Below are 57,671 nucleotides of genomic sequence, written 5' to 3' on the forward strand. Positions count from 1 at the left end.
GGCCGGCACCGCGGCCGGCGTCGGCGAGAGCCGCCCGGCGGCGAAGCCCCAGCATGTCGACGGGCCGAAGGCCGTGGCCGAGGACGGGACGGCCGGCACCGCGGCCGGCGTCGGCGAGAGCCGCCCGGCGGCGGAGTCCCAACATGTCGGCGGGCCGAAGGCCGTGGCCGAGGACGGGACGGCCGATGCCCAGGCCTCGGTGAATGGGCGAGCGAAGGATCTCCCACTGACTCTCGAACGCGAGGCCGGCATCAATTCCGACACGGGTGATCGCACTCTCGCCGGTCTTACGCTTGAGCTGACCGTTCAGGCTCAGAGCGGACCGGCGACGGCGACGCTTCGCCTTTGCATGCCCGGCGTTCACTCCGAGCAGCACTAAGCCAATCCTTCGATCACCTCGTCACAGCAACCAACTGCGTGCCGGAGTCGCATCGGCTGAGACGACAGGGTGGGGCCAATGTCTCTATGACACCAAGAGCGATCGCACATTGAGTTACCGTGCGATCGCTCCTGTACGAATCTTAGCTTCCCATCCGATCAAGATTTGTGGCCACAGTAGCTTGATCCCTCTTGAGCGGCGATTCATGTTGAGTCCGTGGGCCTGATAGGTCCTTAGAAAAAAGAGCAGCAAGCCATGCGGGTCGTGGACCCGCGTGCTTCCCAGGGGCTCCGCCCCGTGGACCCGGTAGGATCAAAGTCGATGGAGTCCGAGGTCATCAAGTTTCGCATTGCCCGCGGCGACAAGACCGCACTCTTCGATGCCGCCGAGGCTGCGGGGATGACGGTTTCCGATTTGATGCGGCGGGCTGGCAAGGCGGCCATCAAAGGCAGGATCGCATCCAGGCCCATACTTGTGGACCTTGCGCACGTCCGCTCCACGGCGAATCGGCTCGACGCGCTCGCTGCGGTTACCGGTGGCGATGTTGCTAAGATCTCCGCCGAGATCAAGGCCGCTGCCGAGGCGTTGCGCGTCATCGTTCGGCGTCACCTTGAGTCCGGCCAGTGATCATCAAATCGAAGCGGATCCGAGCGCGGGGGAGTGCTCTAAAGCGAGCTATCGCGCACATTCGCGACGGAGAGGACAACGACTACGTTCTATTGGTCCGCGGCAATCTCGCGGATCTTGAGGACGCTCGCGGTGATGCTCTCCGCTTCGGTAAGCAATATTGCGTTCGGCATTGGATTCTGTCGCCGGATCAAACAATCACCTCGGCGCAGCGGGAGGAGGCGATTGATCGTCTGGCAGCGGAATTCGAGTTCGATCCGGAGTGCATCGTCGTATTCGAACATACCAAAGATCGCGCGATCGAAGGCGGTGGTTGCGCTCAGCATTTTCACGTACTTGTCCCCGAAGTCGATCCCGTCAGCGGACGCGTCATGTCGTCGGCCCATGATTATGATCGGCAATCCAAAATCGCGCGCGTGGTCGAGGTGGCGTGGGGTCATCACATCGTGGCCGCACCGCGCATGCAGAGCATCGTCGCCGCGTTGGAAGAAGAGGGCGATCTCAAGACCGCCGCGGCCCTGCAGGCGGTCACGCCGCCGGATCATGCCGCGAGCTTCAGTGAGGCAGACCACCAGCGAGCCAAGCGGAGCGGTATCGACCTTCCGCGCGTGCGGGAGATGGTCGCACAGGCGCTCGCCAGCGCGACCAGTCGCAACGATTTCGAAAACAGGTTAGCGGGCGTCGGTCTGCGGCTCAGGTCTGGCGACGAAAAGAACATCCCGATCGTCGAGACCGTCGATGGTGAACTCGTCGGGTCGCTCGCGCGGCTCGTTCGGCTCCGAAAAGCGGCGTTAGCAGAAAGGTTGACATTCAATGCAGCAGGAAAACTCAAAGCCTCGGCCGAATATCCAGCGGGCGACCTACCAATTGGTGCACAAGGTCGCAGCGCAAATCGAGCCGCTCTCGAAATTGATGCAGGGGGAGGACAATCCGAACGCCGTCGACCCGATCGACACGATGATCGAACTCCTCCAACAGACGGTCGCCGGGATCGAAGGGTTGCAAGCCAGGTTGGAGGCGTTGGAAGCCCGCCTGGACGACGCGACCGTGATGAACGCGATCAAAAGCTCCGCGCACGGTTGAAGCTCGCCGCGGGCGGCGTTCGGCACACAGGAGCGCTGCTTGATCTCCTGGGGGCGGCGCGGTGTGCAGCGTTGCCGCCGCTACAGCGAGTTATCTCGGGTCTCGATGGTGTCGTCGAGCGAGAGACGGTTGCTCTGCAGGTCTCCCAGCTTGCGGAGCCTGCGTCGCTTCTCGCCGCCCGCCGGAAAGTGAAGGAGGCGGCTTCGCTCGTCCGATCGCTTGAGGAGAAAGCCGATCGCCTCACCCAGAGCATCGCGCGCCATCCATCGCAGTCGATTTGGACGCGGTTGTTCGGCACCGCGACCGGTCCTGATCGGCGGTCACTCGAAATCCGCCTGGATGGACTGAAGGACAAAATCGCAACGGCCGGCGCTGGTCTCTCGGCCGCCCGGCTGGCATTGCGAACCGAGGAGAAGAAATTCCAGACGGCGCAAGTGCGTCACCAGGCTGCGTTGCCCGATCGGCGCGCACACGCTGACCGTCAGATAGCAGCGGCCCGATTGGCGCGCTCAATCGCCGAGAGAAGCCCTCGCTGTGCTCGATGGGGAGCAGCCCGCCTCTTTGCGATCGCGGCTGCCCTGCAAACCGCTCGGGCACGAATGCAGCATATCGATGAGCCGTGGGACGACTGGGAGCCGTCTTTCGACCTGTGGGGAATCCCTCGATTGCCGCCGCCAAAGATCTTCTGATCTCGCCCCGGGGTCGTGGCGATCGTCGAGCCTATCGCGCCACCAACCCAAGGCCGCGCCGGCGACGCGAGGGCCGCGAAGCCAAAGGCCGCCATCCGGGCAGTGCGACCGCGGCCCGCCTCCGGGACATAAAGGGCCCGGCTAGGCCGGGCCCTCGCTTTCACTCGGCCTCGTCGAGAATGTCCTGCTCGGCATCCGGGCTGTCGTTCTCGTCGTCGACGTCGTCGAGTTCGGTTGCTGCGGGTGTCGGCGGCGTCGAATCGACCCCATGGACACGGCGGAACGTCCTCGACCAGACGACAAATTCCTCGTCCATCCGGTCAAGGAGGTCGCGCCAAGCCTTGCAGTCCCGAGCGTCTACACCTTTCACGTCGACCATCGGCCGGCCATCGTCGCTAACCACATTGCCCAGCGCCTCGAAAGCTGCCGCTACTGCGTCCATTGCAGCAGCCAGCACCGCAGTGGAGTTATGGAAGCGGTCAGCCGGAGTGTCGCCTGGCCGCTGCGATTTGGACTTGCCCGGAGGCGGAAACTCGCCTCGGAGATAGGTGTCGTTGACGATGCGCTCTGAGCCGTCTTGGTTCAGCGCGACCACGCCCAACTCGTCTACCGCCCGAATTGGTCGGCCGGCTGCGTGGTCGCGCAGCGCCTGGGCAAGTTGCTGGACGCCTTGGGGCGTCTGGCGCATGGCTTCAAGGACTTCGGCCGGGGTGCGCCGATCGGGCTGTTGATTGTTCGCAGTCCCGCGGTCGCCGCTCAGTCGGCCATCAAGTACAAGCGGCAGGGCCGATCGAACGGCAAGCTCCAGCGTTGAGGGGCCGGGCTCGTCGGCGCGACCGGCCGTCATGGCCGCGCGAACTTCATCAAGTGCGGCGGCGGCGAGCGCATCCGTGTCGCGCCCGGTCGGCGCCCAATCGCCCGTGTGGACCGCCTTACCGAACCCTTTCCGCAGGTAGCGGCGGACCTGATCATGCCGAGCAGGATCCTCGACGACCGCGCGCAGGATGAGCGCGGTCGCAAGCGAATTCAAAAGACCCTGGTTTACATTCTTGCGGGTGGACTGGCTGGTCACCGCGATGCGGATCGCCTCGCGAACGTGCGGCTCGGGATTGGTGAGCAAACGCACAATATCCGCCGCTCGACGCGCCGGATCGTCGGACAGGTGCGCGGCGCGCGCCTCCTCTTTCGTAACGCTGCCGGCATAGTAGGCGGCCTGCGTCGGAGTGATGAGTTTGCGCCGCTCAAGCTCGTCCAACACCTCGTCCGCGAGCGACTCGTTCTCGGGACCTTCGCCCCACGGCGTGGGCGGGTCGACGTGGCGAAGTGCCACCAGCGACTTCAAGGCGGTCGGGAATCCGGTTGCGAAGCCGGTTTGCCCCGCATCGTGCGGCACAAAGCCCACGATGACTAGCGCGGGTACACGCTCGCAGCGCATTACCGCCAGGTCCTCCGGGCTCGCCTCGCCTGCCTGGAACGCGTCGTTGAGGCGGCGAATGTGCGCTCGAAATTTAGCGTCGGCGTCTTCGTACGGAATATCCGCTGAACGGATGCCGAGAATATCGTGATCAGCGGTGAGCCGCGATGAGCCTTCCGCCGATGTCAGGGCCGTGACTGGATCGGAATCGTCAGCATGACGATAGGTAGTCGCCACCAACCACACCGCCTCCATCACGCCCTGAGTGCGGATAGATTCGCGCCAGTCGTTGTTGGCGAGCACGTAAGACTTCGCCTGCTCAGACGCCCAAACCAGATGGTGGCGGCTCTCAATGTCGACGGCGAGTTCAGCCGTTGACCGCGGGACCCCGTCCGGCGTGCGCGGCTCGGGCACCGGCCGAAACTTCGAATCCTCCTTCCCGGTACCAGGGTCGATAGCGAATGGATGCCTGCGCGAGGGGAGAGTTCGCGGGTTGCGGGCGTCCGGCATGGCCTTGCGAGCCCAGACCGGTGTGCGGATGCCGAGCAGCTCTCCGCCGGGGACCGCGATGCGCTCAGCATTAGGATCGCTGGGCTCCCCAATGCTTTTGCGGACAGACGAGGGGTCTACAACCGCGTTGGCGATGGCGGTCGCCGCCCCGCGTGAAAGCCCAAAAGCTTCGGTCAGCTTGTCAGCGAGCGTCTTGCGAGCCGCCGCATGGGCATATTCGGGTAGCGCCTCCACCGGACGGGGGAGGACTGGTGTGTCGTTGAATTTAGCCATTGTACGGTTTCCTTGGCATGCGCGACCGGGCCAGAAGCCTGGTGGGGGGCCTCGGTCGCGACGGTTGACGTCGATCCGAGGTGCCAAGACCGTAAGGTCGTGCGCTCCCTCCTTCCGCTTACCGAGCGAAGCTCGGCGTTACCGAAGGCGGCATCAGCGGAATAGGACCTTGTCTAGGCGTACGGGACGAGAGGCGAGTGCCGGTGTCCCGCGTAACCGCCCCTTGCGCACGAAGCGCAAGGGTTGAGGGGCCCACGACGCTGAGTCGCGGTAGGTTCAATTTAGGGCAGGGCGCGCGCTGGAGTCAACGGGGAGTGGCAATCGCTCCATTGCACCTCAGAACGGGAAAAACACGGAGCCCCTGCGCCGACGGTCTTCGACTTCGTGTGTTTATTCTGCCGCTCGCCAAGCGCCTAAATTGTCCAAAAGAATCAATTGCCGTGAGCGAGTATGCGGGGCATCTCCCTTTGCGCGAGTGGTGGACCGGGCTAAAACGAACAAGAAATCGGGGTTGAGCCGGTGATTCCGTGCCGGCCATCGACGAAGGGGCAAATGGCCGACTACACCGCCTACCACAGCCAATACCTTGCGCACCGAATCACCCTCGAAGGCGTTGACGAAGATGCCTTCGCGAAGTCCCTTTCGACGGCGCGGGTGGACATGAACCCACATCAGGTCGACGCGGCGCTTTTCGCCTTGCAGCCGCCTATCCCGCGCGGCGCGATCCTCGCCGACGAGGTCGGCCTTGGAAAGACGATCGAAGCCGGGCTCGTCATCGCGCAGCGTTGGGCGGAAGGCCACCGGCGTATTCTCCTGATTGTTCCAGCTTCGCTGCGCAAGCAGTGGACCCAAGAGCTATTCGACAAGTTCGGCATCCCGGCATTCATCCTCGAAGCCAAGAGCTACAAGGAACGCCAGAAGCAGGGGCACCCGCGCCCCTTTGAGGTCGACAACCATGTGGTCGTCACCTCCTATGAGTTCGGCGCGCTGAAGGCCGACGATCTTCGAAGAACCAATTGGAGCCTCGTTATTTTTGACGAGGCTCACCGCCTGCGGAACGTCTATCGAAAGGGTGCGTCGAAACGGGCGAAGGCGCTGCGCGATGCGTTGGCTGGCACGTTCAAGCTGCTTCTCACGGCGACGCCGCTGCAAAACTCGCTTATGGAGCTTTACGGACTAGTGTCGGTCGTTGACGACAAGTTGTTCGGCGACGAGGCGAGTTTCAAGACGACGTATGGGGGCCGGCCCGACCCGGCGACCCTTCTGATCTTGCGCGATAGGCTTAGGCCGATATGCCGCCGCACCCTGCGCAAGGACGTGCAGGAGGCCGGACATATCAACTACACCAGGCGCATCCCGGTCACGTTCAAGTTCGAGCCCCACGATAACGAGGTCAAGCTCTACGAAGGTCTTTCTCTTTATCTCCAGCGCAAGGACACGATTGCCTTCGGTGAGAAGCCCAATCAGCTTATTACGCTTGTCGTCCGCAAAATCCTTGGATCCTCGACATTCGCGGTCGCGCAGACGCTCGAATCCATCCTTGTTCGCCTCAGGGCAATGCAGCGACCGAACATCGAAGACCTGTCCGACGTCGACGATGCGGACGAAATCGCTGAGGAATGGACGAACAACGACGATGCGGGCGAGGGTGCAGAAGCGAGTATTGACCCTGCCAGGCTCGAAGCCGAAATCGGCGAACTGGAAGCCTATCTCGCACTTGCGCGCAGCATCAATATCAACGCCAAGGGCGAGAAGCTCATTGGCGTTCTCGACGAGGTACTTGAGCGCATCGCCTCGCTGGGCGGCAAGCGCAAGGCAGTCATCTTTACGGAATCAGTCCGCACCCAAAAATACCTCGCGGATCTCCTCGCCGCGAACGGCTATGCCGGGCAAATCGCACTCATGAACGGCCAGAACAACGATCCGGAAAGCCAAGAGATCTATGCCGACTGGAAGGCACGCCACGAAGGTAGCGATGCCATTTCCGGCTCGAAGACGGCCGATATGAAAGCAGCGATCGTCGAAGCCTTCCGTGAAAGCAAAACCATCCTTATCGCGACTGAATCCGGAGCCGAGGGCATAAACCTCCAATTCTGTTCGCTGCTGCTGAATTTCGACCTGCCTTGGAACCCGCAGCGTGTTGAGCAGCGCATCGGCCGTTGCCACCGCTATGGGCAAGTGATCGACGTGCTGGTGGTCAATTTCCTGAATCTAAAAAACCGGGCCGAAGAACGGGTGTTTGAGCTTCTCGATAAGAAATTCAAGCTGTTCGACGGCGTGTTCGGGGCGAGCGATGAAGTCTTGGGCGCGATCGAAAGCGGCACCGACTTTGAGCGGCGCGTTTTTGAGATCCATCAGTTGGCGCGCAACAAGGATGAAATTGATGCCGAGTTCGACCGGCTGCAAGCCGAACTCGACGAACAGATCAAGGCCGATGTTGTCGATGCGCGGGGCAAGCTCATGGGCTTCTTCGATCAGGATGTTGTTCGCATCCTGAAAAGTCGCAAAGAGACCATCGACCGGATGATGAGCGAGTTCGAGGAGCGTCTCATCACCATCGCTCGGGCCGAACTGGCCGGCGCGACCTTCTCGAAGCACACGGATGGCAGCCCGATTTTCGTTCACGGCGGACAAACGTGGACGACAGGCTGGCCGCTCGCCGACGAACAGCATTGGAAGTTCTTCCGGCTGGCGGACGGCAATCTTGCTTCAACGCTCACGGCCAACGCCAAGCTCCGCACCCTGCCGATCGCGAGCCTCACATTCAATTATTCTGCCTATGAGAACGGCGTTCTGGCCAATGTGAAACAACATATCGGCCGCTCTGGTTGGCTGCGGGTATCGCGCTTGGCGGTGAGGAGTGCGAACCAGACCGTTGAGCATCTTCTTACGTCGGTTGTCGCGGATGATGGAACGATCCTCGACGATGATGTAGCTGACCGTTTGTTTCTTGTGCCGGCAACCGCGTCCACGGTGTTGGGGCTGAAACCGCCAAAGGACGCAATCGACGCCGCCGAAGCTGCCGCGCGCAAACGCCGTCTGGACGAAGCGGACCAGGCCAATGCCGAATTCCTCGCCAAAGAAACCGATAAGCTGGACAACTATGCCGACGATCTGGAAAAGGCGGCCGATGCTGAGATCAAGGAATTTGAGGACGAGATCAGAGCCAAGCGTAAAGAGCTGCGCACGGCGCCAGGGCTTTCAGTGGCGGACAAGGTGGAGAGGCAACGTGCGATCAGGAAGCTGGAAGGCCAGCGGGACGAACTGATGCTGTCAAAATTCCAGCGCAAGAAGGACATCCGTAAGGAGGTGGAGGACCTTCTCGACGCGATTCAAGCCAGCCTCAAGTTGACGCCGGAGCAGACGCCGCTCTTCACGATCCGGTGGGAAATACGCGCATGAAGTCCGTCGCAGTCAGGGCTAAAGGGTGATGGGAGTGACGATGGGACGGAATGGCGGAGCGCGACTTGAACTGACGTGGATCGGCAAGAACGATCGACCGCGCCTTGAACCTCGCATCCTGATCGAAGATGCGGAGAAGAGCTATCACGCAACCGCGAAGCGCGAAGCCGACATTTTCGACAACATGCTCGTTCAGGGCGACAACCTGCTGGCGCTGAAGGCGCTGGAGTCTGACTACGCTGGTAAGGTCAAATGCGTATATATCGATCCGCCATTCAATACGAAGCAAGCATTCGAGAACTATGACGACGGATTAGAACACTCTCTATGGCTGTCACTAATGCGAGATCGCATTAGAATCATACATCGCCTTCTTTCTGCAGCGGGATCGCTTTTTATCCACATAGATGACAATGAGCTTGGTTATCTTATTGCGCTTACCGATGAGATTTTCGGGAGAAGCAATCGTGTAAGCGTAATAACGTTCAAGCAGAGCTCGGCGTCGGGGCCGAAGGCGATCAATCCTGGGATTGTAACAACGAATAATTACATACTTTACTACGTGAAAGACAAATCAGCATGGAAGCCAAACAGGGTGTACGTAAAGAGCGAGAGGGACGATCGATATACGAAATTCATAGAGAACATATCCGACGACTACGGCGAGTGGTCGATTGTCGGACTTCGTGAAGCGTTTCTCGCGTGGTCCGGTCTCTCTACATGGAAGGCGGCACGACAGCATTATTCCGACAAACTAGAGGAAGCATTGTCGTCCTTCGTGCTGAACAACGCAGACCGTGTAATCCGAACGGCTCGCGTTGCGCCGAAAGACGTCAATGAAAATGCTCGCGAGGCGTTGGCTAAATCGCTTGGCGATACGCGAAGGGTCTATCGATCAGAACGGGCCGAAAAGGAAGACTATTATTTTATCAACGGCGAGCAGCTAATCTTTTATAAACAGAAGACAAAAGAAGTGGATGGTGAGCTTACGACGGCGAGCCCGCTTACGAACCTGTGGGATGATTTGCTGTCAAACAATTTGCACGCAGAAGGCGGCGTGTCATTCCCGAACGGAAAAAAGCCGGAAGCGCTGATAAAGCGCTGTCTTGAATTGTCGACCGAGCGCGGTGATTTGGTGCTCGACTCGTTCGCTGGTTCGGGCACGACTGGTGCCGTCGCCCACAAGATGGGGCGGCGATGGATAATGATCGAACTTGGCCCCCACGCTGTAAGCCACGTCATCCCTCGTCTTCGTGCTGTCGTTGATGGTGATGATAGAAGCGGCGTCACTGAAGCCACTGGTTGGCAAGGTGGTGGGGGCTTCCGCTTCTATCATCTTGCACCGTCCCTTCTCGAAAAGGACAAGTGGGGCAACTGGGTCATCGCCAAGGCTTACAATGCTGCCATGCTTGCCGAGGCCATGTGCCGCCACATGGGCTTCACCTATGAGCCGTCGCAGGACGTGGCCGAATACTGGAAGCATGGCCACTCCTCGGAACGAGACTTTATCTTCGTGACGACGGCGAGCCTCACGCACGATCAACTCAAAGCGATTTCGCACGACGTGCGGCCGGATCGCACCCTGCTCATTTGCTGTAAGGCATTCAACGCCCGGCTTGACGATTTCGAAAACCTGACCGTCACGAAGATTCCGCACGCGATTCTCAATCGCTGTGAGTGGGGAAGGGATGACTACAGCCTTGAGATCGCCGATCTGCCGCCCCGCGCGCTAGACAGGGGCAATGGCGACGGGAATGACAATGGGCACGCGCTCAATGGTCGCAAGCGAGGGCGCGGGAAGGCGGCCGATGGCCAGCCGACCCTTTTTGGCGAAGGGGAGGCATGAGGCATGTTGGAAGCCACGTTCGAAAGCAGGTCCGATCGCCTCATTCGGCAGATTGCCGCACGCATGTCGCTGCGGCCGCCGCAAGCGCGTTCGCTCGAAGTGCTCGCTGACGTGCTGCGGGCGATCCAGCTTCCGGCCACCGATCTTGCTGCCTCTCTACATGCCGTTCAGGCTCTCGCCGAGAGCGATCTCCGGAAGGTGGAGGATTTCGAGCGCGATTTCCCGTCGCTTTGCTTCGCGCTGGCAACCGGTGTGGGCAAGACGCGGCTGATGGGCGCATTCATCACTTATCTTTATCTCGCGCGCCGGAACGGCTCCGATCAGCCATTCTCAAAGAACTTCTTCGTGCTCGCGCCGAATACGACGATTTACAATAAGCTGCTTGAGGACTTCAAGCCGGGCACGCCGAAATATGTTTTCAAGGGGATCTCGGAGTTTGCGCAGAACCCGCCCGTTCTTGTTACTGGAGAGAATTGGGACCAAGGGCGAGGCCTAAGGCGGCAAGGCGAATTGCTGGATGCGGACGTGGTCATCAACGTCTTCAACGTCGACAAGATCAACAAGGAAGTCGGCCGCATTCGTGGGCCGCACGACGCAATCGGGGAGGAAGGGTATTACAACTATTTGGCCAGCCTGCCCGACCTAGTCTTCCTGATGGACGAGGCTCATCGCTACCGGGCGAAGGCGGGCTTCAAAGCCATCGCCGATCTGAAGCCCATGCTTGGATTGGAACTGACGGCAACGCCTAAGACAGTCGGCGCGAAGTCTAGCGACTTCAAGAACGTGATTTATCGCTATGACCTGGGCGACGCGATGTCCGACGGCTTTGTGAAGGAGCCCGCCGTCGCCACGCGCAAGGATTTCGATCCAAATTCAGTCAATGATGTGGAGCTTGAACGGATCAAACTCGAAGACGGAATCCATGCCCATGAGAACGTCAAGCTGAAGCTGCGGGACTATGCGGAGCTGACCGGCCGCCCCCTGGTGCATCCCTTCATGCTTGTAGTCGCGCAGGATACGACGCACGCTGAAGCCATCCGACGCACCATTGAAGCCCTAGGCTTCTTTGGCGGGCGCTATCAGGGTCGCGTCATTCGCGTCGATTCCGCCCTGCGCGGCGAGGAAAGCGACGAAGCGACCGCGCGGCTGGTCGCACTTGAACAGGACGGGTCCACGGAAATCGTTATCCACGTCAACAAGCTGAAAGAGGGCTGGGACGTGACCAACCTCTATACAATCGTGCCGCTGCGCGCTTCGGCATCGGATATTCTCACCGAGCAGACCTTGGGCCGGGGGCTTCGCTTGCCTTATGGCGAGCGCACGGGCGATGAGGCCGTCGATACACTTACCATCATTGCCCATGACCGCTTCGACGAAATTATCCAGAAGGCGAAGGAGCCGGGCTCCATCGTCCTCAAGTCGGTGCAAATCGGCGGTGACGGCGAAGTGTGGCGCGATGGCAAGGTTGAATTGTCATCCCCAACCGTCGTCGAGCAGATCATCGCTGGCGCTGGAGCATTCGGCGAACAGCCGCTGGCGGTGTTTCAAAGTGAGCAGGCGAAGACCGTGGCGCATGTGACGTATCAGGTCATCCGCCAGATGGAGCGCGAACTGCCCAACCTCGACCGGCTTCGCGCGCCGGAGGTGCAAGCCAAGATCGCGCAGCGGGTCGAAGAACTGACGCGCCCGATCCAGGGCACCCTTGAAGGCATCTTGGACAAGCCAGACGTTGCCAAAATCGTCGGCGCAGTGGCGACCAACATCGCCGAACACATGATTGAGATCCCCGAAATCGTCGTGCTGCCGACTGGCGACGTGACGTTCTCGTTCGCAGATTTCGATCTAGCCAATCTCGACACGATCGCGCCGCAGCCGCTGTCCGATGAAATCATGGTGCAGAACCTGCGCACCGGCGCGCGGCTGACGATAGCCCGCAACATGGCCGTCGTTCGCGAGGACCGGCTTGAGGATTACCTCGTCGTCCATCTCTTGGACTACAATCAAGTGGACTACGACGCCACTTCCGATCTTCTCTATAAGCTCGCCGGGCAAATGGTGGCGCATCTACGCTCCTACCTGTCGTCAGATGAGGACATTGAGAGCGTGCTCCTGCATCAGGGCAAGAGTCTCGCGCAGTTCATCTTCCGGCAGATGATGGCAGACGGCCATTACGTCGAGACGCCGACAAAATATCGCGCGCGGGTTTCAAAGGGCTTTCAGGTGCTGCAAAGCATCAATTTCCGGGTCTCCGACGCCAAGGCAGTGCGTGATTTCCGAGCGCCTGTCGTGCCGCCAAGCGACACGCGGCGCTATGTCTATGGCAGCTTCAAGCGATGCCTCTATGAGCATCAAAGCTTCCAGTCCGACGAAGAACGGCGCTTCGCAGTCTTGATCGATTCCAATCATGAGCCGGACGTGCTGCGGTGGGTGAAACCGGGCAGCAAGCAATTTCAAATCGAGTTCCGGCGCGGGGAGCGTTATGAGCCCGATTTCGTGGTGGAAACGAAAGCCGAGAAGCTCATTGTGGAAATCAAGGCGCGGCGCGACCTTGAGGACGAGACGGTGAGGGCCAAAGCGAAGGCCGCTCGGACATGGGTGGGGCATGCCAACGATCATGCCAAAACCTATGGCGGCAAGCCGTGGCGCTACGTGCTCATCCCACATGATGCGATGCTGGAAAACGTCACCTTGGCGGGGCTGACCGGGAGGTTTGCGCAAACGGCCATCGTGGAAGCGACCGTGCCTGCCTAGAAGCTGCCGCAAGCGGGTCGCCAATCTTTCGGCGCATGCTACACCCCAGCTATTTAACAAGATGGCCGCTGTCGTCGGCAGAAAGGTCACTTCCAGGCGTAACCTGGTTTCAGACGACCGTTTGCCATTCGAGCACTGGCGGACGCTCCTGGACGCGCTGGCACCGACCGCGGTCCGGCCCTGCGCATCCGGATGGGCGTTGGTCCATCTCAGATCGAACGACGCCGCTTGCCGAGGGATAAGCCGGCTTTGGCGAACGGAGTCACCGAGGGCAGCCTGTGAGCCTTAGCGGACAATGAAGTCGCCAAGGGCGGCCTCGTCGGCAGGCGGTTGCCGTCTCATAAAGCGTCGATCGGACCGAGCAACTTTGGGATGAACTCTGGCCTCAGATTCGGAACACATACTCGAAGAAGCGCCGCCGAAATCTTCGAGATTACAGGTTCGTGGTGGCGGAGCGTACGGATATCACCGCCTGCTTGTTGAAATTCTTCGAAGACGACGAGGGCAGAGTGATACTTCGGATGATCCGATCGGATCCGCTTCCGGTTCTCGGCCGCATTTTTCTCAGTGTGGCGGTTCGTGAGACTGAAATGTGTTGCCAACCCCTCCTCAAGGCAGGTTGCTGCATGGACGGGCGAGAGCAGATGCACGACTTCGTGCGCCAGCTCGAGCAGCGCGCAGTCGATGTCGAACTCCGATCCCGAGCTTAGGCGGATGAATACCTTGTCGGTGTCGCCGAGGAAACGCACGCCAGGCGGCCCGGCGTCGCCGATCTGAACGCCGATCGGCGTCCATTGCCGAAGTCGGGGACCGAAGCGCCGCTCCGCCTCTTCGAGAAGGTCTCCCAAGTAGGTGGTGAGGGTCCACTCGCTGCCTTTTCCGTAGAACACGGAACGCTGCGGCATGCTCATCTCTCCAGCTCCATTCGCACTTTTGGGTCCCTAGTCCGTCCTTTTTTAAGTGGTAGCAGCGTATACTGAGGGTTTCAAACGTTGCGGCACTTCATCACTCTCAACTACACACCGGGGATTGCGGCGGTGGCCTTCGCACTCTCCGGCCGGGTCTCCGAGAAGTAGATACTGGTCAGATCACCATAGCCGTGCCGCGGCCTGATGAATTTCGCCTCGATGAACTTCAACCGCCCGCTCTTAAAGTCGGCTTGCAAGGCCCAGTATGCAGCCTCGGGTAGATAGGCGGAGAATAATCCTCGATCCTTGCCGAGCCGCATGTTGAGTAAAAAGGGTCTTTCCGGAACGGTCTGCCCCTTACCGATGCGCGGCCAGACCTTTTCGTCAGGATCATCGACACAGTCGTATTGGCGCGAGCACATGAGCGAGCAGGTCACTTCCTTGCCGAGATGCTTGGGCACGTTGGGCGTTATTGCGACGATGTCGCAAAGCACATCGGTGAGGGCTTCGTCGGAGACGCCATCGCCGTGGTTGCCCACATAGTAACTTACCGTCACCGATTTCACAGTCGCGAGTAGCGTGTGCTCGAGCTCCGGCGGCAGTTTGCGCTTGCGCTCTCGTTTCTTTTTGGTCACCTCATCACTCTCTCCAGCTCATGACTTCCGCATATGGAGCATTGCCGGCCTTTCTGGGCGGTCCGCCGACGGTCGGCTTATGATCCCGGCTGTGTGAAAACGCATCGGCCATGCCGATCCAGCCGCTTGAAAATGGACCCGGCTACCTCGCCGTGGACCGGATCACGCCGTTGCCTGGACGCTGTCAAATTGACGGAGTATGCCTGGCGCCATCGGTGGAACGTCCAGCCGCGCGGTCACGTTGGCCGCTCCGCGCTCATTAAAGTCGATCGTGTATCGCCGCCCCCCTTGCTCCGGTGTGCTGAGCATCCGTCGACAAAGCAAATCGGCGAGGGCTTCATCCTCGACCGCCACGACAACCTGGCGCCCAGCCTGTCGGAACGACGAAAGAACTTCGACAAGCTGTAGTGCTCTGAAGTCGTCAATGTGTTGAACGGGATCGTCCAACATGAGCGTTTCCCATCGGGACCACGGTCTAGCCAGATGGACCGACAGAAGAAAAGCGAGACCCGCGGCTCGCCTCTGACCGCTACTGAAGACGAATTGCGGATTGAGGTCGTCGCCTACCTTCAGACTGAGGAAGCGTCGAACATCGCCACGGATGCTGTAGTCGATGCTGCGCCAGTTCGCGTGCGGGCGGAGCCGCTGATAAATCTCGTTCAGCAGCGGGCTGATGCGGGCAAGCCGCTCATCAACAATTTCGCCCGCCGAACGCCGAACGCTCTTCTCTAGTGATTTGGCTGCCGCCACCGCACTTTGAGCGCGCGCGAGTTCGTCTGCAGCAGCGTCGGCTTGGCGCCGCAAAAGCGAAACTCGCGCATCAACCGAGGTCAAGGCCTCGACGGCCCGCGACGCCTCCAAGGCGTTGAGCGCACGCTCCAGCTCGACCAACTGCTCGCGCTCGTCCAGCGCTTCCCGGTCAAGCGCGCTCGGGTTCGCCGCGTTGGTTGGATCCAGCCCATAGCGTTCGAAGATCTCGATATGGGCCTCCTCTCGCGACCGAAGAGCCCGCAACTGTTGCTCGATTGCATCCCAGGCAGCTTGCGCTTCGGCAACTTGCTGTTCCGCCCGACTGGCCGCCTGACGGGCGCTGGCGAGATTGTCCCGCGCGGAATTCACGCCCTCGGCAAGCTGATCGATCCGCGCCCGGGCACTCTGGATGCCCGCAGCGAATTCGGCGTTAGTCCGCGTTGCCGCGCAAAGCGGACAATGCTCGTCGTGGAGGCCCAGCGCCTCGCCGTGTTCTACCAAGATGGACAACGAAGCGGCAATTTCATTCGCCCTCGCCTCAACGTCATAGGCGCGCTGCGCCAGTTCCAACTCGGCCTTGAGGCGATCAAAGTTGGATCGTGCAGTTTCCAACGCCGCATTCGCCTCCTCTCTGCGGGCCACCTCGTCTGATGAATCAAGCGCCCTTTGGTGCGCTGCGATTTCATGTCCCTCGAAGGCAGCAATGCCGAGACCTTCGAGGCGCCTACGTCGATCGGGAAGCGTTCGCTGAGCGAGGTCGATCCTCTGCGCAAGTTCTCCGCCCGTCGGCGGGATGACCCGATCGAGCACCGCCATCGCCGTGGAAATGTCGCCGCTCCGGTTCGCTGCGTCATTTGCTTCCGACAGTTGCACAAGCCCGCCTTGCAGTATCGACCGGGCCTGTTGATAGGATTCTTCAACGCGGCCGCAGGCCGCCTCCGCGAGTGTAACCACGGCCTTCGCCTTAGCCGCGAGGTCGGCGCCCTCGACGGACCCAAGGGCCGCGCGAACCAGATCGAACCGTTGCGTTTCGCTCAGATCGAGACTGAGGCTCGCGATCCACTCGTCCCTGATGACCGAGGTTTTGCAGAGCTGCCTAAGCGGATCGTCGGGGGCCGCACCCTGACAGAGCTGGTTTTCGATTTCGCTCGGCTTCTTATCAGCGCCACCGTCGCGAGTGCGTGTGATGGAAAACGTTTTTCCGTCCCGATCGACAAAGGACGCAGTCACATAGTGGCTGGCCGGTGAACCGTCACCCCGCCACCATATGTAGTCACGAACCGACTCCTTTGAGGCCGACTCCACCGTGTATTTCGCAATCTCGCCGAGAATAGCGAACTCGACAGCGTCACAGAGCGTGCTTTTGCCCACCCCATTGCGCCCGGTGATGACGGTGAAGCCCCGTCCGAAGTCGACACGGACCTTTTCGCGAAACCCGCGGAACCCGCAAACTTCAACGTAGTCGAGCTTCATGTCGGACTCCCCAATATTTCGGCGACGTCCTCTGGCCGCAGATCTCCCAAGAAGGCGTTCAGCGCCTCGACCGGAACGTCTTTGGCGCGAGAGCGCAATCGGTCGGCGATGTCATCGCTTTCGAGAAGCGGCTTAGCCTTGATCGGGGTTAGGGGCATCAGCACGTTCGTCACGTCTTCTGCCGTTTGAATCGCGGTTCGTGCGATTTTTCGCGTGAGAGCGAAGTTCTCCTCCAGCTTCTCGACCTGGTGCTGGAGGGTTGGCGCCAGCTCGGAGGTCAAAAACACAGAGTAGACGTTCCATGCCTTGGCCCCGCCCGCCCGCAGTGCCGCCGCGTGCCGCGCCAGAATTCGCTGCTGGGCCGCTTGCCAAGTATCCAGCAGCTCTTTAGCGCTGCCGAAGACGTGCACGAAGCCGACCACCGTCGCGCTCTCGAAGCAGATCACGGGTGGAGACGTGCCGGTCCATGGCCAGGTCTCATAACCAGCCCCACGAAGGACGACCTCGGACTGTGTGCCTATGTCCATCAGATGCCCAACTCCGACCTCGCGCCGTCAAGATCGTACCAGTCGCCCATCCCTGTCGGACGGATAAAGCTACCGGCAGACCCCGGCCGAACGACGCTTCCTGGCAGGGGTAGGTTAGTAGCACCGGCCGCCACGACAATATCCGTTGCAGAGATCGCAGGTGCTTCAATAAATTTGGTGCGGAGCTGGTTGAGAACCGCACCCGCGCCATTCACGACCCGAATTGATCGGCCGGCGAGATCGTAGCCCAAGCCTGTCGGGGCTGCTCCAGCCTGCCTGAGCAGCAGATGGAAAACCCCTAGGATCTCACACTGGCTCGGCTTTGACCTGCTGGCCGGCTGTCCCGCAGGAACTCCTTCAGCGTCGCGCCTTAGATTATACAGTGTCTCGTTGTCGAAGTCCGGCGGTTCCAGCCATGCAGGATCACAAGCCACTCCGGTCGAAGCCTCAAATGCCTGCTTGCCGGCAGCAAGAACACCACGAAGGTAATTCCTGGAAAAGTCCTTTCTAAGCTCAGCCAGCGCCTCTGCTCCAGATTCCTGCACGTGCGTAAATTGGACCTGTTGCCCGTTGGCTAAGGCCCATAGGTCCGGGGCTTTAGCTTGGAGCGCCGCCGGAGCCGCCAAGTCAATTACTGTGACAGAAAGTGGAGCAAGCCCGTCCAGGACCGTGCCCAACAGGATGTTCAGATAGGCCCAGTCCGACCAGAAGCCGACCACCAGCAGGTCCTTCTGCCGGAGGTTTGCCGCCATCCACGTTTTGCTCTTCGCAATACGATCTGCGATCGGCGGTTCGGCCAATTGCGACGGAGCCCATACCGTCGCCAGCCGATCACGCGTCGCGCATCCGTGAAACTTCAAGAGCGGACTTTGAGTCCGAGATCGAGTGGTCGCCTCGTCTCCGTCGAGCGAATTTTGAAAATCAAACCCGTTCGCAACAGCGGACTGCTCGATCAACGTGTCGTAGTTGGCGGACAGGGCGGCGACGGCTGCTCGCGTGACAAGGAAATCCGCTACCGCAGCGTGGCCAGCATTGGGTGGCTTCACGAACATCTGCCAAGGCACAAGACTTTCGATGAACACCGACTGGAGCGTCTGAAGGTCGACGAAGTGCTGCGCGAAGGCTTCCAGATCGTGGCGCATAATCGGATTGCAGGTGGGGTCCGTCTCTACAATATACTTGTCGAAACTAGCTTCAGCTACCCGCCACGCCGCCGGAAGGTTGCTTGGCGCCGCCATGGAGAGGCCAGCGCCGCAAATAATTACCAGCCGTCCTGCATGCATTGACGCGAGCAATTTCGTTTTGATCTCCGCTTCCAATAGCTTGCCTCGTTCCGATCGGTTGGCCTATCTACCTCGGTTGTAAACGTTGGCGATACGAATGCCACGCCTTTAGCAAGATCAGTCCTCGGTGAATCCGATCGCGGGAAGCTCTCTCACATTTTTTAGATGGAGAGCCGTCAAAAAGGCCACCTAAAAAATAGCTTACCATGAGGTTTGGTGTCGTGCTGGCCGCGAGCTCATGGTCCAGTCGTATGCCGAAGGAAACGAATTTCCTGCGCATCGCCCCCCTGCCAATCCCGCCCTCGCTCATGGCCTGGACCGGATCGCGTGGGTGACCGAGATGATGTAAGGATATCTGACAGACGAAAGCCCGACAGCCCTGAACCTCGGAAACACGATCACACGCGAGAACGAGCAACCGGGATTAGCGTGCTAAATTACGAAAGATTTCCGCCAACGGAAGCCATTTATCGACAATCGCCGCGATCAAACCGATGATGAGTAGCGCGATCAGCCAATCCTTCCAGCGCGTCAAGCGCTTCAGGTGCCTTCTATAGCGGTCCGAGCCGATCTTGAGGCGCTGCATTTCGTCGGTCGTAGCAGATCTGAATTCTTCGAACTCGGCTCGCGTAGTGCTGAGTTCGTTCAGGGTGTTCTCAAGCCGCTCGGCAGTTTCACTGTAGTCCGCGTACAATTTCGAAAAGCTGTCTTGCAGTCGATAATGAAGCAGCACGGCGCGCTGCTGCGCGATCAGCGCTCGGGCGAGCTGGACTTGCTGGCGCTTGTTGTCGAAAGGATCTTCCGGCGTATCATCCATCGTGAACTCACGAAGTAGCGTGTTTCAGAGAACTTCTCAGAACAACCAATTCCACGCCGGCAGCAATGTCTTCTGCACTGGCACGCCTATTGATGCTCATCGCCAGTTGTGCCGCCAATCTAGCGACCTGATCCGATGACGGCTGAATTCCCCTATCGACATAGTACTTCGTCAACGCTTTCGCGCACTCTTCGGTGAAGGCTTCATCCGAGGATCTTAGCTTGTCGTAATCGGCGAACCATTTCTCGATCCCCCGGGGAAGTTGATCCAAAATCTCCTTCTGCAAATCTACTTTGCAGAACTCGCAAAACGTTACGATATTCGCGATCGTCCAAGGGTGAGGGTCGTCTGGACGGAGCAGTCTGCTTACGGCAGCCTGCGAGGTTTGCAGCGCGCTCGCCAATTGGGTTTGCGTAAAGTTCCCAGTCTCTTTCACGCGCTTCCATATTCGAGCAATCTCGCCCCGAATGAGCCTTGCTATTTGCTCGTCGTATGGCGTGGGACCGAGTCCGGGGTCGGCTCCAATGGCGGGAACACGATCAGTGGATTGGGACTTAGGTTCCATATTACCACCCTCATTCTATTCGGTTACATAAGATCTATCCAAACATGCTATATTCCATAACAAATTCAATGACTAGGTCTGCGCCAAACTTTATTCACAATTATAATTTCTATTCAGTAAGATAGATTTTCATCAGAGGAGACGTCGTGATGAGTGCAATGTTTTCCCGATTCTTCACAACCGGCGTAGCGCTGCTTGCCATGGGAGGCGCGAGCTTTGCCGAGGGTCCCGACGCAATCGTCGCGCCTAGCGTTCGCGAAACCGAATCGAAGATGCAGGGGCAGTTGGATCGGAAGGCTGACGAAGCGAGGGCAGAGTCCACGGCGCGATCCCAGAAATCGAGCGCATACATCCGCGATGAGGAAGCGCAGGCGAAGAGCGCGAAGGATGGCCGGTACGAAATCCTCATGAATACCGACCGCACGGGCTTCAAGATGGACGTGCCCGAGTTGACTGTCGGCGACGAGGAAACCCGCATTCCCACCATTCATACCAAGATGGATACAACGAGCTTCAATGTCCCGGTTCCTGCGCAGTGCAAGGTGGGCTCCTGGAAGATTCCCGAATTTCGTGATCTGCGCATCACCTTCAAAGAGCAAGACATCCTGGCTCCGTGTCTGTCCACCAAACAGGTGAAGATGGACCTCCCCCAATTCACGGCGGGCGAGACGACCATCAGGCTTCCCACCTTCAAGGTGGAGATGAAGACGCGCGAATTCTCCCTCAACTTGCCTCAGTTCACCGAGCGCACGCCTGATCACGAAATGCGCAAGCACGAAGAACACATCGCCGAAGAGAAATCGCGACTCCAACAGGATCTCTCGTCGATGGAGGACAAGTACCGCAAGGCGGCACTCGAAGAGCTGACGGCGACGTGGCAGCAGGGACGCGACAACGCCACGCGCGAGCTGGATTCCGCAGAACGTTCTGCGACCGAAAAGCTTAAGACCGCCCGCGCCGATCTAGAGACCAAGTCAGCGGCCGCTATGTCGGCGCTGCGTGGCGCTGGAGCGACTGCGGAAACCATCGACGGCTTCAGCCGACAGATCGATCTTGCCCGCCAGGCGATGGATCGCGCGGAGGCCAACACGCACGACCTCTTTGAAAGCAAGAAGAAGGAGCTGAATGCCTCCTTCGACGAGATGAAGCAGCGGTACCTCGGGCAACAGCAGAGCGCGATGTAACCGGGCTGCGGTTGTAGACAAATGCAAACGGAGAGAATGCGATGAACTCGCGAATTTTCCTAGTGGCGTTGCTCGCTTCCACCATGTTGACCTCACCTGGAGGTTCAGCTCACAGTATGGAGCTGAACACCCAGATCCAAGTCATTAAGGAAGCCGTCGAGCTCATCCGCTTCGCACTTGATATCAAGGAGCAGTATGAAGAGGTCGAAAAGCTGGATCATGTCGGTCCTTCCCTCGGGCAAGCCCAGGCGAATCTCGACGAGCTTGCGAAGCGCGCGGCGTCGTTCAAACCGCAAGAATACGTGAAGCCTCCGAAGCTTGACGGCGCCGACGTATTCTCCACGGACAAGCAGGTTCGCGAGCGCACCCGAAATGGGTGGGACCGCTTTCTCGAAGACGACGAGAACGAGATCGCCCGATTGAAGGAGCGTCGATCCCAACAGCAAGAAGCTCTCGATCGCTATCGGGACCGGGAGAACGCGCTCGACAAGGCGGAAAAGGCTTTGGAGAAGGCGCTGGCGGACAAACCGGCGTCGGGCGTGTTTAAGGAAGACCTCGGGTTCGCTTGGTACGATGTCGCCGTAGAAGCGAAGCCGAGAATGTCGGGCATCGTCTCCGACTATGAGCGGATCGTGCGCGACTACGACCGGATCATCACCAGACGACAGGTCGAGCATGAGGCTCACGTCAGCACCGGTGCTGCGGTGCGAGCGATGCAAGGCTCGGACGAAGCCAAAGTCGACAGCTCGGATTCCACGAACGCGGCCAAACCGCCTGTTTCGCCGGGAGCGAGGTTCAACGTGAATACTGCCATCAAGCAGGCCGTCGCCGGACCTGGTGCAACGCCACTTTCGCAGGCTGAAGCGAGCAGGCACAGCATCGGCAAGATGAGGGACGAGCGTGCCAGGGCCGAAGTGCAGACGCAGCAGGCCCAAAGGTCGACGCGGACCACCACTGCGGGCCCTGGCGGCGCGGCACCTTCCGAGGGCGGGGCTGGAAATGGCGCGGGCGGCGGTGGCAACGGCGCGGGCGGTCGTGGCAACGGCGGCAATGCTGATGGAGCCGACTTGAGCTATATCTACACTTACCCGAACAAGAAATAATCAGACGTCGGCCGGCGGCTTCTGCCGCTGGGCCGGACTGTAAGCGATCCGCGTTGCGGTCGAAGCATCATTTGCTCGGGTGGCGGGTCTCGCGATCATGCCCGCCGCATCCGCCGCGATCCAAGCCTTTTTATGTGCCCGGTGAGCGTGCAAGACGCGCGAGGTGTGCACCACTGCGGTCATCGCTTGAAGTGTTGATCAGCTTCGTCACGTCTAAGGGACGGCCAGCGTAGCTTCGGCCTCCGGCATGTTGACCTAAAGTTATCTAGGTTCGTGCGGCGGCCCGGAGCGTTTGTTGGGCCCGCAGCATCAGCAAGTCGGCCTTGTGGACCTCTAAATATTCGTGGGGAGAACTGGCAGATAGTGCATGTAGACGACTTAGCTTCCCACCGCGGTTTGCGCCCCGGCAGCCGAGAGATCATGATCCTTTGCCACGCTTGCGAGGACCGTTACCGGACCGCTTGCGAGAAGGTCGTCCTTGAGACGACATAGCAACCACGACAGAGGACTCTAAACATGAATCCGGAATTCACGTTCGAACGCAAGGCCCCTGCGAAGTACATCGCCCACACCAGCCAGGACGAGCAGATCGTGACTATCCCCGATCAGGTCATTCAAAATCAGAAGGCATTCGACAACAAGCCGTTCCCCGCGATTTTCCGTACCCCCGGCGGCGACAAAGAGCACATTGTCTGGCTCGACGGCTCCGCCTACGATATCCACAGCAACCGCAGTCTCGTTCCTGTCGTCAAGGACTGGCGCCAGCGGGTCAACTACGAAGTCCGCGAACGGCTCGTTGATGACCTGCTCGCGGCAGGTTACGAAATCTCGCTCTCCGATCCCGGAATCGAAGACTACGTCAGCCGCAAGGGCGGACGCGAGAAGCTGTTGTCGATGCTCGACGACGTCGATGAAATCGACATGTACGTCTACCAAGTCGGCAAGCGCGAACACTTCGCTTGGATTTACATCATTAACTGGAACTCGGGTGCCGACGTGATCGGAGACTGCACCGAGAACATGAGCAAGATCACCAATCGGGTGTGCAAGTGGGCTGAGAAGAAATTCGGAACCAATCCGCGCCTCCGGCTGCCGTCTTAATCCCCAAATGAACGCCCCGCCGGCGGCGCTGGATGCGCTCAGCCATGTTTGTTTCCTGGACAGGAGACTCCGGCGCGAGCGCGATCCGATAGAATCAGAGGTCAGGGGCCGCCCAAGGTACGCGGCCGGTGCGTGGAGCGTCTTGCTAGTTCTCGCCATTCCGGACGCCGGGTCCTTCGAGGCAGCGTTGACAAGTTAACACACGTATGTACACGTTTTATATCGAGCGAGCCTAAAATCTTAAATAAATCAAAGGCAAGGTACGGGACTGGGGTTCGTTACCACTCTCTCCGCCAGCCCGCACATCCCAGCGAGTATGGACTTTCTGCATCGCGTTTGGCCTTCGTTCTCGGCAAGCAATTGCGGGCCGTTTTCGAGAGCTGGCAAACGTGCAATGCACGCCAAGGCGCTCAAGCCCGACGCATTGACAGCTGCAATGCCCAATCGCAATCTCAATCGCAATCTTGCCCCAGGCGTCTTTGGCGCAGCCTAACCGCGCCGAGACAATTCACAGGGAGTTCCGACAGTGAACAGATCAACCCTGCTCGCCGGCGTCTGCGCTTTGGCGCTGGCTGCGGCCTCGCCCGTATCAGCCAAAACCCTGATTTTCTGCTCGGAAGGCAGCCCGGAGAACTTCTATCCCGGCGTCAACACCACAGGCACGTCGTTCGACGGCAACGAGCCGATCTACAATCGCATTGTCGAGTTCGAGCGTGGCGGCACGAAGGTGGTGCCGGCACTCGCTGAGAAGTGGACGATCTCGCCTGACGGCACCACCTATACTTTCGAGCTGCGCAAGGGCGTGAAGTGGCATTCGACGTCCAAATCGTTCAAGCCGACGCGGGACTTCAATGCCGACGACATCATCTTCTCGATCGAGCGGCAGTGGAAAGAGGATAATCCGTACTTCAAGGTCACCAGTTCGAACCATTCCTATTTCGGCGACATGGGGATGCCGAAATTGTTGAAGTCGGTCGAGAAGGTCGATGACTACACCGTCAAGGTGACGCTCAACCGGCCGGAAGCTCCATTCCTTGCCGATCTCGCGATGGCTTTCGCGGCCATTCAGTCGAAGGAATATGCGGACGCAATGCTGAAGGCCGGCACGCCCGAAAAGATCGATCAGGATCCGATCGGGACCGGACCGTTCTATCTGGTGCAGTATCAGAAGGACGCCGTGATCCGATACAAGGCCTTCCCCGCGTTCTGGGGCGGCAAGGCGAAGATCGACGACCTCGTCTACTCGATCACGCCGGATTCATCCGTTCGCTGGGCCAAGCTTCAGAAGGGCGAATGCGACGTGATGCCCTATCCGAACCCGGCCGACATCGACGCGATGAGGAAGGATCCGAACGTGACCGTCCTGGAGCAGCCGGGCCTCAATGTCGGCTATCTGGCCTTCCAGACGCAGAAGAAGCCCTTCGACGACGTGCGCGTGCGCAAGGCCATCAGCATGGCCATCGACAAGAAAGCGATCATCGACGCCGTCTATCTGTCGACCGGCATCGCGGCCAAGAATCCCATCCCACCCTCGATGTGGTCCTATAACGACGAGGTCAAGGACGATCCCTATGATCCGGAGGCGGCCAAGAAGCTCCTGGCCGACGCAGGATTTCCGAATGGCTTCGAAACCGACCTGTGGGCCATGCCGGTGCAGCGGCCCTACAATCCGAACGCCAAGCGCATTGCCGAACTGATGCAGGCCGACCTCGCCAAGATCGGCGTCAAGGCCGAAATCAAATCGTTTGAATGGGGCGAATACCGCAAGCGAATGCAGGCCGGTGAACATCAGATGGGCATGCTGGGCTGGACCGGCGACAACGGCGATCCTGACAACTTCCTGCACACCTTGCTGGGCTGCGATTCCGCGCAAACGGCATCCGGCGGAAACATTGCCAAGTTCTGCTACAAGCCGTTCGACGATCTGGTCGTGAAGGCCAAGACCATCAGTGATCAGGCCGAGCGGACCAAGCTGTACGAGCAGGCGCAGGTGGTCTTCAAGGAGCAGGCGCCGTGGTTCACCATCGCGCATGCCGTGCAGTTGAAGCCCGTGACCAAGAGAGTGATTGACTTCAAGCTGTCGCCGTTCGGTCGCCACACCTTCTACGGCGTCGACGTCAAGGAATAGCAGGAGACAAGGGCGGAGCGGACCAACGTTGCTCCGCCCATTCTTCTTGACCCTCTCCTTATCCAGAGAGGGTGGCAGGGAACGACATGCTCCGGTTCATCTTTACCCGGCTGAGTCTTGTGGTTCCGACCTTCATCGGGATCACGTTGCTTGTCTTCGTGCTGATCCGCCTGATTCCCGGCGATCCCATCGAGACGATGGCGGGCGAACGCGGCATCGATCCTCTCAGGCACGAGCAATTGCGCAAGGAGTACGGCTTCGATCAGCCCGTGCTGGTGCAATATGGCCTCTACCTGTCGCGGCTGGTGCATGGCGACTTCGGCCGCTCGATCGTCACCCATGAGCCGGTGATTTCCGAATTTGGCACGTTGTTCCCGGCGACCATCGAGCTATCGGTCTGCGCGATCCTGTTTGCGCTGTGCCTGGGATTGCCGGCCGGCATCATCGCCGCGGTCCGCCGCAACTCGATCTTCGATCATGGCGTGATGGGCGTCTCGCTGACCGGTTATTCGATGCCGATCTTCTGGTGGGGATTGCTGCTGATCCTGCTTTTTTCGGTACAGCTTGGATGGACTCCGGTGTCGGGCCGGATCGCGGTGCAATACTTCATCGAACCGGTGACCGGCTTCCTGCTGATCGATGCGCTGCTGGCCGGTGATTTCGGCGCGTTTCGCTCGGCACTGTCGCATCTGGTGCTGCCCATGATCGTGCTCGGCACGGTGCCGCTCGCCGTCATCGCCCGCATGACGCGGTCCGCCATGCTGGAGGTTTTGGGCGAAGATTACATCCGTACCGCCCGCGCCAAGGGCTTGCCGTATTTCCGGGTGATCGCAATCCATGCGTTGCGCAATGCGCTGATCCCGGTGGTGACGGTGATCGGGCTTCAGGTCGGCGTGCTCTTTACCGGTGCGATCCTCACCGAGACCATCTTCTCCTGGCCGGGCGTGGGCAAATGGCTGATCGAGGGCATCAACCGCCGCGACTATCCGGTGCTGCAGGGCGGCACGCTTCTGATCGGCGCAATCATCATGATCGTCAATCTCCTGGTCGACGTCGCCTACGGACTGATCAACCCCCGCATCCGGTACACGCGATGACAGCCGAAGTCCTCAAAACTCCCATCGTGTCGCAACCGGGCGCGCCGCCGCATCCGCTGTCGCAGTTCTGGTCCGACTTCAAGGCCAATTTCGGCGCCGTGGCAGGCCTCGTCGTGATCGTGGTTCTGATACTGCTCGCGCTCTTTGCCGATGTCGTTGCGCCGCATTCCCCGATCGTGACCAACAATGCGGTCTTTCTCAAGCCCCCGTTCTGGCAGCAGGGCGGATCGACGGCCTATCCGCTCGGCACCGACGCGATCGGCCGCGATATTCTGTCCCGTCTCATCTATGGCGCGCGGCTGTCGCTTCTGATCGGCATCGCGGTGGTCACCCTGTCGGTGGTGACAGGCACGGTGCTCGGTCTGATCGCCGGTTTCTTCCGCGGCGTGATCGAGATCGTGATCATGCGGCTCATGGACATCACGTTGACGCTGCCGAGCCTTTTGCTTGCGATCGTGATCGTCGCGATCCTGGGGCCAGGCCTGATGAATGCCATGCTGGCGGTCGCGATCGTGCTGCTGCCGCACTATGTGCGGATCGCCCGCGCCGCCGTGATCAGCGAGGTCTCGAAGGATTATGTCGTCGCGGCCAAGGTCGCAGGAGCCAGCCGGCTCCGCTTGATGTTCAAGGAGGTGCTGCCGAATTGCACGGCGCCCCTCATCGTGCAGGCCACGCTCGGCATTTCGACGGCAATCCTGGACGCGGCCGCGCTCGGCTTTCTCGGTCTCGGTGCGCAGCCGCCTTTGCCGGAATGGGGAACCATGCTGGCCGACGCGCGCGAATTCGTGCTCCGGGCCTGGTGGGTCGTCACGCTTCCGGGCCTGGCGATTCTCGTGACCGTGCTGGCCTTCAACCTTCTGGGCGACGGATTGCGCGATGCGCTCGATCCGAAGCTCAAGCGATAGCGCACTGAAGTAGATCCGATGCCGCTGCTCGAGATCAAGAATCTGTCGGTCGAGTTTCCATCCCAGCACGGGATGGTGCGCGCCGTTGATGGCGTCGACATCATGCTCGAAAGGGGCGAGGTGCTGGGGATTGTCGGCGAATCCGGCTCCGGCAAGAGCGTCGGCATGCTGGCCCTGATGGGGTTGGTGCCCTATCCGGGGCGCGTTCGGGCGGACAAGCTGCTGTTCGAGGGACGGGATCTGCAGACCTTGTCCGAGCGCGAGCGGCGCGCGCTCACCGGCAAGGACGTCGCGATGATCTTCCAGGAGCCGACGACATCGCTCAATCCCTCCTTCACGATCGGCTATCAGCTGGCCGAAACGTTGCAGGTCCATGAAGGCATGGATCGCAAGGCCGCGCGGCGCCGCGTGATCGAGCTTTTGGAGCAGGTCGGCATTCCCGCGCCGGAGAGCCGGCTGTCGGCCTATCCGCACCAGCTCTCGGGCGGCATGAACCAGCGCGTCATGATCGCGATGGCGATCGCCTGCAACCCAAAGCTCCTGATCGCGGATGAGCCCACGACGGCGCTCGATGTCACCATCCAGGCGCAGATCCTCGATCTTCTCTTGTCCCTGCAACGCGATCGTGGCATGGCGCTGATCCTCATCACGCACAACATGGGCGTGGTCTCTGATACCACCGAGCGCGTCGCCGTGATGTATGCGGGCCAGATCATGGAGCAGCGCCCGACGCAGAGCCTGTTTGCCTCGCCGCAGCATCCCTACACGGCCGCGCTGCTGGCAGCACGCCCGGAGGCAAGCGATGGCGGACGGCTCGCCACCATTCCTGGCGTGGTGCCGGGACTGAGCGATCGGCCGCAGGGATGCCTGTTTGGTCCTCGTTGCATCTATGCGACGCCGCTGGCCGACAAGGTGCGTCCCGATCTGCGCCCCTGGATGGACGGCCTGATCCGTTGTCATTATCCGCTCGGCGATCCGACACGGGATGAGCGCATCGCGGCCGATGGCGGCAGCGCGCCGATCCCTGAGCGCGAGACCACGTCATGACGGCGCTCGTCACCGCCACCGATCTCAAGCGCAGTTACGAGGTCAAGCAGGGCTGGCTTCGTCCGCCCGCGCATCTGCAGGCCGTGGGCGGCGTGTCGTTCGCGCTTGAGGCCGGCAAGACGCTGGCGGTGGTTGGCGAATCCGGTTGCGGCAAGTCGACGCTCGCAAGGCTTGTGACCCTCATCGAGAAGCCGAGCGCCGGCGCGCTGATGCTTGACGGCGTCGATGCGGTCGATCCTCCGGCCGGCGCTGCCAGGACATTGCGCCGCACTGTGCAGATCGTGTTTCAAAACCCCTACGGGTCGCTCAACCCCCGAAAGCGCGTCGGCGCCATCCTTGAAGAGCCGCTGATCATCAACACCACGCTTTCGAAGCAGGAGCGGCGCGCACAGGCGCTCGACATGATGGCGAAGGTCGGGCTGCGGCCGGAGCAATATGGCCGCTATCCGCACATGTTCTCGGGTGGCCAGCGTCAGCGCATCGCCATCGCGCGCGCCTTGATGTTGCGGCCAAAACTGCTTGTGGCCGACGAGCCGGTCTCGGCGCTCGACATGTCGGTGCAGGCGCAGGTTCTCAACCTCCTGGCCGATCTGCAGCGCGACCTGGGGCTGGCTTACCTCTTCATCTCGCACGATCTTGGCGTGGTCCGTCACATCGCCGACGACGTGATGATCATGTATCTGGGAATCGCAGTGGAGCATGGGCCGAAAGAGCGCATCTTTGCGCGGCCGCTGCATCCGTATACCCAGGCCTTGCTTGACGCGACGCCGGGCCTCGGCCGCAATCGCCAGCGGATTGTTCCGAAGGGCGAGCTGCCGTCGCCGCTCGATCCGCCAAAAGGCTGCGTGTTCTCGACCCGCTGCCCCTATGTCACGGATCTTTGCCGCACGCAGCGTCCGCTACTGCGCCCGCTCGACGGCCGCCTCGTCGCCTGCCACTACGCCGAGCGCTTCCTGGACACACAGGCGGCTTAGACGGTGACCGGTAGCGAGAACCGTAGGTAGGCACTTGCCGGACAGGGCGTCAGTCAATCCCCGTTGCCACGCCGCGGCTCTGCCCTGAATTCGTCATTCCAGCGTCTCCCGCCGCGCAGCGCCTTCGCCGATGATGGAGAATGGTCCCCAGAACGCCGGATAGGCATTCTCCGGGTTCGCCGTATCGCCGAGATAGGCCAGCATGGCGCGGCGCAGGGCCTCGGCACGGCCGATACCGGGTTCTGACTTGATGGCGTCGAAGGTCGCGGTCGTGAGCCGGGTCGCGGCATCGGAAGCGACCGCCCAGTGCGAAACCAGCAGGGCGCGCGCGCCGGCATAAAAGAAGGCGCGCGCCAGCCCCGACAGGGCCTCGGCGCCGGGCCTGTCACCCGCCACGGTGTTGCAGGCCGACAGCACCACCCAATCTGCATTCAGCTTGAGCTGGGCCACCTCGCTCGCGGTCAGCAGTCCGTCATCGAAATCACTTGCACGTTGCGGAATGCTCAGCGCCAGCGACGGTTCGGCCACACCCTTGATGTCGCCGGCAACGAGACCGTGGGTTGCGAAATAGACGATTCGATAGTCGGCGAGAGGCAGCCGTTTCACGTTGGCCTCGCTCGCGTCGGCTTCAAGGTGAAGGTCGCTCGCGGCCGCACCGACCTTCTGGGCAATCGCGCGAAGCTCGGTGGCGGTCTCGGGCAGGGGCGGCAGTGCTTTGCCGAGTATGGCGCGATCGACGCCCGCGCCCTGCCAATAATCGGTGTAGGCACGCGTGTGTGCCGCTGTCCGCGGGGCGGCCGACGGGACGCCGGCCGGGGCGGCACCCGCGCCGCGCGCGTCCGGCATGCCGAACACCGGATCGCCAAAGCCGATCATCGGCTGCGCCGCCGGCCGCTGGCGCGCATAGGCGCGCAATGCCTTGAGGCTCGCGACCGACGGCAGGACGCTGACGGCTTGCCGCTTGATCAGCCAGGAGGCGTCGCGATAGCCCGCGATGTCGGTGGGATTCGGCGCGGCAGGTTGCTGCGTCAGCAGCAGATGAAACGGCAGGGCAGTGAGCGCGCCGGTCGGTACCACCAGCAAATGGCGCTTGTCCCTGATCAAGGCGTCGACGGGGTCGAGCAGGGCGACGTAGAGGTCGCGCGCCAGGCCGAGGTCGAACATTCCCGGCGCGCCGGCGCTGCGCGCCGCCACCCATTCGCCGACATCGAGGCCGCGGCGGAAAGCCTTGACCTTGTCGGCCAAGGCGTTGGCGCCGAGCGCGATGTCGTGCCAGGCGAAGCCATCGCGCGTCACCGCAAAGACGCGGCTCTCCTTGTCATCAGGCAGAAAGAAGACCAGCGCCTCGTCGCTGCCGAGCAGGTTCTGGACTGCGCTTACCTCCAGCGGCTGCGGCCTTGTGAGTGCGGCAAACTCCGGAAACTCCCGCGCCAGCCTCGAGTCGCTTTCGGCGAGTCGTGCCTCGGCCTCGCCGCTCGCCCGGCGCAAAGCATCGATCGTCTTGCGGTCGCGATCGCCCTCGGGCTTCGACAAAGCCTCGACAAGTTTGCGGTCAGTCTCGCGCCACGCGCCAGCGAGGTCCTGGTTCTCGCGCACCAGGGCGGAAAGTGCTCCGCCGCCGGAGGCGAAGCGCGCAGCGAATTGCTGCACGGCAACCGCCGCGGACGACTGGTCGGCCCACTGGGCGATCTCGAATGCTTCGCGGGCGAGAGTCGGTTCGGGTGCGATCTGTTGACGCGCCGCAAGGGCAAGATTGGCGACGTGGCGGCGAAAGAACAGTGCGCGCTGCGCGACGAGGCCGCCGGATCGCTGCTTTTGCCGGGCGCTATCGGCCTCTCGGGCGGCATGGGCCAGCACCGCGGCGGTGGCTTTGCGTGAATAGGCGAGGGCGTTGGCACCGTCGCCGGCCTCGGCATATTCGCGCGCAAGATTGTGAAGGGCGTTGGCGGTGTCGGGGTGGGTCGCGCCAAGGGCCTTCTCGTAGATTGCCAGCGCGCGCGCAGTGAGCTCCTCGGCATCGGCGTACTTGCCGCGCGCCTCGAATTCGAGAGCGAGATTGTTGAGGATGTGGGCGACGTCGGGATGATCCTTACCCAGTGCCCGCTCCTGGATTGTCAGCGCCCGCCGGTACAGTGCCTCCGCCTCGTCGCTGCGGTTCTCGCCGCCGTACAGCACGGCCAGATTGTCGAGGGTGTCGGCCAGATCGGGGTGGTTCGGCCCCAGCATCTTTTCCTTGATCGCCAGCGCCCGCTTGTAGAGCGCTTCAGCCTCGGCCGTGCGGCCCTGGTCCTCGGCGGTCGAGGCAAGGTTGTGCAGGATGTTGGCCACGATCGGATGAACGGGGCCAGTGGCCTTCTCCTGGATCGCCAGTGCCCGCCGGAACAGGCCTTCGGCGTCGCCATAGCGCGCCTGGTCTTGATAGAGAATAGCCAGATTGACAAGCGCCGCCGCGACCTGGGTGTGGTTTGGGCCGAGGGCTTTTTCCGTGATCGCCAGCCCGCGCTTCAACATCGGCTCCGCTTCGCCAAAGCGACCCTGGCCTTGATAGACGACGGCCAGGTTGTTCAACGTCGCGGCGAGGTCCGGATGATCCGGTCCGAGGGCCTGCTCGCGGATCGCCAATGCGCGCTTGAACAGCGCCTCGGCCTCGCCGTAACGCGCTTCGTGGAGATATACGGCAGCCATGTCGTCGAGCGCGGTCGCGACCAGCGGATGATTTGGCCCGAGCGCCTTCTCCAGGATCGCGGCAGCGCGCTTGTAGGCCGCTTCGGCGTCGTCATAGCGGCCCTGGTTCTGGTAGGTCACGGCCACCTTGAGCAGAATGAGGGCATAGTTCGGGTGCTCGGTCCCGAATCGGGCCTTTACGGCCGCCTCGAGCTTCTGCCATTCGACGAGTGCGTCCTCATATTTGCCCGCGGCCAGCAACGCATTGAAGTGCTTCTGCACCGTTTCGATATCGGCGCGCTGTGCCGCCGCCGGCGCCACCGCGAGCACCGCGACAGTTGCGAACCCGGCCGCCAGCGCTGCGGCTTTCCGTCGCCATTCGAGGATCATCTCACGCCTCCTGATCCGCACCGCGATTGCATCGAGGTTGTGCTGAGCCCGAACGAACAAGGCAGGTCGATGACGCGCTTTGCTTGGTCCAGATCCAAGAAGGTTGGTGTTCAGTCAGCGCCAAACGGTTCGACGTGCCGCGCGCAAAGATGACCGCGCCGACGTTTTGAGCACGCGGCGGGTTCGGAACGTCGGTTTGTGAGAGTACGCTTCCTGGTATGCTCTACCGCTGCTCGGTGGCGATGCGCAAACCCAGGGCAATCAGGACCGCTCCGGTCGCGCCCTCCACAAGGCGACGCACGGTGGGGCGTTGAAGTGCACGCCGCACCTTGTGAATGGCTGCGGCATAAAATGCGAGCCAGAGAAAGGTCACGACTGCAAAGACAATTCCAAGAGCGAGCAGTGTGGCAAAGGTCGAACCGCCCATCGGTGCAAACTGGGGAAGCAGGCTGGTGAAGAAAACAGCCATCTTGGGATTGCCGAGATCGCTGATGAGGCCCTGCCTGAAGGCCATCCAAGGGCTTACGCGGCCATGCGGCTGGATTTCCACCGCGATCCCCGAACCTTGTTCCGGCGGCCAAAGGGCTTCGTACAACGCGACGAGGCCCAGATAGATAAGATAAGCGGCCCCCAAATACTTGATCGTGAGAAACAGTGGCGCCGACGCCACCAGGAGAGCAGCAAGGCCGACGCTGGTCGCCAGCGCCCAGACTGTCTGTCCAACTGCTATGCCGGCCGCCGTGCAAATCCCGCCAGTCCGCCCGGCCAAAAGGGTGCTGCGGATTGTCGTCGCCGTATCGGGCCCCGGCGTGACGATGACGATGATCGACGTCCCGATGAATGCAAGAAAAGTTAGCATGCTCTGCTACTCCGCCACGTTGCCGGCGATTATACACGCTGCCGAGGTCTTTGGCTCGGCTCGGCGTAGCCGATGACGATCATGAGGGTAGACGTGCTCGCCGGCTATACGTTGTGGCAGGCGAGTGCTCTGTCGTCCACGGAACGAAGTTCGGGAACGTCGACCAGGCAGCGATCGCTGGCCAGCGGACAACGTGGCGCGTAGGCGCAGCCGCTTGGCCGCTTGAAGAGGCTTGGCGGTTCACCCGTTTCGATGGCACCGAGGATTCGCCTGGATGGGTCCGGCTTCGGAATGGCCGCCACCAGCGATCGCGTATAGGGATGGCGCGGATCATCCAGAACCGTGCGCGTTGCGGCCTGCTCCACGATCCGGCCCATATACATCACGGCAACACGATTGCTGATTTGCCCGATGACGCCGAGATCGTGGGAGATGAACAGCATCGACAGTCCGAGCTGCTCGCGCAGGTCCATCATCAGGTTGAGCACCTGGGCCTGCACCGACACGTCGAGGGCCGAGACCGGCTCGTCGGCAATCACGATGGACGGAGAGGGGAGAATTGTTCGCGCGATGCCGGCGCGTTGTCGCTGTCCGCCACTGAGTTCGTACGGATAGCGAGCGGCGAAGGACGGATCCAGTCCGACCGCCGTCAGCGTGGCGGCGATCGCGGCGCTGCGCTGGCTGCGACTGGTGAAGAAGCCGTTGATATCGCCAGCCTCCGCGACCGAGTCTCCGATCGCGCGCCGCGGGTTGAGCGATGCATAGGGATCCTGGAACACCATCCGGATGTTCAGGCGCATGTCGCGAAGGCCGGCGCCCGTCACGTCCCTTCCCTTGAAGCTGATGCTGCCGCTGTCGGGCCGGACCAGCCCCACGATGGACCGGCCCACCGTGGTCTTGCCGCAGCCTGACTCGCCGACGATTCCGAGCACCTCGCCCTCTGCCAGCGACAGCGACACGCCATCCACCGCTCGCACCTGATATTTTCGGCCAGCGCGCCTGACCTTGAAGGAGACCTTCAGGTCCTTGATGTCGAGGACAGCGTTTCCGTTCATCGCGGTCCCCCATCGTCCAGGGGGAAGGCGCAGAGCACTTCATGTCCTCGCGAAACTTCCGCGCGCGGCGGATCCGCCGTGCGGCACGGCTCGCGCGCCGCCGGGCATCGTGAGGCAAAGACGCAGCCGGCAGCGACCGTACCGGGTGCCGGCGGCTGGCCCGCGATGGTTGGCAGGCGGCGCGCGCCGGAATTCCGCGACGGCATGCAGTCCATCAGTCCGCGCGTGTAATGATGGCGCGGTCTGCCGAACAACGCCGCGACATCAGCGGTCTCCACGATCCGACCCGCATACATGACCGAAACGCGATCCGCGAGCTGCGCGATCACCCCCATGTCGTGGGTGATGAACAACATCGCCATGTCCAGGCGGTTGCAGAGCTCGCGCAGCAGGCCGAGAACCTGCACCTGGATGGTGACATCCAGGGCCGTGGTCGGTTCATCGGCAATCAGAACCTGGGGCCTGCAGGCCAGCGCGATCGCGATCATGATCCGCTGGCGCTGGCCGCCGGAGAGTTGATGCGGATACGCGGACAGCTGCATTGCGGGATCCGGCATGCGCACCAGCTCGAGCAGCTCGCGTGCCCGGGCGGTCGCCGGAGCGTCGGACACGCGATCATGCACGCGCACGGCTTCGGCGATCTGATCGCCGATCCGACGCACGGGGTTCAGCGAGGTCATCGGCTCCTGAAAGATCATGGCCATGCGGCCGTGGCCCGCTTCGACGCGCTGCCAGGGCTGCAGCTGTGTCACGTCGCTGCCCTCCAACAGGACGCGGCCGGCGCGGATCCGCGGCCCTGGCTGCGGCAGCAATCCCATCACCGCGAGCGAGGTCATGCTCTTGCCGCAGCCGGATTCGCCGACGAGGCCGAGGATTTCGCCCTTGGCAAGTTCGAAGGACACGCCGGCGACGATATCGACCGGTGCAGTCGCGGGCCCCAATGACACGGTAAGGTCGCGAACGGACAGCACGATCTAGCCCTTCTCGCCAAGGAGCTGACGGAACCGGGGATCGAGGCGATCGCGCAGGGCATCGCCGACCAGGTTGAGCGAAAACGCAGTCGCCACGATCATCATGCCCGGAAAGAACAGCAGCCACGGCGCGCGGGTGATGAAGGTGCGCGATTCCGCCAGCATGTTGCCCCAGCTCGGAATCTCCGGCGGCGCGCCGAGGCCGAGGAAATCCAGCGATGCCGCGCCAAGCTGCGCGAATGCAAAGACGAAGCTGGCCTGCACAAGAAGCGGTGAGACCAGGTTCGGCAAGATATGCTTGCCGATGAGCCAGGCCGTTCCGGCGCCCATGCTGCGGGACGCCTCGACATAGGTCTCCGTGCGCAAGCGCAGCGTCAGGCCGTAAACGATCCGCGTCGTCGTGGTCATGTAGCCGAGCCCGATCGCCAGAATGGCGTTCACCACGCTCGGACCGAGGACGACGATCAGCCCAAGTGCGAGCAGCAGGCTCGGAAACGCCATGAGCACGTCGACCATGCGCATCAGCACATGGCCGAGCCGGGGGAACAGGGCGGACAGCACGCCGACCGGCACGCCTGTGACAAGCGCGAACATGACCACGCCCGAACCGATCAGCAGCGCCATGCGCGCCGACTGGATGGCGCGCGACAAGGTGTCCCGGCCGAATTGGTCGGTGCCGAACCAATGAAGCGCGTTTGGAGGTGTCAGACGGATCGACGGATCGATGGCGTAGGGATCGTAAGGTGCGAGCCAGGGCGCGAAAGTCGCGGCGAGCACGGTCGCCAGCAGGATGCCTAGCCCCATCAGTGCGATCGGTCGCGCGATGAACGGCTTCAGCCAGAAGATTGCGCCCTCACGGCTCATTGCAGTTCGACCCTGGGATCGAGCAGGCGATAGCTCAGATCGACGATCAGGTTGACCAGGAGATACACGACGACGATGACCAGAATGACGCCCTGGATCACTGGATAGTCCCGGCGGAGGATCGATTGAACGACGAGGCGGCCGATACCCGGCAGGGCAAACACGGTTTCAGTCACCACGGCTTCGGACAGCAGCGCCGCGAAAGTGAAGCCGAATGCCGAGACCACCGCGAGGAGCGCGTTGCGCAGAATGTGCCGGGTCACGACCTGCCAGGGGCGGATGCCCTTTGCACGCGCCGTGCGCACGTAATCCTCGCGGGAGACGTCGAGCATGCTGGCGCGGGTCAGCCGCAGAATCAACGCGGCATTCGGCGCCGCAAGCGCGAGACTCGGCAGGACGAGATAGCGGAGATTGACGATGCCGCCTTCGAAAATCGATGGATAGCCGGAGCTCGGAAACCAGCCGAGCCACGCGGCGAAGATCAGGATCAAATACAGCCCGACCCAGAACGTGGGAATCGAGGCCATCAGCATCGCCGCGCCTGATAGTCCCTGGTCGAGCCAGGTGCCGTGCCGGACCGCCGCGATCATGCCGATCGGCACGCCGATCAGCGTAACCCAGATCATCGTCATGGTGGCGAGCAAGGCGCTGGTCTCGGCACCATCGGCAATGACCGACAACACCGGCGCCTGGAAGAAGATCGACCGCCCGAGGTTGCCCTCGGTCACGTGGCCGATCCAGGTCAGATATTGCAGGACGATCGGTTGGTCGAGGCCGAGCTGGTGTCGGAGGGCGTCGATCTGATCGGGCGTCGCGGTGTCACCGAGCAGAACGTAGATGGGATCGCCTGGGACGATATGGATGAAGGCAAAGATGATGACGGACGCCGCCAGAAGCGTCACCGCCGTCGTTGCCGCGCGCTTGAGTGAGTAAGACCACATGCGATCGTGCGGCCGATCAGCGGCGGCGATGCGCGCTGGCGGCGCTGGACATTCCCGGTGGTCTCATTGCCCGTCCTTACTTCGTGGACACATTCCAGAATGCGGGACCATTCGGGTTCAGTCCCTTCAGCTTGGGAGACGCGATGTCATAGGTGTAGGCATCGCCTACTTTCATCACCGGAACCTGGTCATAGATCAGCGCTTGGATCTTGTCCCATGTCGCCTTGCGTGCGGCCGGATCGGTCGATCTGATCAGCTCGACTCGAAGCGAGCTGATCTCGGGGCTGTCCCACCATCCGGGATAGCTCGCATTCAGGAAGGTGAAGAGCAGCGGATCGGGCGAGAAGGAATGGTGGGTGACAAAGATGTCCCACTGTTCCGGCTGGCCTCGCATCTTCAGAAGCGTCGCCCAATCGACGACCATCATCTGAACATTGATGCCGGCGTCTGCCAATTGGCGCGTGAAGACGGAGGCTTCATCATAGTGCGCCTGATAGTTCGTCGAGACCAGCAGGCGGATCGGAGTCCCCGTGTAGTCCGCCTCCTTGGCGAGCTCCTTGGCCTTCTTGGGATCGTGGGGGCTGTAGCCGGACACGCCTTCTGCCGAGTACCAGGGCGTGCCCTTGGGAAAGATCGACCCTTCGGCATTCCACAGCTCCTTGGAGCCGAAGGCGACGCGCAGGGCCTGCGACTTGTCCAGCGCGGTCTGGATGGCGCGGCGGAGCTTGTAATTGTCCTTCAGGATTCCCTGCTTCGAATTCATGAAGAAAAGGCCGAAGATCGGCGCGTTGGTACGCTGCACCTGAACCGACGGGTCCTTGCTCAGGGATTCGTACAGATCGCCGGAGATCATTTCCGCGTAATCGTAGTCGCCGGCCTGCACGCCGCTGACGCGGGTACCGACGTCCGGGACCGGAATGAACCGGATCTTGTCGAAATTGGCGACGCGGGCGCCGGCGAAGCCGTCGCCCTTTTCCTTCACCGGCTTGTAGCCATCGAATTTCTCCACCTCGACATAGCGGTTGGGCCGCCACTCCACGAACTTGTAAGGCCCGGTGCCGATATAGTCCTTCTGCTCGATCGGCTTGTTGCCTGCGTTGGCGGCGATCTCTTCCGGATAGATCGCAAGGCCACCATTGACGTCCGCAATGAGAGTCTTCCAGGCGCCGTTGGGCGCCGATAGCTTCAGCGTGACTTCATACTTTCCAGTCGCCTCGACCGAGACGGCTGCGGCCATCAGGAGCTTGCCGCGCGCGCCGACACTGCCCCACCGCGTCATCGAAGCGACCACATCCTTGGCGGTCATTTCCTTGCCGTTGTGGAAAGGGACGCCCTCGCGGAGCTTGATGACGATGGTCTTGCCGCCGTCTTCCTCGCGATCACTCTCGGCCAGCAGCGGGCGTGGCGTATAGGTCGAGTCCAGCGCATACAATGTTTCGAAGATGTGACGGCCGATGACGGAGGCGACGTCGGCTGTCGTCAGCATGACATCGAGTGGCGGCGGTTCGCCGATGGTGGCTTCGCGAAGCAGGGTGGCCGCGCTGGCCTGTGCGTTCAGAAACAATGCGGTGGCGATCCCGACCGCGCCGCGCATCAATATACTGAGGTCGCATCTCATGATCGCCCCTCCCAGCTTGTTTCCGCCGCCTGCCTCGACGTGCGGGGGATGCGCCCTTCCGGATTTGATCGGGCGGCCCGTTATCGTTTGTTTGAAAGTTACAGGCAGATTATGCTAAGTTTCAAGCGAAAAATTGCCAGGAATTGCTCACCCGCCATTAGCTGAACCGGTCGACACTGAAGGTTTCTTACGGCGATCTCCGGGCCAAGGCGCAGGTTAATCCGACCTGAGGAAGGGCGCGCATGCCGCGTGCGAAGCGAATTCAAACGGCGAAAACCGCTGGGACAGCTGCCTCGACGCCATCGCGCCGCGACGCTTTCGTGGCCGGCGATATCGTCTCCGTCATCAGACAAAGTGCTCCTGATCTCAGTCCCTCGGAGCAGCGCGTTGCCATGGCGCTGCTGGCTGACGTTGAGTTTGCCATTCACGCTAGCAATGCGGAGCTGGCGCGCAGCGCGCGCGTCAGTGAACCGACAGTGACCAGGTTCAGCCGCTCCGTTGGCTGTCGTGGCGTCCGTGACCTCAAGGTGAGGCTGGCCCAGGCGATGGCGGTTGGGCGGATTTACCTTGAACTGCCTCCGCATGTCGGCACGGATCTGGCGCGTCCTGCGCTCTGGCGCTCGGTGTTCCAGGAAATTCGCCGCGCCATTGCTGCCGCCGAAGAGGGGCTGCAGAGAGAGGACGTCGAGAGGGCTGCCGAAGCCATCTCCCGCTGTTCGAAACTTGCCGCGTTCGGCGTGGGTGGCGGCTCGACCCTTGCGGCGATGGAGGTTCAAAATCGCTTCTTTCGTCTTGGGATCGCCGTCTCGCACAGCTCCGACCCGAGCTTGATGCGCATGATCGCCGCAACCTTTGGCCGGGACGATGTCGTGGTCGCCATCTCGACCACCGGTATGGCGAAGGAGGTGATCGAGGCAGCCATTATCGCCAAGCAATACGGTGCTCTTGTTGTCGCGATCACCAAGCCGCACAGCAGGTTGGCTTCGATCGCCGATATCGCACTTGGCGTGCACGTGCCCGAAGCGCCCGATGCGCTCAAGCCGACTGCGTCGCGCTATGCCCTTCTTGCGGCCATCGATCTGCTCGCGGCATCGACGGCCTATTGCAAGCCGCTCGAAGCCCAGACACGGATGCGCCGGATCAAATACGAGCTGCTGAAGGGCGCCGACGGGAATTCAAATGGGCCGCTTGGCGACTGAACTGCCGCAGTCGTTAATCCAATTGACTCGAAATTTAGCCAATTCACCAACAACCATTAGGGTTACTTCCTCGATCTCTAAGCGAATTATTGTCCGCTTTACCACCCGCCTCTAACAGAGGGACGGCGGACAACGCACATGCCTCATACAGGCCAATAAGTGCGGCCCGCTCCCCTGCGGAGGTGGTACGATGCGCAACGAGACGATCGCAATTCACGCGGGCTACGAGCCCGAAGCCACCACGCATGCGGTCGCCGTGCCGATCTACCAGACCGCCGCCTACGCCTTCGACAGCGCCGATCACGGCGCCGCGCTGTTCAATCTCGAGGCCGAAGGTTTTCGTTACAGCCGCATCGCCAATCCGACCAGCGCCGTGCTGGAGAAGCGCATCGCCCAGCTTGAAGGCGGCGTCGGCGCGCTTGCGGTCGCGACCGGCCAGGCTGCGCTGCATTTTGCTTTCGTCAACGTCGCCGATCACGGCGGCAACATCGTCTCCGTGCCGCAGCTCTATGGCACCACCCACACGCTGCTGTCGCACATCCTGCCGCGGCAGGGTATCACCGGCCGCTTCGCCGAGAGTGATGCGCCCGAGGCGATCGCAAGGCTGATCGACGAGAACACCCGCGCCGTGTTTGCCGAGACCATCGGCAATCCCGCCGGCAATGTCTGCGACATCGAGGCCCTCGCAAAAATCGCGCATGCCCATGGCGTGCCGCTGATCGTCGACAACACCGTCGCAACGCCGATCCTGCTCAAGCCGTTCGACTACGGCGCCGACATCGCCGTGCATTCGCTGACCAAGTTCCTGGGCGGCCACGGCACCACGCTCGGCGGCGCCATCGTCGATTCCGGAAATTTCCCCTGGGCCGAGCATGCCGACCGCTTCCCGGCCTACAACAAGCCGGATGCCTCCTATCACGGCCTCGTTTATGCCGAGCGCTTCGGCAGGACCGCCTATATCGAGCGCGCGCGCAGCGTCTATCAGCGCACCATGGGTTCGGTGCTGTCGCCGTTCAACGCCTTCCTGCTTTTGCAGGGGATCGAGACCGTGGCGCTGCGCATGGAGCGCCATTGCGAGAACGCCCGCAAGGTCGCCGAATTCCTGCGCAACGATCCGCGCGTCGCCTGGGTCAACTATACCGGCTTCCCGGATAGCCCCTATTATCCGTTGGTCCAGAAATATCTCGACGGCAACGCTTCCTCCCTGTTCACCTTCGGCATCAAGGGCGGCATGGAGGCTGGCAAGGCCTTCTATGACGCGCTGAAGCTGATCACGCGTCTCGTCAATATCGGCGACGCCAAGTCGCTGGCCTGCCATCCGGCCTCGACCACGCACCGCCAGATGTCGGCGGAGCAACAGCGCGCTGCCGGCGTGCTGCCGGAGACCATCCGTCTCTCGATCGGCATCGAGCACGCCTCTGATATCATCGAGGACATCGATCAGGCGCTGGAAAAGGCCTGTCCGGCCGCGCGTCTCCAGGCGGCGGAGTAAGCAATCGGGCCGATGAGCATCTTGATCGCCAGGGATCAAGGGATCGCAAGCCCGGCGCTGGTTCCGGCCGAGGGCGACCTCGCGCGCGATCATGCGGGTGCTGCGCTCACCATCGGGCTGATCAACAACATGCCGGATGCAGCGCTGAAGGCGACCGAGCGGCAGTTCATGAAGCTGCTGCAGGCCGCCGCGGGACCGCGCCGCATCCGCTTCCATTGCTTCTCGCTGCCGTCGGTGAAGCGTTCGCCGGAAGCGAAATGGCATGTCGAGAGCGAATATTCCGATCTGGTGGATCTCAAGCACCAGAAATTCGATGGCCTGATCGTGACAGGCGCCGAACCCATCGCGCCCGACCTCGACCAGGAACCGTATTGGCGCGATCTCACCGAGCTGATCGACTGGGCCAGGGTCAATACGCGCTCGACGATCTGGTCGTGCCTCGCCGCCCATGCCGCGGTGCTGCATCTTGATCGGATTGAACGGCAGCGGCTGCCGTCGAAATGCCATGGCATCTTCGACTGCGAGGCCGTGACCGGCGACCCGCTGACCCGCGATGCGCCGGCGCCGCTCAAGGTCTCGCATTCGCGTCTGAACGAGGTGACCGAGAGGGATCTCGCACAGGCCGGCTATCAGGTGCTGACCCGGTCGGCCCAAGCTGGCGTCGACGTTTTCGTCAGGCAATATGCCAGCCGCTTCGTGTTCTTCCAGGGCCATCCCGAGTATGACGCGCTGTCGCTGCAGCGCGAATATCTGCGCGACATCGGTCGTTATCTCGCGCGCGAGCGGGAGGTCTATCCCGCCCTCCCGGTGAGCTATTTCGACGCGGCGACCGAAGAGAAACTCGCGCGCTTCGAGAAGCGCGCGAAGCATCAGCGTCATCCGGCGCTGACCAACGAGTTGCCTGCGCTGACCTTGCGGACAGATATCGCGGCCGGTAGCGCGGCGGCGGCGTTGTTTCGCAATTGGTTGCGATATCTCGGCGCGGAGGCGGATGCTCCACTGCCCGCGCCTTTAACCTCGGAGCCTCCGGTTCCGCGTTAGGATTACCCAAGCGTTAAACTTGCGTCACACCCCGCGCAAATGTTTCAGTGCAGAAATACAGAGTCACAGGGAATGCACTCGTGCTGTCGAGCCTCAACGGACGCTTGAGCAATCGGCTGGCCCGGCATTTCCGCGCCACGCCGCACCGCTTGCCGACACATGCACCGATGGTGAGCTTCACCTTCGATGACGCGCCCGATAGCGCCGCAGGCGAGGGCGCTGCGCTGCTGGAAGCCCATGGCGGCCGCGGCACGTTCTATATCGCCGGCAGCCTGATCGACCAGCCCGACGATCATTGGCGTGGCCTGTCGAACGATGCGATCGTGCGTCTGCACCAGGCTGGTCACGAGATTGGCTGTCATACCTTCTCGCATCTGCGCGCGGTGGATCTTGATGAGAGCGCGATGGCGCGCGAGATCGAGCTGAACCGTAGCCATTTCCGCGGCATCGACTCCTCGATCCGGCTTGAGAATTTCGCCTATCCCTATGGCCTCGCTTCGGTCTGGCGCAAGCCGCAGCTCGCCAAAACTTTCCGCTCGGCGCGGGGCATCCTTCCCGGCGTCAACAGCGACGTGATCGATCTCCAGTTCCTGCGCGCTTCGCCCCTGGTCAATTGCGAGATCGATACGGATGGGGTGGACCGTTACTTCGACGACGCCGTTGCGAGCGGTGGCTGGTTGATCTTCTACGGCCACGACGTCGTCGATGCGCCGAGCCCCTATGGCTGCACACCGGCCCTGCTGCACCACGCGCTGGAGGCGGCCGAGAAGCGCAGCATGCCGATCGTGACGGTCGCCGAGGCCTTGCGCAGGATCGGGGCGTAGAAGGGAAACACGGCGCCTTGCCGCCCAAATCGTCTTGCAACGTCCCCGCCGTCATGCGACTTGCGTCGTGACGAATCTCTCAAACCCCCGACGCGCCCATGTCCGCCCCTTCCACCTCTCCGCTGCCAGTGTCGGCCGATGGCCGCGATGCGCTGTCGGTGCTGCATTCGGTGTTCGGGCTGCCGGGCTTTCGCGGCGCGCAGGGCGAGATCATCCGTCATGTGACCGACGGCGGCAATTGCCTGGTGCTGATGCCGACCGGCGGCGGCAAGTCGTTGTGCTATCAATTGCCGTCGCTGTTGCGCGAAGGCTGCGGCATCGTGGTCTCGCCGCTGATCGCGCTGATGCGCGATCAGGTCGCGGGCCTGATCGAGGCCGGCGTCAATGCCGCTGCGCTGAACTCGTCGCTGTCGTTCCAGGAGGCCTCCGAGATCGAGCGCCGTCTGATCGCCGGCGATCTCGACCTGCTCTATGTCGCGCCGGAACGGCTGGTCACGCCGCGCTGCCTGTCGATGCTGGCGCAGGCCAAGGTGGCGCTGTTTGCGATCGACGAAGCGCATTGCGTCTCGCAATGGGGCCACGATTTCCGGCCTGAATATGTCGGCCTCTCCGTCATCGCCGAGCGCTTTCCCGATGTGCCGCGCATCGCACTGACAGCGACTGCGGATGAGCTGACGCGGAAAGAGATCGTCCAGCGCCTCCAGCTGACCGACAGCCCGCAATTCGTCTCCAGCTTCGACCGGCCCAACATCCGCTACGAGATCGTCGACAAGCGCAACGCGGTGTCGCAGCTCAAGGATTTCATCCGGGAACGCCATGCCGGCGACGCCGGCGTGGTCTATTGCTTGTCGCGCAACCGTGTCGAAGAGGTCGCAGCTGCGCTGGATGACGCAGGCATTGCGGCGCTGCCTTATCACGCCGGGCTCGACAGCCAAGTGCGCTCGCGCAACCAGGACCGCTTCCTCAACGAGGACGGCATCGTCATCGTCGCGACCATCGCCTTCGGCATGGGCATCGACAAGCCCGATGTGCGCTTCGTCGCCCATCTCGATCTGCCCAAGAGCATCGAAGCCTATTACCAGGAGACCGGTCGTGCCGGTCGTGACGGCAAGCCGTCCGCCGCGTGGATGGCCTATGGGCTGTCCGATATCGTGCAGCAGCGCCGCATGATCGACGAGTCCAGCGGCTCGGACGAGTTCAAGCGCGTGTCGATCGGCAAGCTGGACGCGCTGGTCGGCCTCGCCGAGACCGCGCAGTGCCGGCGCAGGCGGCTGCTCGCCTATTTCGGCGAGACGGTGATGGCCGAGAATTGCGGCAATTGCGACAATTGCCTGACGCCGCCCAAGATGCGCGATGGCAAGGTGCTGGCGCAAAAGCTGCTGTCCTGCGTCTATCGCACCGGGCAACGATTCGGCGCGATGCATCTGATCGACGTGCTGATCGGGCGTCTGACCGACAAGGTGACGCAGTTCGGCCACGACAAATTGTCGGTGTTCGGCATCGGGCGCGAGCTCAACGAGAAGCAGTGGCGCACCGTGCTGCGGCAGCTGGTGGCGATGGGCCATTTGCACGCCGACAGCGAGGCGTTCGGCGCGCTGAAACTGACCGACTCGGCGCGCGGCGTGCTGCGTGGGGAGACCGAGGTGTGGTTGCGGGAGGAGGCGCCTGGCACGCGCGTCCGCTCCAGCCGCGCAAAGTCCCGCCGCGGCGACCTTGCGCCGGCTGCCGGCGCGCCACAAGGCGATGTCGATCCCGAATTGCGCGCGCGGCTACGGTCCTGGCGCTCGGATGTGGCGCGCGAGCGCGGCGTGCCCGCCTATGTCGTGCTGCACGATGCCACCATTGACGGCATCGTGCGGGCCTGGCCGACCACGCTCGACGAGCTGCGCAATGTCCCCGGCATCGGCGACAAGAAGCTCGAGCATTACGGCGAGGAGCTGTTGCAGATCGTCGGGACGCGGTAGGCGCGCCCCGATCTCCCCACATCGTCATCCCGGACAAGCGCGCCCAAAGCGCGCGCGCAGATCCGGGATTCATAACCACGGACTGAGGCACGTGGCATGCTGGTTGCCCCAGCGCGCTTCAACAATTGACGGCGGGGTAATGGGTCCTGGCTTTCGCCAGGACGACGTTGGTGAGGATGCGCGAGTAGAGCCTCTCACCCGTTCCGGAACGCGTATCCGTAGCCGTTCAACGCAGGCGCGCCGCCGAGATGGGCATAGAGCACCTTCGCGCCCTTCTCGAAATAGCCCTTCTTGGTCAGGTCGATCAGGCCCTGCATCGACTTGCCTTCATAGACAGGGTCGGTGATCATCGCTTCTAACCGTGCGGTGAGGCGGATCGCCTCCTTGGTTTCTTCCGACGGCACGCCATAGGCGGGATAGGCGTAGTCCTCGATCAGAACGACGTCGTCTGCAACAATGTCCTTGCCGAGCTCGACGAGTTTTGCAGTGTTCTGCGCGATCGAGAGTACCTGCGCCTTGGTTTGCGCCGGGGTGAACGATCCATCGATGCCGATCACCTTTCGCGCGCGGCCGTCGGCGGCGAAGCCGACCAGCATGCCGGCATGGGTGGAACCGGTGACGGTGCAGACGATGATGTAGTCGAACTTGAAGCCGAGCTCTTTCTCCTGCTTGCGCACCTCTTCGGCGAAGCCGACATAGCCGAGCCCGCCGAATTTGTGCACGGAGGCGCCGGCCGGAATGGCGTAGGGCTTGCCGCCGGCGGCCTTCACGTCCTCGACCGCCTGCTCCCAGCTCTTGCGGATGCCGATGTCGAAGCCGTCGTCGACCAGGCGCACGTCCGCGCCCATGATGCGCGAGAGCATGATGTTGCCGACGCGGTCATAGACGGCGTCCTCGTGGGGGACCCAGGCTTCCTGCACCAGCCGGCACTTCATGCCGATCTTGGCCGCGACGGCCGCGATCATGCGGGTGTGGTTGGACTGCACGCCGCCGATCGAGACCAGCGTGTCGGCATTGGAGGCGATCGCATCGGGAATGATGTATTCGAGCTTGCGCAGCTTGTTGCCGCCATAGGCAAGGCCCGAATTGCAGTCCTCGCGCTTGGCGTAGATCTCGACCTTGCCGCCGAGATGTTTCGACAGCCGCTCGAGCTTCTCGATGGGGGTCGGGCCGAAGGTGAGCGGATAGCGCGCGAATTTGTCCAGATTCATGGGATCATCCCTGATGGCGTTATGGCTGGGATGTGACTAGCAATTCGCCGGAAAAAGGTGCTTTCGAATATTGCACCAATATTGCGCGTAATCTTGCCAAAGATGCGCTGAAAGCTAAGATTCCTTCCGAGAATATCCCCTAGTCCGGAAGTTCCTTTCATGTCCGCACGACTCGATCGTATCGACCTCAAGATGTTGAGATTGCTGCAGAATAACGGCAGGCTCAGCAACGCCGAGCTGGCCGAAACTGTCGCGATCAGCCCCGCCACCTGCCATCGCCGCACCCAGCGCCTGTTCGAGGACGGCTTTATCGCCGCGGTTCGCGCCATGGTGGCGCCGAAGAAGGTGGCCAAGGGCACGCTGGTGATGGTCGGCGTGGTGCTCGACCGCTCGACCCCGGAGAGCTTTGCGACGTTCGAGCAGGCGATTGCCAGGCTGAAATTCGTGCTCGACTGCCACCTCGTCGCCGGCGATTTCGACTACTTCCTCAAGATCCGCGTCGGCGACATGGAGGATTTCAACCGCATCCATGGCGAGCAGCTGATCGCGCTGCCGGGCGTCCGCCAGACCCGCACCTTCTTCGTGATGAAAGAAGTCGTCGACAACGCGCCGCTGGAGTTCTGAGCGGTGTCGAACGATCACGGACGACTCCTGCTCTGAGCCGGGCGCGGAGCACCGAGACGCTCCACACCGCTTGCAAAATCGCACGGTCGTCACGGCAACTTCACTTGCCATGTGAGCGCACGCGGGCGACGGTCGCCGCTTCTCAACGAGGAGATCCGGCCGTGCGCCTTCCCATTCTCGATCCGAAAGAGCTGAGCGACGAGCAGAAGCCGCTCTATGCCGACATGCAAGCGGGCATCAAGGACCACTTCAAGGGCTTCGTGAACATGCGCGAGGACGGCGCGCTGCTCGGTCCCTGGAATCCCTGGATCCGCGAGCCGCGCTTCGGCAAGCCGGTGTGGGAGCTGGTCAAGGCGATCGCGTCGAACCCGCTGCTGCCCGCGCCGGTGCGTGAGGTCGCGATCCTTGTCACCGGCTCGCATTTCCGCTCCGGCTACGAGCTCTACGCCCATGTGCTGGTCGCCGAACAGCGCGGTCTCTCCGACGAAAAGCTCGCGACCATCGTCGCCGGGCAACGGCCGGTCGATCTTACCAAGCAGGAAGCCGTCGCCTACGACATGGCGTCCGCGCTGGTCAGCGGCGGCGTTCTGCCGGAGCTGACCTGGCGCGCCGCCGTGAAGGAGTTCGGCGAGCACGGCGCCGCCGAGCTCTCCTACCTCGTCGGGGTCTATTGCATGGTTTCGGTCACGCTGAACACGTTCGACGTGCCGGTGCCGGAATAATCCGGAGTCATAGAGGCTAATTGCGCACGGCGTAAAGGGGCGTGCGCAGCGTCAGCTGATAGGACGGCTTCGGCATCCACGCGATCTGCGCGGTGATGCCGAACAGACGGTTGTCATTGTCGTCCATGCGGTCGAGGTCGAGCCGCAGGATCGGCTGCGTGAAGGGCTCCGCCAGTGTCCGGCGCGCAAGCTGCGCGCCGCCAAACGACTGCACGCCGAGGCGTCCGGTGAATTTCCAGTTGCTCGGCCATTGGTAATAGCCGCCGGCATAAAGGATCGTGTTCGGCTTGATCCGGGCGAGCTGGCTGGCGATATCGGTGTGGGTGTATTGCACGCCGGCAAGCCAGCCCCGCGTCTCGTCCTCGTCCAGTGCGTAGTCGAATTCCAGCACGTGGTTGAACGAATTCGTCATGCCCTGTTCGTTCGGCACCGACTGCGTCAGGGTGGATTGCAGTGTGATGGTCGGGATCTTGCCGCCGTTCTGCTGATGGAGATCGGCCTGCACGCCGATATTCCAGCTGGTGATGTCGAAGGACGACCAGCCGCCACCGATATCCGCCGACGAGCCTGATACACCGCCATAGAGCGACACGCGATCGCTGACATCCACGGTCAGCGGCAGGTCGACGGCGATCGATCTTGCGGCCGGCAAGCCGCTCGGCAAGGTCACGCCGCGCTGCGCCGCCAGCGCCTCGAATGCGGCCGAGAGCGAGCTGTTGCCGAAGCCGAGCCCGAACGTCCCCGCCGGGATCGTCGCATAAGTGGTACGGAGATCGAGATAGATATTCGGGACGGCAGGCTTTGCCGGCGTGTCCTCCTCATCAGCGGCGCAGGCGGCGCCTGACGAGGCCGTCAGACAAAGCAGTCCCATCGCGATCGTGCGCCAGGCCAGACGATCAATTCGGTTGCGATGAGACACGTGACAATCCGGCGCGTGGCACTCTGGTGACGGAATTGCTCGCTAGATGGAACGTGATCGTTCGTGGGGTCAAGGTCTATCCGTGGGCCATGGACGATGCGGATGTACGCGGTTACCCTGCCGTGATCGCACCGACACACTCGCCCGCCAGACTGCCGACAGGGCAATTGAAGGACGCCAGCCATGAATCCGTCACGCCGCATCCTGCTCACTGGCCTGGCCGGGCTTGCCATGGCTCCGACGGCGGTCGCCGCTGCGCCGGTGCCGGCTGCTGGTAACGCTACCGTTGCCGAGGAGCGCTTCGCGCGCATGATTGCCGCAGCCCATGCGTCCGACGTCACCTGCGTCGAGCAGGCCGAGCGCTATGCGGATGCGCATTGGCCGGAGTATGTCGCTGCGGCGCGGGCCGTGCTCGACGCACGCGCGTGATTGGAGCGCTTATTTCACCACCGCACGCCGCACCTGCTCGCCGATCTGCGACAGCACCAGCTGCGCCTGCGGTAGAATCGCGCCCATGGCGTGGAAATTGTGGACCATGCCGTCATGACAGACGTGCTCGACCGCGACGCCGGCGGCGAGCAGCTTGCGCGCATAGGCATTGCCCTCGTCGCGCATCGGGTCGAATTCAGCGGTGTGGATGATTGCAGTCGGCAGGCCCGCGAGCCGCGTCGCGCGCAGCGGCGAGATACGGGGATCGGCGGCATCCAGGCCCTCGGGCAGATAGTCGGACAGGTCAGCCTCGATGGTGGCGCGGTCGATCAGGTGTCCCTCCGCGAAGGCCTCGCGCGAAGGTGATACCTCCTCGAAATCCAGCACCGGGCAGATCAGGCATTGTGCGGCGATTGACAGGCCGGCGCTCTGCGCCGCCTCCTGGCAGACGATCGCTGCGAGCGTGGCACCGGCAGAATCGCCGCCGACAACCAGCCGTTCGGCATCGATGCCGAGTGTTTCAGCCTCGCGCGCAACCCATTCGGTGGCCGCGACCGCGTCGTCAACGGCAGCGGGATATTTGTGCTCGGGCGCGAGACGGTAGTCGACCGACACGAGACGGCAGCCGGTCGCATGCGCCAGCGCCGCCGCGATCCGGTCATGCGTCGCGATGCTGCCGGCGACGAGCCCGCCGCCATGAAAGAAAACGAAGCCCGGCGCGCGGGAGCCGGCAGACGCCGGCGAATAGAGTCGATAGGGCAGCTCTCCGCCGGGGCCGGGCAGCACGCCGTCGGAGGCGGTCACATCAGGCGCCTCGGCGCGCGCAAATTGCATCAGCTTGGCCAGCGATTGCCGCCGCGCTTCGACGCTCGGCCGGCTCCGCGCCTGCGGCGCAGCTGCGGCCATCATGGTCAGCAGGCGCTTGGCGAGTGGATCGAGTGGCATGGGAAACTCCGTGACATCCAGGTATTATAGCCGGTTTGGTGGCGATGTTGTCTCAACCTCCGTCCGGGGCAAGAGTTGATGCTTCGCCGCAGCAAATCGTTTAGAAATTGGGACAAGAGTGCCCGGATATTTTTCGAGGGAGGCCTGTCATGGCCGAGATCAAGAAGCCGATCGACTATTCGCCGAGCTGGACCTTCTTCGAAGGCAAATGGCACGACGGCAATGTGCCGATCATGGGGCCGCGTACCCATGGCGCCTGGCTCGGCTCGGTGGTGTTCGACGGGGCGCGCGCGTTCGAGGGCGTTGCGCCCGATCTCGATCGTCACATCGCCCGCGCCAATCAATCCGCGATCAATTTCGGCCTCAAGCCGGTGGTCGATGCCGACACCTGGCTGGCGCTCGCCAATGACGGCATCGCGCGGTTCGCGCCGAATGCCGAGCTGTATATCCGTCCGATGTATTGGGCGCAGAATGGCGTCGGGGGCGGCGTGCTGTTCGACCCCGAGACCACCAATTGGTGCCTGTGCATCTACGAGGCGCCGATGCCGAAACCGACAGGCAGCGCGATCACGCTGTCGCCGTTCCGCAGGCCCACCGCCGAATGCGCGCCGGTCGATGCGAAAGCGGCCTGCCTCTATCCGAACAATTCGCGTGCCCTTGCCGAAGCCGCCTCGCGCGGCTTCCAGAACGCGCTGATGCTCGACCTGCTCGGCAACGTTGCCGAGTTCGGCAATTCCAACGTGTTCATGGCCAAGGACGGTGTCGTCTTCACGCCGGCACCGAACGGCACCTTCCTCAACGGAATCACGCGCCAGCGCGTGATCAGCCTGCTCCGTGCCGACGGCGCCACCGTGGTCGAGACGACGCTACGCTATCAGGACTTTCTCGCCGCCGACGAGATTTTCTCGACCGGCAACTTTGCCAAGGTCGCACCCGTGATTCGCATCGACGAGCGGGAGCTGCAGCCGGGTCCGTTCTACACCAAGGCGCGCAAGCTGTATTGGGACTTTGCCCATGCGGTGAAGCTGGCGGCGTAGCGCGACTTGCTCCGCTGTCATCGCCCGACTTGATCGGGCGATCCAGTATTCCAGAGGCGCCAATGATTCCTCGATGGGCTGCGGCGTACTGGATGCCCCGGTCAAGCCGGGGCATGACACCTGTGTCTAACGGCTTCTTTTGAACCGGCTGAACTGAAACGCCTGGGTCGAATGCCACGGCGTCGGATGCATCTCGCTGCGCGTCTCGACCAGCTCGAACGCGGGCCCGAGCTCGCTTGAAAGGCTGGCGCTGTCATGCCGCTGCACCGGCAGGCCGCTGCATTTCTCCGGGCCGTCAGGCGCGAACGTCGCGATGATCACCTGTCCGCCTGCCGCAACCGCCGATCGCAGGCGCTCGACATAGGCAGCGCGGTCGGCCGGATCGGTCAGGAAGTGAAACGCGGCGCGATCGTGCCAGACATCCCAGGTCCTCGCCGGCCGCCACATCGTGACATCAGCCACGATCCAGTCGACCGCCGAGGCGGCCGCACCGATTCGCTTCTTCGCCGCGTCGAGCGCATTTGCGGAGAGATCCAGCACCGCGATGTCGCGATATCCGTCTTGCAGCAGCGCATCGACCAACCGCGACGCGCCGCCGCCGACGTCGATGATGGCAGCGTTTTGACCGAGACTGGCCGCGCGGATCATCTCGAGCGAGATCGCCGGGCTGTCCTGAAACCAGCTGACCTCGGTCTCACCCTTGGTGGCGTAGACATTCTGCCAATGTGTGGTGCGATCGGACATGGTGGCTCCGGCCTTGGCCGGCATGGCGGCGCGCTGCTGGCGATGCCGCTATTAATTTGCAGTACGCGCGCCCGCGGCTCGCGGACGCGCCAGTGCGAACGAGAGACTACTCGTCCTTCTTCGACATCCGCTCGAGGCGTTCCTGCATGTCCTTCATCTGCTGGCGCAGGTCGTCGATGTTGGTGTCCTTGGCGGGCTCGGCATTCGCGTCGGGCTCCGGTTCCGGAGTGGCCGATCGCGCAGGCGTCGCAAACGGCTTGAACATCGAGAAGGTCTGCTGGAACAGCTCCATGTTGCGGCGGACCTGCTCTTCCAGCGGCGCGAAGGGCGTGCCTGATAGCGTGTTGGCGATCTGCTTGCGGAACTTCTCCTGCTCCTGGGTCAGCGTCGCGATCGACTGCTCCAGATATTTCGGCACCACCATCTGCATGCTGTCGCCATAGAAGCGGATCAGCTGACGCAGGAAGGTGGTCGGCAAGAGGTTCTGGCCGGCCTTGTTCTCCTGCTCGAAGATGATCTGGGCGAGCACGGAGCGGGTGATGTCGTCGCCGGTCTTGGCGTCGTAGACTAGGAAATCTTCGCCATCCTTGACCATGGCGGCGAGATCCTCGAGCGTCACATAGGTGCTCGTTCCGGTGTTATAGAGCCGGCGGTTCGCGTATTTCTTGATCGTGGTGGGTTGGTCTGATTTCGCCATGGGCTCTCACTTGCAAGCGCGGAGAACGGGAACCTTGCGGCCATGCCGCAGGGCGGGACGAGTACGCAACGCAACAAAGTAAGCATTTTCAACGGGGGCACGCCACCGTTTTGTGCGGCACGGTTAATTGCGCAGCAAAAACTTGCTTGCGAAAGCACCAGGAGCGCTATTTTGAATGCGGTGCGGCATTGACATGCCTCAACGACGTTAACAGGATGCCGGACGAGACTGACGGGCCTTTTCCTGCGCCCGCCCGCCCCCTCGACACAGAACCTCAAGCCCCAGGAGATGCCCATGTCAGACGATGTCGTCATCGTCAGCGCCGCCCGCACCCCGGTCGGAAGCTTCAACGGAGCCTTCGCGACCCTTCCCGCACACGACCTCGGCGCCGTCGCCATCAAGGCGGCGCTGGAGCGAGGTGGCATCGAGCCCGGCCGGGTCTCGGAAGTCATCATGGGCCAGATCCTGACCGCGGGTCAGGGCCAGAACCCCGCCCGGCAGGCCTCGATCGCGGCCGGTATCCCGGTCGACAGCCCGGCCTGGGGCGTCAACCAGCTCTGCGGCTCAGGCCTGCGCTCCGTGGCGCTCGGCTATCAGGCGCTGGTGAACGGCGATTCCGACATCGTGGTCGCCGGCGGCCAGGAATCCATGAGCATGGCCCAGCACGCCCAGCACCTGCGCGGCGGCGTCAAGATGGGAGCGCTCGAATTCGTCGACACCATGATCAAGGACGGCCTGTGGGATGCCTTCAACGGCTACCACATGGGCAACACCGCCGAGAACGTGGCCAAGCAATTCCAGATCACCCGCGCCCAGCAGGACGAGTTCGCAGTCGCTTCGCAGAACAAGGCCGAGGCCGCGCAGAAGGCCGGTAAGTTCAAGGACGAGATCGTTCCGGTCACCATCAAGACGCGCAAGGGTGACGTGGTCGTCAGCGACGACGAATATCCACGCCACGGCGCAACCCTCGATGCGATGGGCAAGCTGCGCCCGGCCTTCGAGAAGGACGGCACGGTGACGGCCGGCAACGCATCCGGCATCAATGACGGCGCCGCTGCCGTGGTGCTGATGACCGCAAAGCAGGCGGCCAAGGAAGGCAAGAAGCCGCTCGCGCGCATCGTGTCCTGGGCGCACGCCGGCGTCGATCCGAAGATCATGGGCACCGGCCCGATCCCGGCCTCACGCCTTGCGTTGAAAAAGGCCGGCTGGAGCGTCGGCGATCTCGACCTGATCGAGGCCAACGAGGCGTTCGCGGCGCAAGCCTGCGCCGTCAACAAGGACCTCGGCTGGGATACCTCCAAGGTCAACGTCAATGGCGGCGCGATCGCGATCGGTCACCCGATCGGCGCTTCCGGCGCGCGCGTGCTGGTGACGCTCCTGCACGAGATGCAGAAGCGCGATTCCAAGAAGGGCCTCGCCACGCTGTGCATCGGCGGTGGCATGGGCATCGCAATGTGTCTCGCGCGAGACTGAAACTGACACTTGACTGACGGGTGCGCTGCACACGCAGGCAGAGTGCGATGCACGCGATTAAAAAGGCGGCGGTTGCAAATCAAATATTCTTCGCAACCGCGCCAGCCTCGACTAAATACAAACGCCCGGCTCAACGCCGGGCGTTTTGTTCTTGATGTCCGTCAAACCAACCGCATAATCCATCGCTAAAAACGATCGCTCAGAAACGTCCGAAGAGTCCAAGGGAAGGAATACGATATGGCAAGAGTTGCATTGGTGACGGGTGGTACGCGGGGCATTGGAGCTGCGATCAGCAAGGCGCTGAAGGCGGCCGGCTACAAGGTCGCGGCGAGCTACGCCGGCAACGACGCGGCGGCGGAGAAGTTCAAGTCCGAGACAGGTATTGCCGTCTACAAATGGGACGTCAGCAGCTTCGATGCCTGCGCCGAGGGCGTAAAGAAGGTCGAGGCCGATCTCGGGCCGGTCGAGGTGCTCGTCAACAATGCCGGCATCACGCGCGACACCGCCTTCCACAAGATGACGCTCGAGCAGTGGAACGCCGTCATCAACACCAATCTCGGCTCGCTGTTCAACATGACGCGGCAGGTGATCGAGGGCATGCGTTCGCGCAAGTTCGGCCGCATCATCTCGATCTCGTCGATCAACGGCCAGAAGGGCCAGTTCGGCCAGGTCAACTATTCCGCGGCGAAGGCCGGCGACATCGGCTTCACCAAGGCGCTCGCGCTCGAGAACGCCAAGGGCGGCATCACCGTGAATGCGATCTGCCCCGGCTACATCAACACCGAGATGGTGCAGGCCGTGCCGAAGGACGTCCTGGAGAAGAACGTGATTCCGCAGATTCCGGTCAACCGGCTCGGCGAACCGGAGGAGATCGCCCGCGCGGTCGTGTTCCTCGCGGCCGACGAAGCCGGCTTCATCACCGGCTCGACGCTGTCCATCAATGGCGGCCAGTATCAGGCCTGATAGGAACATCAAGCCTGTAGCGCCAGCCGCGACAAGGCGATAGTGAAGACGCAAATGCCCGGCCTCGCGCCGGGCATAAGCGTCCTCAGAGCCTTTGATCGATGACCCCGCGTACTGCCACACTGATCGGATTGACCGCGATTCTGATGTGGTCGCTGCTGTCAGTGATGACGGTGGCAACCGGCAAGATTCCGGCCTTTCAGCTCGCCGCCATGACGTTCGCGATCGGCGGCCTCGTTGGGCTCCTCACCTGGATCGGCCGCGGTGATGCTGCAAAGAGCCTGCGGCAGCCGCTGGTGGTGTGGGTCGTCGGCGTCGGCGGCCTGTTCGGCTATCACGCACTGTATTTCCTCGCGCTGCGCTTTGCCCCGCCCGCCGAGGCGGGCCTTCTCAATTACATGTGGCCGCTGCTGATCGTGCTGTTCTCGTCCTTCCTGCCGGGCGAGCGGCTCGCCGTGCATCACATCGTCGGTGCGGTGCTCGGCCTCGTCGGCACGGTGCTGCTGTTTGCCGGCAATACGTCAGGCTTCGCGCCGGGTGCGGTGCCGGGATTGATCGCGGCCTTCATCGCCGCCTTCGTCTGGGCGACGTATTCGGTGCTGTCGCGGCGATTGAAGGCCGTGCCGACCGATGCAGTCGCCGGCTTCTGTCTCGCCACGTCAGCGCTCGCCGCGCTGATGCATGGTCTGCTCGAGACCACGGTATGGCCGGAGACCATTTTGCAATGGCTCGCCGTGATCGGGCTCGGCATCGGCCCGGTCGGTGCTGCCTTCTACGCCTGGGACGTCGGCATGAAGCGCGGTGACATCCGCGTGCTGGGCGCCGCCTCCTATGCGACGCCGCTGCTCTCGACCGGCTTCCTCATCGCCGCCGGCTTTGCCAAAGCCAGCGCCAACATCGCCATTGCCGCGATCTTGATCGCCGGCGGCGGCCTGATCGCGGCGAAGGACATGGTGCTGCGGAAGCGATGAGGCGCGTCAAGGCGCCGGCTGCCAGCCAGGCGGCCGATACATCGTTTCCGGAATCTGTCCGAGCTCGGAGCGCTGCAAGCGTTGCGGCGTCAGGCCGTAGAATTCCTGGAAGCTGAGAATCAGCGGCCGCCATTTGTCCGGGTCGATGCGATTGCTCGCGCCGTCCATCATGATATCGGGATGCGCATGGACACGGGTGACGCGGAGCTCGATCGCGGCGAGATTGCCGCGCCAGACCGCATCATCCTGCGCCATTTCATGCACGTAGGCGACCTTCGCCTCCATCTGCACCGGGCATTGGGCCGCACGCGGCGCGCTGACGGTTTCGCCCGGCAACGCCGTCAGGCCGCTAAGGCTGAACTTGTCCTTCACGTGCCGGTAGCCGCGATAGAGTTTGCCAGGCGGCACGGGATTCGAGCCCGTGGTGCGGGCGAGGCGGTCGACGGCGGTGACAAGATCTGCCGACGGCAGATTGAGCACGCATTCGCCGGTACGAATCATATTCTCGGTTGTTTTTGAGTTGCGCGCGAGCCCGAGCATGCAGCGCCATCCGACCCACCACGCCGAGGACATCGGTGCGAGATTGTGAGTGCCGTCGTCGTTGGTCGATCCGATCAGGACGACCGGCGTTCCGAAATACAAAATGGCCGGGTCGATCTGGACGGCGGCTGAGCCGAGTGTTCCGTGCATCGTGCGCTCCTGTTGACTGGAAGCGCTGTCCTAAGACGTGCCGCGGATCGAACCCACCCGATTTCAGATTGCGGCTACGGCTCCCAGCCTTTCGGCGCGAGCTCGAACTTTGCGAACTCGAACGCCGGCGCCACGGTGCAGCCGACCAGCGTCCACTCGCCAGTGGTCTCCGCCATTTGCCAGGCGTGCACCGGCACGATGGCCTGCGGCCGCTCGCCGCTGACGAGATCGGTGCCGAGCCGCACCTCGTGCTGGGAGCAGCCCTCATGGGCGATGCGCAGCATCAAGGGGCTGCCGGCATAATAGTGCCAGGTCTCGACCGCATCGATCCGATGCCAGTGCGAGCGCTCGCCGCGCGCCAGTAGGAAGTAGATCAGCGTCGAGCGTGACCGGCCGTTCGCGTCGGTGGCCTGGTCGCGAAAGGTCTCGCGGTAATGGCCGCCCTCGGGATGCGGGCGGAGTTCGAGGCGCGCGATGATCTCGGCTGCGGTCGGCATCGATCCCCGGCAGGATTTATTGTTCAAGACTTTGCGTCAGGACTTGTTCTTGCGCTCGCGCAACTCGCCGAACACTGCGGCGGCATCCGCGCCCTTCATGTGAAGCCTGGCTGCGACCGCCGGTTCATCAGCGCGCAGGAACACGTTTGCTCGCTTCTCATCTCCAAGCAGCGAGGGAATCGTCGGCTTGTTCTCCGCCCGCAGCTTCGCAACCTCGGCCGCCCGTGCCTGCAGCGCCGCATTGTCGGGCTCAACGGTGAGTGCGAATTTGACGTTGGACGCCGTGTATTCGTGGCCGCAATAGAGCTTGAAGTCGTCGGGGAGCGCCCGCAGCTTCAAGAGCGAGTCCCACATCATCGGATAGTTGCCCTCGAACACCCGGCCGCAGCCGATCGA

The 57,671-nt window shown here is 62.2% G+C and carries 49 protein-coding genes (1 of these 49 running past the window's edge); 26 read left to right on the forward strand and 23 right to left on the reverse strand.

Annotated features, from left to right (window positions below):
• From XH98_RS29080 to XH98_RS29090, 3 genes are all read left to right on the forward strand, one after another.
• Positions 1-379, forward strand: a 379-nt coding sequence (locus tag XH98_RS29080; protein WP_271620649.1) for a hypothetical protein, incomplete at its 5' end; no start/stop codon positions are given.
• Positions 380-700: 321 nt separating this feature from the next.
• Positions 701-1,006 carry a hypothetical protein gene (locus XH98_RS29085; protein ID WP_271620650.1) on the forward strand — a complete coding sequence of 102 codons (306 nt, stop codon included), beginning with the start codon at positions 701-703 and terminating at the stop codon, positions 1,004-1,006.
• The gene (locus XH98_RS29090; protein ID WP_271620651.1) at positions 1,003-2,778 is read left to right on the forward strand and encodes a relaxase/mobilization nuclease domain-containing protein; all 1,776 of its coding nucleotides are present in this window, start codon (positions 1,003-1,005) and stop codon (positions 2,776-2,778) included. The genes XH98_RS29085 and XH98_RS29090 overlap by 4 nt, the downstream gene beginning before the upstream one ends.
• A gap of 160 nt (positions 2,779-2,938) precedes the next feature.
• On the opposite strand, the gene XH98_RS29095 is transcribed toward XH98_RS29090, so the two are convergent.
• The gene (locus XH98_RS29095) at positions 2,939-4,975 is read right to left on the reverse strand and encodes a hypothetical protein (RefSeq protein ID WP_271620652.1); all 2,037 of its coding nucleotides are present in this window, start codon (positions 4,973-4,975) and stop codon (positions 2,939-2,941) included.
• Positions 4,976-5,527: 552 nt separating this feature from the next.
• Between XH98_RS29095 and XH98_RS29100 the strand changes: the two genes are divergently transcribed.
• From XH98_RS29100 to XH98_RS29110, 3 genes are read left to right on the forward strand one after another with little or no spacing between them, the layout of a single operon-like run.
• A complete protein-coding gene (locus XH98_RS29100) occupies positions 5,528-8,377 on the forward strand; it encodes an SNF2-related protein (protein WP_271620653.1) in 2,850 nt (949 codons plus the stop codon).
• Positions 8,378-8,417: 40 nt separating this feature from the next.
• Complete coding sequence (locus XH98_RS29105) at positions 8,418-10,223, forward strand: site-specific DNA-methyltransferase (protein WP_271620654.1); 1,806 nt, start codon at positions 8,418-8,420, stop codon at positions 10,221-10,223.
• A 3-nt stretch (positions 10,224-10,226) separates the two neighbouring features.
• Positions 10,227-12,974, forward strand: coding sequence for a DEAD/DEAH box helicase family protein (locus XH98_RS29110; protein WP_271620655.1), 2,748 nt, complete (start codon positions 10,227-10,229; stop codon positions 12,972-12,974).
• Positions 12,975-13,312: 338 nt separating this feature from the next.
• Here the strand turns inward: XH98_RS29110 and XH98_RS29115 are convergent, their stop codons facing one another.
• The 7 genes from XH98_RS29115 to XH98_RS29145 form a co-directional block, all read right to left on the reverse strand.
• Positions 13,313-13,885, reverse strand: coding sequence for a hypothetical protein (locus tag XH98_RS29115; protein ID WP_271620656.1), 573 nt, complete (start codon positions 13,883-13,885; stop codon positions 13,313-13,315).
• A gap of 104 nt (positions 13,886-13,989) precedes the next feature.
• A complete protein-coding gene (locus XH98_RS29120; RefSeq protein WP_271620657.1) occupies positions 13,990-14,517 on the reverse strand; it encodes a hypothetical protein in 528 nt (175 codons plus the stop codon).
• A gap of 162 nt (positions 14,518-14,679) precedes the next feature.
• Entirely contained in the window at positions 14,680-16,740 is a 2,061-nt protein-coding gene (locus tag XH98_RS29125) for an AAA family ATPase (RefSeq protein ID WP_271620658.1), read from the reverse strand.
• The gene (locus XH98_RS29130; RefSeq protein WP_271620659.1) at positions 16,737-17,267 is read right to left on the reverse strand and encodes a hypothetical protein; all 531 of its coding nucleotides are present in this window, start codon (positions 17,265-17,267) and stop codon (positions 16,737-16,739) included. Before XH98_RS29130 ends, XH98_RS29125 begins: the two co-directional genes overlap by 4 nt.
• A complete protein-coding gene (locus XH98_RS29135) occupies positions 17,267-18,586 on the reverse strand; it encodes an SIR2 family protein (protein WP_271620660.1) in 1,320 nt (439 codons plus the stop codon). Before XH98_RS29135 ends, XH98_RS29130 begins: the two co-directional genes overlap by 1 nt.
• Positions 18,587-18,974: 388 nt before the next feature.
• Positions 18,975-19,367, reverse strand: a complete 393-nt coding sequence (locus XH98_RS29140; protein WP_271620661.1) for a hypothetical protein — start codon at positions 19,365-19,367, stop codon at positions 18,975-18,977.
• Positions 19,368-19,374: 7 nt separating this feature from the next.
• On the reverse strand, positions 19,375-19,932 hold the full coding sequence (locus XH98_RS29145; protein WP_271620662.1) for a hypothetical protein: 558 nt from the start codon (positions 19,930-19,932) through the stop codon (positions 19,375-19,377).
• A 149-nt stretch (positions 19,933-20,081) separates the two neighbouring features.
• Between XH98_RS29145 and XH98_RS29150 the strand changes: the two genes are divergently transcribed.
• The 8 genes from XH98_RS29150 to XH98_RS29185 all read left to right on the forward strand — a co-directional run bounded on the left by XH98_RS29150 (position 20,082) and on the right by XH98_RS29185 (position 29,471).
• Positions 20,082-21,116 carry a hypothetical protein gene (locus XH98_RS29150; protein WP_271620663.1) on the forward strand — a complete coding sequence of 345 codons (1,035 nt, stop codon included), beginning with the start codon at positions 20,082-20,084 and terminating at the stop codon, positions 21,114-21,116.
• 116 nt (positions 21,117-21,232) lie between these two features.
• Complete coding sequence (locus XH98_RS29155; protein WP_271620664.1) at positions 21,233-22,219, forward strand: hypothetical protein; 987 nt, start codon at positions 21,233-21,235, stop codon at positions 22,217-22,219.
• Between the two features lie 516 nt (positions 22,220-22,735).
• Positions 22,736-23,320, forward strand: a complete 585-nt coding sequence (locus tag XH98_RS29160) for a hypothetical protein (protein ID WP_271620665.1) — start codon at positions 22,736-22,738, stop codon at positions 23,318-23,320.
• Positions 23,321-23,846: 526 nt separating this feature from the next.
• Complete coding sequence (locus XH98_RS29165; RefSeq protein WP_271620666.1) at positions 23,847-25,448, forward strand: ABC transporter substrate-binding protein; 1,602 nt, start codon at positions 23,847-23,849, stop codon at positions 25,446-25,448.
• A gap of 86 nt (positions 25,449-25,534) precedes the next feature.
• The gene (locus XH98_RS29170; RefSeq protein WP_271603343.1) at positions 25,535-26,545 is read left to right on the forward strand and encodes an ABC transporter permease subunit; all 1,011 of its coding nucleotides are present in this window, start codon (positions 25,535-25,537) and stop codon (positions 26,543-26,545) included.
• A complete protein-coding gene (locus XH98_RS29175; protein WP_271620667.1) occupies positions 26,542-27,450 on the forward strand; it encodes an ABC transporter permease subunit in 909 nt (302 codons plus the stop codon). The genes XH98_RS29170 and XH98_RS29175 overlap by 4 nt, the downstream gene beginning before the upstream one ends.
• Before the next feature lie 18 nt (positions 27,451-27,468).
• Complete coding sequence (locus XH98_RS29180) at positions 27,469-28,497, forward strand: ABC transporter ATP-binding protein (RefSeq protein ID WP_271603345.1); 1,029 nt, start codon at positions 27,469-27,471, stop codon at positions 28,495-28,497.
• Positions 28,494-29,471 (forward strand): peptide ABC transporter ATP-binding protein, encoded by a 978-nt coding sequence (locus XH98_RS29185; RefSeq protein ID WP_271620668.1) that lies wholly within the window; start codon positions 28,494-28,496, stop codon positions 29,469-29,471. The genes XH98_RS29180 and XH98_RS29185 overlap by 4 nt, the downstream gene beginning before the upstream one ends.
• Before the next feature lie 93 nt (positions 29,472-29,564).
• On the opposite strand, the gene XH98_RS29190 is transcribed toward XH98_RS29185, so the two are convergent.
• The 7 genes from XH98_RS29190 to XH98_RS29220 all read right to left on the reverse strand — a co-directional run bounded on the left by XH98_RS29190 (position 29,565) and on the right by XH98_RS29220 (position 38,833).
• Positions 29,565-32,525, reverse strand: a complete 2,961-nt coding sequence (locus tag XH98_RS29190) for a CHAT domain-containing tetratricopeptide repeat protein (protein WP_271620669.1) — start codon at positions 32,523-32,525, stop codon at positions 29,565-29,567.
• Positions 32,526-32,748: 223 nt separating this feature from the next.
• On the reverse strand, positions 32,749-33,384 hold the full coding sequence (locus tag XH98_RS29195) for a LysE family translocator (protein WP_271620670.1): 636 nt from the start codon (positions 33,382-33,384) through the stop codon (positions 32,749-32,751).
• A gap of 104 nt (positions 33,385-33,488) precedes the next feature.
• Entirely contained in the window at positions 33,489-34,439 is a 951-nt protein-coding gene (locus XH98_RS29200) for an ABC transporter ATP-binding protein (RefSeq protein WP_271603349.1), read from the reverse strand.
• Positions 34,436-35,410 (reverse strand): ABC transporter ATP-binding protein, encoded by a 975-nt coding sequence (locus XH98_RS29205; RefSeq protein ID WP_271620672.1) that lies wholly within the window; start codon positions 35,408-35,410, stop codon positions 34,436-34,438. Before XH98_RS29205 ends, XH98_RS29200 begins: the two co-directional genes overlap by 4 nt.
• A 3-nt stretch (positions 35,411-35,413) precedes the next feature.
• Positions 35,414-36,274, reverse strand: coding sequence for an ABC transporter permease (locus tag XH98_RS29210; RefSeq protein ID WP_271620673.1), 861 nt, complete (start codon positions 36,272-36,274; stop codon positions 35,414-35,416).
• A complete protein-coding gene (locus tag XH98_RS29215; RefSeq protein ID WP_057748172.1) occupies positions 36,271-37,215 on the reverse strand; it encodes an ABC transporter permease in 945 nt (314 codons plus the stop codon). Before XH98_RS29215 ends, XH98_RS29210 begins: the two co-directional genes overlap by 4 nt.
• 76 nt (positions 37,216-37,291) lie before the next feature.
• Positions 37,292-38,833: an ABC transporter substrate-binding protein gene (locus tag XH98_RS29220; RefSeq protein WP_271603352.1), complete on the reverse strand. Its 1,542-nt coding sequence runs from the start codon at positions 38,831-38,833 to the stop codon at positions 37,292-37,294.
• Between the two features lie 242 nt (positions 38,834-39,075).
• Here XH98_RS29220 and XH98_RS29225 point away from each other — a divergent pair, with 242 nt between their 5' ends.
• From XH98_RS29225 to recQ, 5 genes are all read left to right on the forward strand, one after another.
• Entirely contained in the window at positions 39,076-40,032 is a 957-nt protein-coding gene (locus tag XH98_RS29225; RefSeq protein WP_271603353.1) for a MurR/RpiR family transcriptional regulator, read from the forward strand.
• Between the two features lie 190 nt (positions 40,033-40,222).
• The gene (locus XH98_RS29230) at positions 40,223-41,524 is read left to right on the forward strand and encodes an O-acetylhomoserine aminocarboxypropyltransferase/cysteine synthase family protein (protein WP_271603354.1); all 1,302 of its coding nucleotides are present in this window, start codon (positions 40,223-40,225) and stop codon (positions 41,522-41,524) included.
• Between the two features lie 12 nt (positions 41,525-41,536).
• Positions 41,537-42,565 carry a homoserine O-succinyltransferase MetA gene (metA, locus tag XH98_RS29235; RefSeq protein ID WP_271603355.1) on the forward strand — a complete coding sequence of 343 codons (1,029 nt, stop codon included), beginning with the start codon at positions 41,537-41,539 and terminating at the stop codon, positions 42,563-42,565.
• An 80-nt stretch (positions 42,566-42,645) separates the two neighbouring features.
• A complete protein-coding gene (locus tag XH98_RS29240) occupies positions 42,646-43,389 on the forward strand; it encodes a polysaccharide deacetylase family protein (RefSeq protein ID WP_271620674.1) in 744 nt (247 codons plus the stop codon).
• A gap of 98 nt (positions 43,390-43,487) precedes the next feature.
• The gene (gene recQ / locus XH98_RS29245; protein WP_271620675.1) at positions 43,488-45,353 is read left to right on the forward strand and encodes a DNA helicase RecQ; all 1,866 of its coding nucleotides are present in this window, start codon (positions 43,488-43,490) and stop codon (positions 45,351-45,353) included.
• Between the two features lie 194 nt (positions 45,354-45,547).
• Here recQ and XH98_RS29250 read toward each other — a convergent pair whose 3' ends face one another.
• Positions 45,548-46,564: a 1-aminocyclopropane-1-carboxylate deaminase gene (locus XH98_RS29250; RefSeq protein WP_271620676.1), complete on the reverse strand. Its 1,017-nt coding sequence runs from the start codon at positions 46,562-46,564 to the stop codon at positions 45,548-45,550.
• Positions 46,565-46,723: 159 nt separating this feature from the next.
• On the opposite strand from XH98_RS29250, the gene XH98_RS29255 reads away from it, so the two are divergent.
• Together XH98_RS29255 and XH98_RS29260 are read left to right on the forward strand one after the other, a co-directional pair.
• Complete coding sequence (locus XH98_RS29255; RefSeq protein WP_148755822.1) at positions 46,724-47,188, forward strand: Lrp/AsnC family transcriptional regulator; 465 nt, start codon at positions 46,724-46,726, stop codon at positions 47,186-47,188.
• 161 nt (positions 47,189-47,349) lie between these two features.
• On the forward strand, positions 47,350-47,910 hold the full coding sequence (locus tag XH98_RS29260) for a carboxymuconolactone decarboxylase family protein (RefSeq protein WP_271620677.1): 561 nt from the start codon (positions 47,350-47,352) through the stop codon (positions 47,908-47,910).
• Between the two features lie 16 nt (positions 47,911-47,926).
• Here XH98_RS29260 and XH98_RS29265 read toward each other — a convergent pair whose 3' ends face one another.
• Positions 47,927-48,781, reverse strand: coding sequence for a hypothetical protein (locus tag XH98_RS29265; protein ID WP_271620789.1), 855 nt, complete (start codon positions 48,779-48,781; stop codon positions 47,927-47,929).
• Between the two features lie 231 nt (positions 48,782-49,012).
• Between XH98_RS29265 and XH98_RS29270 the strand changes: the two genes are divergently transcribed.
• On the forward strand, positions 49,013-49,258 hold the full coding sequence (locus XH98_RS29270; protein ID WP_057748140.1) for a hypothetical protein: 246 nt from the start codon (positions 49,013-49,015) through the stop codon (positions 49,256-49,258).
• 9 nt (positions 49,259-49,267) lie between these two features.
• On the opposite strand, the gene XH98_RS29275 is transcribed toward XH98_RS29270, so the two are convergent.
• Positions 49,268-50,203: an alpha/beta hydrolase gene (locus XH98_RS29275; RefSeq protein WP_271620678.1), complete on the reverse strand. Its 936-nt coding sequence runs from the start codon at positions 50,201-50,203 to the stop codon at positions 49,268-49,270.
• A gap of 149 nt (positions 50,204-50,352) precedes the next feature.
• On the opposite strand from XH98_RS29275, the gene XH98_RS29280 reads away from it, so the two are divergent.
• Positions 50,353-51,240, forward strand: a complete 888-nt coding sequence (locus tag XH98_RS29280; RefSeq protein WP_271603359.1) for a branched-chain amino acid aminotransferase — start codon at positions 50,353-50,355, stop codon at positions 51,238-51,240.
• A 126-nt stretch (positions 51,241-51,366) separates the two neighbouring features.
• Here the strand turns inward: XH98_RS29280 and XH98_RS29285 are convergent, their stop codons facing one another.
• Positions 51,367-51,984 carry a class I SAM-dependent methyltransferase gene (locus XH98_RS29285; protein WP_271620679.1) on the reverse strand — a complete coding sequence of 206 codons (618 nt, stop codon included), beginning with the start codon at positions 51,982-51,984 and terminating at the stop codon, positions 51,367-51,369.
• A gap of 106 nt (positions 51,985-52,090) precedes the next feature.
• Complete coding sequence (phaR, locus tag XH98_RS29290; RefSeq protein ID WP_057747408.1) at positions 52,091-52,681, reverse strand: polyhydroxyalkanoate synthesis repressor PhaR; 591 nt, start codon at positions 52,679-52,681, stop codon at positions 52,091-52,093.
• Positions 52,682-52,975: 294 nt separating this feature from the next.
• Between phaR and XH98_RS29295 the strand changes: the two genes are divergently transcribed.
• From XH98_RS29295 to yddG, 3 genes are all read left to right on the forward strand, one after another.
• On the forward strand, positions 52,976-54,154 hold the full coding sequence (locus tag XH98_RS29295; protein WP_057747409.1) for an acetyl-CoA C-acetyltransferase: 1,179 nt from the start codon (positions 52,976-52,978) through the stop codon (positions 54,152-54,154).
• Between the two features lie 237 nt (positions 54,155-54,391).
• Complete coding sequence (phbB, locus tag XH98_RS29300; protein WP_271603361.1) at positions 54,392-55,117, forward strand: acetoacetyl-CoA reductase; 726 nt, start codon at positions 54,392-54,394, stop codon at positions 55,115-55,117.
• 101 nt (positions 55,118-55,218) lie between these two features.
• Complete coding sequence (yddG, locus tag XH98_RS29305) at positions 55,219-56,088, forward strand: aromatic amino acid exporter YddG (protein WP_271603362.1); 870 nt, start codon at positions 55,219-55,221, stop codon at positions 56,086-56,088.
• Between the two features lie 6 nt (positions 56,089-56,094).
• On the opposite strand, the gene XH98_RS29310 is transcribed toward yddG, so the two are convergent.
• The 3 genes from XH98_RS29310 to gloB form a co-directional block, all read right to left on the reverse strand.
• Positions 56,095-56,778 (reverse strand): flavin reductase family protein, encoded by a 684-nt coding sequence (locus XH98_RS29310; RefSeq protein ID WP_271603363.1) that lies wholly within the window; start codon positions 56,776-56,778, stop codon positions 56,095-56,097.
• A gap of 74 nt (positions 56,779-56,852) precedes the next feature.
• Positions 56,853-57,275 (reverse strand): cupin domain-containing protein, encoded by a 423-nt coding sequence (locus XH98_RS29315; protein WP_271603364.1) that lies wholly within the window; start codon positions 57,273-57,275, stop codon positions 56,853-56,855.
• Between the two features lie 36 nt (positions 57,276-57,311).
• Positions 57,312-57,671 carry the 3' end of a hydroxyacylglutathione hydrolase gene (gene gloB, locus XH98_RS29320; protein ID WP_220001247.1) on the reverse strand. 408 nt of this gene lie beyond the right edge of the window, so the window shows 360 of its 768 coding nt (coding positions 409-768); its start codon lies beyond the right edge, outside the window; it ends in the stop codon at positions 57,312-57,314.

The organism is Bradyrhizobium sp. CCBAU 51745 (assembly GCF_028128715.1).
Classification (GTDB): domain Bacteria; phylum Pseudomonadota; class Alphaproteobacteria; order Rhizobiales; family Xanthobacteraceae; genus Bradyrhizobium; species Bradyrhizobium manausense.

Bases quoted from the DNA above. Each gene is read 5' to 3' on its own strand.
- XH98_RS29115 (WP_271620656.1), bottom strand. From the start codon at position 13,885: ATGAGCATGCCGCAGCGTTCCGTGTTCTACGGAAAAGGCAGCGAGTGG.
- XH98_RS29200 (WP_271603349.1), bottom strand. From the start codon at position 34,439: ATGAACGGAAACGCTGTCCTCGACATCAAGGACCTGAAGGTCTCCTTC.
- phbB (WP_271603361.1), top strand. From the start codon at position 54,392: ATGGCAAGAGTTGCATTGGTGACGGGTGGTACGCGGGGCATTGGAGCT.
- XH98_RS29255 (WP_148755822.1), top strand. From the start codon at position 46,724: ATGTCCGCACGACTCGATCGTATCGACCTCAAGATGTTGAGATTGCTG.
- XH98_RS29100 (WP_271620653.1), top strand. From the start codon at position 5,528: ATGGCCGACTACACCGCCTACCACAGCCAATACCTTGCGCACCGAATC.
- XH98_RS29265 (WP_271620789.1), bottom strand. From the start codon at position 48,781: ATGGGACTGCTTTGTCTGACGGCCTCGTCAGGCGCCGCCTGCGCCGCT.
- XH98_RS29315 (WP_271603364.1), bottom strand. From the start codon at position 57,275: ATGCCGACCGCAGCCGAGATCATCGCGCGCCTCGAACTCCGCCCGCAT.
- XH98_RS29185 (WP_271620668.1), top strand. From the start codon at position 28,494: ATGACGGCGCTCGTCACCGCCACCGATCTCAAGCGCAGTTACGAGGTC.
- XH98_RS29095 (WP_271620652.1), bottom strand. From the start codon at position 4,975: ATGGCTAAATTCAACGACACACCAGTCCTCCCCCGTCCGGTGGAGGCG.
- XH98_RS29230 (WP_271603354.1), top strand. From the start codon at position 40,223: ATGCGCAACGAGACGATCGCAATTCACGCGGGCTACGAGCCCGAAGCC.
- XH98_RS29270 (WP_057748140.1), top strand. From the start codon at position 49,013: ATGAATCCGTCACGCCGCATCCTGCTCACTGGCCTGGCCGGGCTTGCC.
- XH98_RS29280 (WP_271603359.1), top strand. From the start codon at position 50,353: ATGGCCGAGATCAAGAAGCCGATCGACTATTCGCCGAGCTGGACCTTC.
- XH98_RS29285 (WP_271620679.1), bottom strand. From the start codon at position 51,984: ATGTCCGATCGCACCACACATTGGCAGAATGTCTACGCCACCAAGGGT.
- XH98_RS29130 (WP_271620659.1), bottom strand. From the start codon at position 17,267: ATGGACATAGGCACACAGTCCGAGGTCGTCCTTCGTGGGGCTGGTTAT.
- XH98_RS29145 (WP_271620662.1), bottom strand. From the start codon at position 19,932: ATGGAACCTAAGTCCCAATCCACTGATCGTGTTCCCGCCATTGGAGCC.
- XH98_RS29175 (WP_271620667.1), top strand. From the start codon at position 26,542: ATGACAGCCGAAGTCCTCAAAACTCCCATCGTGTCGCAACCGGGCGCG.
- XH98_RS29275 (WP_271620678.1), bottom strand. From the start codon at position 50,203: ATGCCACTCGATCCACTCGCCAAGCGCCTGCTGACCATGATGGCCGCA.
- XH98_RS29160 (WP_271620665.1), top strand. From the start codon at position 22,736: ATGAATCCGGAATTCACGTTCGAACGCAAGGCCCCTGCGAAGTACATC.
- XH98_RS29155 (WP_271620664.1), top strand. From the start codon at position 21,233: ATGGAGCTGAACACCCAGATCCAAGTCATTAAGGAAGCCGTCGAGCTC.
- XH98_RS29220 (WP_271603352.1), bottom strand. From the start codon at position 38,833: ATGAGATGCGACCTCAGTATATTGATGCGCGGCGCGGTCGGGATCGCC.
- XH98_RS29225 (WP_271603353.1), top strand. From the start codon at position 39,076: ATGCCGCGTGCGAAGCGAATTCAAACGGCGAAAACCGCTGGGACAGCT.
- XH98_RS29210 (WP_271620673.1), bottom strand. From the start codon at position 36,274: ATGAGCCGTGAGGGCGCAATCTTCTGGCTGAAGCCGTTCATCGCGCGA.
- XH98_RS29125 (WP_271620658.1), bottom strand. From the start codon at position 16,740: ATGAAGCTCGACTACGTTGAAGTTTGCGGGTTCCGCGGGTTTCGCGAA.
- XH98_RS29110 (WP_271620655.1), top strand. From the start codon at position 10,227: ATGTTGGAAGCCACGTTCGAAAGCAGGTCCGATCGCCTCATTCGGCAG.
- XH98_RS29140 (WP_271620661.1), bottom strand. From the start codon at position 19,367: ATGGATGATACGCCGGAAGATCCTTTCGACAACAAGCGCCAGCAAGTC.
- XH98_RS29180 (WP_271603345.1), top strand. From the start codon at position 27,469: ATGCCGCTGCTCGAGATCAAGAATCTGTCGGTCGAGTTTCCATCCCAG.
- XH98_RS29310 (WP_271603363.1), bottom strand. From the start codon at position 56,778: ATGCACGGAACACTCGGCTCAGCCGCCGTCCAGATCGACCCGGCCATT.
- yddG (WP_271603362.1), top strand. From the start codon at position 55,219: ATGACCCCGCGTACTGCCACACTGATCGGATTGACCGCGATTCTGATG.
- XH98_RS29105 (WP_271620654.1), top strand. From the start codon at position 8,418: ATGGGACGGAATGGCGGAGCGCGACTTGAACTGACGTGGATCGGCAAG.
- XH98_RS29085 (WP_271620650.1), top strand. From the start codon at position 701: ATGGAGTCCGAGGTCATCAAGTTTCGCATTGCCCGCGGCGACAAGACC.
- recQ (WP_271620675.1), top strand. From the start codon at position 43,488: ATGTCCGCCCCTTCCACCTCTCCGCTGCCAGTGTCGGCCGATGGCCGC.
- XH98_RS29215 (WP_057748172.1), bottom strand. From the start codon at position 37,215: ATGTGGTCTTACTCACTCAAGCGCGCGGCAACGACGGCGGTGACGCTT.
- XH98_RS29150 (WP_271620663.1), top strand. From the start codon at position 20,082: ATGAGTGCAATGTTTTCCCGATTCTTCACAACCGGCGTAGCGCTGCTT.
- XH98_RS29190 (WP_271620669.1), bottom strand. From the start codon at position 32,525: ATGATCCTCGAATGGCGACGGAAAGCCGCAGCGCTGGCGGCCGGGTTC.
- phaR (WP_057747408.1), bottom strand. From the start codon at position 52,681: ATGGCGAAATCAGACCAACCCACCACGATCAAGAAATACGCGAACCGC.
- XH98_RS29195 (WP_271620670.1), bottom strand. From the start codon at position 33,384: ATGCTAACTTTTCTTGCATTCATCGGGACGTCGATCATCGTCATCGTC.
- XH98_RS29250 (WP_271620676.1), bottom strand. From the start codon at position 46,564: ATGAATCTGGACAAATTCGCGCGCTATCCGCTCACCTTCGGCCCGACC.
- XH98_RS29170 (WP_271603343.1), top strand. From the start codon at position 25,535: ATGCTCCGGTTCATCTTTACCCGGCTGAGTCTTGTGGTTCCGACCTTC.
- XH98_RS29295 (WP_057747409.1), top strand. From the start codon at position 52,976: ATGTCAGACGATGTCGTCATCGTCAGCGCCGCCCGCACCCCGGTCGGA.
- metA (WP_271603355.1), top strand. From the start codon at position 41,537: ATGAGCATCTTGATCGCCAGGGATCAAGGGATCGCAAGCCCGGCGCTG.